Genomic DNA, 57,035 nt, shown 5'->3' with positions numbered 1-57,035 from the left:
CCAACTTGAACCAAAAAAGCTCTGTAAACACTGATATATCAATGTTTCTATTAACGTTTTGAGAACTGAGGTGCACGACGAGCGGCTTTAAGACCGTATTTCTTACGTTCTTTCATACGCGCGTCACGCGTTAAGAAGCCTGCGCTCTTAAGCGATGGACGATATTCAGGGTCCACTTGAAGAAGCGCACGAGCGATTCCGTGACGGATTGCACCCGCTTGACCTGTGAAGCCACCACCATCTACGTTTACACGCACATCGTATTGTCCTTCTGTGCCTGTTTCCACTAGAGGTTGCTTAACGATCAATTTTAATGTTTCAAGTCCGAAATATTCATCTAAAGAACGGCCGTTGATCACAATGTTTCCGTCGCCAGGTACGAGACGAACACGAGCGACTGAATGCTTGCGGCGACCTGTACCGTAGTATTGTACTTGTGCCAAAATAATACCCTCCTATTATCCGCGAAGTTCGTACACTTCTGGTTTTTGTGCTTGGTGCTTATGTTCGCTACCTGCATAAACATGAAGTTTCATGCCTTGCTTACGTCCAAGCGTGTTCTTTGGAAGCATGCCTTTGATGGCAAGCTCAAGCATTTTTTCAGGCTTGTTTGCACGCATATCTGCCGCGCGCGTTTCTTTAAGACCGCCTGGATGACCGCTGTGACGATAGTAGATCTTGTCTTGAAGCTTGTTTCCAGTTAAATGAATTTTCTCCGCATTGATAATGATGACATGGTCACCTGTATCTACATGTGGAGTGTAAGTTGGCTTGTGCTTTCCACGTAAGATGGAAGCCACTTCAGAAGCTAAACGACCAAGCGTTTGACCTTCTGCGTCAACCACGTACCACTTACGCTCAACTTCGTTTGGCTTTGCCATATATGTTGTACGCATGAATGTCCCTCCTAAATTAAAAACAATCACTTTTTTCCTTTGTTCATATGTTCAAATAAACACACGTCCTAGTACCATTCCGACACACCCGGGGCTAGTGGGGTTTCAGAATTACCATCTACCATCATATATGAATGAACACACAAAGTCAATATTTTGTTACACACGGATTCGTTGTTTTATTATTTTCCAGCTTGCCATTCGTCATATTCGACCGACCAGAGGATCAATCCGTGGCCTGGTGCTGTTTTCCCAGCTGCTTCTCGGCTCCGTGCTGCCAATATTTTAGCTACTTCTTCCGCGCTTCGTTTGCCTGCACCGATTTCCAGCAATGTGCCGACAATGATTCGTACCATGTTGTACAAAAAGCCGTTTCCTCTAATTGAAAAAATCAGCTCATCCCCTTCTCGCCAAAGAGCCACATCCTCGATCGTTCGCACCTTGTCCTCCACCTCGGCTTTTGCTGTGCAGAAGGAAGAGAAATCGTGAGTCCCGAGTAGCTGAACGGCTGCCCTTTGCATCGCCTCCACATCGAGTGGATAGCGGACATGATACGTATAGTTTCTGCGGAAAACATCCGCTTGAGCACTCGTCAGGACGCGATAGCGGTACTCTTTCGTTTTCGCCGAATATCGGGCATGAAAGTCAGCAGGCACGTCCGCAGCCTCTAGCACGCGAATATCGGCCGGTAGCTGGCTGTTTAAAGCGATTGGCCACCTATCCACCGGAAAGGAGAGAGAAGTATCAAAATGAACGATTTGACCCCTTGCATGGACGCCTGTATCAGTCCGTCCTGAGGCCGTAACGCGGATGGACATCCCTTTATGAATGTTCTTTAAAACGGACTCCAGTTCCCCTTGTACGGTTCGCTCATTCGGTTGAATTTGATAGCCGGCAAAGTCTGTTCCATCGTAAGCGACCTTGAGACCGATTCGCTTCATGATCCCTTCTCCTTCCTTTAAGCACGCAACAGAAATAGTCCTACACCAAAGGCGCATACGACAATGAGCAGCCACGTATCGCGGCCTTTCCACGTAAGGGCGCGCAATTTGGTCCGCCCTTCTCCCCCGCGATACCCTCTCGCTTCCATCGCAAGAGCAAGATCCTCGGCTCGCTTAAATGCACTCATAAACAATGGAATGAGGAGCGGGAGGAGCGCATTCAATCGTTCCTTGATCGGGCCTGTCGTCAAATCGACTCCCCGGGCCATTTGCGCCTTCATAATCTTTTCCGTTTCTTGCATAAACGTCGGAATGAATCGGAGCGCGATTGAAATCATTAACGCTATTTCATGAGCTGGTACGCCGATCCGCTTAAGAGGGGATAATAGCGTCTCCAGCCCATCCGTTACTTGAATCGGCGTCGTCGTTAAAGTAAGCAGCGACGTTAGAATCACAAGCGTTAGCAAGCGAATGGATAGAAATACGCCGTTTATGATCCCTTGCTCGTGAACCGTAAAACCGCCAATGGTGAAGACGACCGCCCCTTCTTTTGTCATCAAAAGATGGAGAAGCACGGTTAAAAGCACGAGCCATAAAATCGGCCTCAACCCTCGATAAATGAACGAGAGGGGCACACGCGAAAGGAGGATGACGGTGAGTGTGAAGGTGACTAACACACCGTAACTAATCCAATCGTTGGCGAAAAAGACGAACAGGACGAGCAGAAACACCGCCACAAGCTTTGCTCGCGGGTCCAGCCGGTGAAGCACCGAGTTCCCTGGAACGTATTGACCGATAATTATATTTTGGAACATGGCTGTCCCTCTTTCTGCTGGAGCTCTTTGGCGAGAAAATCGGCTAGTTCCTCTAGGGAAAATAACGGCGGTACGTCGTGCAAGCCGAATCGCTCCTTCACCTGTAGTAGCAGTTGCAGCGTCTCTGGAACATCAAGGCCAAGGGCTACCAGCTCGTCCGCCCGTGCAAACACCGTCTGGCGGTCACCTGTCATGGCGACATTCCCTTGACTCATGACGATAATTTGATCGGCAAACTTGGCAGCATCGCTCATATTATGAGTGACGAGCACCGTCGTCAGCTCTTTCTCCTGGTGCAGGCGATAAAACATGTCCATGATGAGCCGCTGACCTTCTGGGTCTAACCCGGCGGTTGGCTCGTCGAGAACGAGGACGTCCGGTTCCATCGCCAGCACTCCAGCAATGGCTACCCGTCGCATTTGCCCCCCGCTTAAGGAGAATGGAGAAGCTTGCAAGTAAGTGTCCGGCAGGCCGACAAGATGGAGCAGTTCCTTGGCTCGCTTTTTCGCCCGCGCTTCACTTACACCGTAATTCATCGGTCCAAAGCAGATGTCCTTCTCCACGGTTTCCTCAAACAATTGATGCTCTGGGTACTGAAAGACGAGGCCGACCTTACGCCGAATCTCTTTAAGCGAGGGCGGCTTCTGATCACCCGTGATTTCCAGTTCCCCGAGGCGGACCGTCCCTTTTGACGGGCGAAGCAATCCATTGAAATGCTGAGCCAATGTGGACTTACCAGAACCTGTATGGCCGATAATCGCAGTAAAGGAGCCTGAAGGAATCGTAAACGATACGTCCGATAAGGCCACCTTCTCAAACGGAGAGCCTTTCATATAGCGATGCTCTAGTTGCTTGACTTGTATTTCCATAGCGCTTCCACCAATTCTTCTTTTTTTAAGAGCGCTCCTTCAAGCTGAATTCCTCGGCTTTGTAGCGCTAGCTGCAATTGATAGGCAAACGGTCGGTCAATTCCTGCGGCCTCTAGCTTATCCTGCTCATGAAACACAACGGCGGGTGATCCGTCTAACATTACTTCTCCCTTTTCTAATAACAAGACGCGACCTGCTTGACTCGCTTCGTTTACGTCATGAGTAATGGAGATGATCGTCATCCCGCTTTCATGAAGCTGTTTCATCGTCTCAAGCACATCTTTCCGTCCTTGTGGATCGAGCATGGACGTCGCCTCATCAAAGACAATTACACTAGGCTCAACTGCTAGAATCCCGGCAATCGCCACCCGCTGCTTCTGGCCCCCCGACAGGCGATGCGGCTCCTCATCTAGTAGGTGATCAATTCCGACTTGGATGGAAACCTCTTCGATGCGCTGAATCATCTTCTCTCGAGGAAATCCGCGATTTTCCATACCGAATGCAAGGTCATCGCGTACCGTTGTCGCCACAAACTGATGCTCGGGATTTTGAAACACAAGTCCAATCTGCTGCCGAATCTCCCAGTGAGTCCCTTCGTCCATTGTGGACATGCCGTTAAAGGTGACACGCCCCGAAGTAGGGAGAAGCAATCCATTTAGCAATTTCGCCAGCGTGGATTTACCGGAACCGTTCGGACCGATCACGGCCACCCATTCCCCTAGAGGAACATGTATATCAATTTCCTTTAGAACAGGAGCTGCGTTCGCGTCATATTGATAGCTAACTGATTCTAGTAAAAGTCCCTTCTCCATCCCGTCACCTTCTTTTTTCCGCCTATAGATGGCAAGTCCTGTCGCTAATAGCTTTCGTTTCTTCTATCTGCTCAAAACGGCATGTTTTCTATCGCTTCGAAAGACGTGGATTGCCGCCAAGTTATAATGGCGGATGCAACCTTTATCGATAGTTAAACTTCCTTAAAGCGAAAAAAGGGCTTCCGAGTCAGAGCTTACGTACCGCTCAGATCAGGATGGCCCTTTACTACCGCTATTCCTTTGGATTACACAAGTTCGATGATCGCCATTGGTGCACCGTCTCCACGACGTGGTCCTACTTTCAACACGCGTGTGTATCCACCTTGACGGTCTTCATAACGAAGTGCAATATCAGAGAAAAGCTTTTGAATCGCATCTTGGCCTGTTTCTTCGTCAGCCACTTCGCGACGAATGAACGCAGCTGCTTGACGACGAGCGTGAAGATCGCCGCGCTTTCCAAGAGTGATCATTTTCTCTACAACGGAACGAAGCTCTTTCGCTTTTGCTTCAGTTGTTTCAATTCTCTCGTTGATGATAAGGTCTGTCGCAAGATCACGCAATAACGCTTTACGCGCTGCACTGTCACGACCTAATTTTGCGTATGCCATGCTGATTTTCCCTCCTTTTTTAACACTCAACATTGAGTGACGTTACATAAAAGACATGAAGTCCATCCACATGAAGCAGAAGGACGTAGACGTAGCAAGAGAGCTTACCCTATTCTTCTTTACGAAGACCTAGTCCAAGCTCACCCAGTTTCTCTTGAACTTCTTCTAATGATTTACGTCCAAGGTTACGCACTTTCATCATGTCTTCTTCTGTTTTTTGCGTCAGCTCTTGTACCGTATTGATACCAGCCCGCTTTAAACAGTTATACGAACGAACGGAAAGATCAAGCTCTTCAATTGTCATCTCAAGAACTTTTTCTTTCTGATCTTCTTCTTTTTCGACCATAATCTCCGCATTTTGCGCCTGATCGGTTAACCCGACAAAAATGTTCAGGTGTTCCGTTAAAATTTTGGCCCCAAGTGAAACTGCTTCTTCCGGGCGAATGCTTCCGTCAGTCCAAACATCAAGGGTTAGTTTATCATAGTTTGTAACTTGGCCGACACGTGTATTCTCCACTTGGTAGTTTACACGCGAGACAGGAGTGTAGATCGAATCAATTGGAATCACACCAATTGCTAGTTCATCCGATTTGTTCCCTTCTGCTGGAACATACCCGCGCCCCCGTTTCGCCGTAATACGCATCCGTAGATGAGCACCTGTTGTTAACGTGGCAATGTGTAGATCTGGATTCAATACATCTACATCACTATCATGGGTTAAGTCACCAGCCGTTACTACACCTTCACCCTGTGTGTCGATTTCAAGTGTTTTATCTTCGTCTGAGTAAATTTTTAACGCGAGTTGCTTTAAGTTTAAGACGATGGTTGTTACGTCTTCCACGACTCCTTCAATGGTTGAGAACTCGTGCAGGACGCCATCGATTTGTACAGACGTAACCGCAGCTCCAGGAAGTGAAGAGAGGAGGATACGACGTAAGGAGTTTCCTAGTGTTGTCCCATACCCACGCTCTAGTGGCTCTACGACAAATTTTCCGTACTTAGCATCTTCGCTAATTTCAATCGTTTCAATCACTGGCTTCTCGATTTCAATCATTCAAACAAACCCTCCTTCAAAACGTCGAACTCCGGCAGACTGCCAGGAAAGGCCTAACCGGAATCCCCATTAGGCAGTTCCTAACCGTTTCACCTTGCCAATCTGAGTAAACTCGTCTTACCCATTATTGACACATCAAGGAAATCTATACCAAGACTTTCACAATTACACACGACGACGTTTTGGCGGACGGCAACCGTTATGTGGAACAGGAGTCACATCTTTGATCATGTTAACTTCTAATCCAACGGCTTGTAATGAACGGATCGCTGCTTCACGACCAGCACCAGGACCTTTAACTGACACTTCAATTGACTTCATGCCATGCTCCATTGCTGCTTTTGCAGCAGTTTCAGCAGCCATCTGTGCTGCGAATGGTGTGGATTTACGAGAACCTTTGAAACCAAGAGCCCCAGCAGACGCCCAAGAAATGGCGTTTCCATGAGGGTCTGTAATCGTCACGATTGTGTTGTTGAACGTAGAACGAATGTGCGCTACGCCAGTCTCCACATTTTTACGTTGGCGACGTTTACGAGTGTTCGTTTTCTTAGCCATTCTATGCTACCTCCCTTTCTACTTTTTCTTATTCGCTACCGTACGACGAGGACCTTTACGCGTACGAGAGTTGTTTTTCGTATTTTGACCACGAACTGGTAAACCACGACGGTGGCGGATGCCACGGTATGCGCCAATTTCAATCAAGCGCTTGATGTTTAATGAGACTTCACGGCGAAGGTCACCTTCTACCTTGAATTCTTCGACTGCACTACGAATGCGACCAAGCTCTTCTTCTGTTAGATCACGAACACGAGTATCCTCAGACACATTCGCTTTCGCTAGAATTTCTTGTGCAGTGGAGCGACCGACTCCATAAATGTACGTTAAAGAAATGACCACTCGTTTGTCACGAGGGATATCGACACCTGCAATACGTGCCATGCAATGAGCACCTCCTTAGTAATTATCCTTGTTTTTGTTTGTGCTTCGGATTTTCACAAATGACCATGACCGTGCCTTTACGGCGGATCACTTTACATTTTTCACAAATCGGCTTGACGGATGGTCTTACCTTCATATCCTTTTACCTCCTTATATCCGGAGTGCCTCGTTATCGTTCTCGATAATCAAACCTCGAGGAATCTTTACTTATATCGATACGTGATACGTCCACGTGTTAAATCATAAGGTGAAAGCTCTACTGTTACTTTATCTCCTGGAAGGATTCGAATGAAGTGCATGCGAATCTTACCAGAAACGTGAGCTAGAATTTTATGACCGTTTTCTAGTTCAACACGGAACATTGCGTTTGGAAGGGGCTCAATTACCGTACCTTCCACTTCAATAACATCTTCCTTGGCCATGAATTTACTCTCCTTCCTTCAGTAAATCAGCATGTTCTTCAAGAAACTTTTTTAAGGCAAAGCGCAATTTTCCATTGGTCACTTTTCCCGTTTCCTCAAAACTATGACGAACCTCTGGTGAAATGTGATCTATCAGCTTAAGGTGATTCATGTTTTTTCGCTTCGCTCGATCGACCTTCCGCTTATCACCGTCAGCGATATAAACAAAGCGATCATCAACACGTTTTATGATAACACTAAACTGGTCTCGATCTCGACCTTTTACAATTTGAACAATTTGACCGATCTCAGGACTCGGACCAGAGTCACTCATTGTTTTCATCACCTACATTTAAGCTTTTGTTAAAATTTCATACCCTGTGTCAGTAATGGCAATTGTATGCTCAAAGTGGGCACATTTTTTCCCATCTACGGTGACAACGGTCCAATTGTCGGACAATGTCCGTACATAGCGTGACCCTGCATTTACCATCGGCTCAATCGCCAGAACCATCCCCGGCTTTAAACGGGGCCCTTTTCCAGGTGGTCCATAGTGTGGAATTTGCGGGTCCTCATGTAAGTTTTGCCCAACACCATGGCCGACATACTCACGGACAATGGCATACCCTCGAGGTTCAGCGTACGATTGAATCGCATGTGAGATGTCAGAGAGACGCGCACCAGCTTTCGCTTGCTCTAGCCCTTTGTAAAGGGAAGTCTCTGTCACATCCAACAAATCTTGATCCTCATCGGATATGTTGCCCACCGCATATGTCCAAGCGGAATCGCCATGATATCCATTGTACTTGGCACCAATATCAACACTGATGATGTCCCCTTCTTTTAGCACCCGATTTCCAGGGATCCCATGAACCAGCTCTTCATTTACTGAAGCACAAATGCTACCTGTAAATCCATTATACCCTTTAAAGGAAGGCGTTGCTCCGTGCGAGCGAATAAATGTTTCTGCAATTTCATCTAACTTCTTCGTAGTGATTCCGGGCTGAATGTGAAGTTTAATCTCTTGATGAGTAAGCGCCACAATTCTCCCAGCTTCCCTCATGATTTCAAGCTCACGCTCAGTCTTACAAATAATCATGAAGAGAGTCCTTTCAGAAGTTCGTTGATATCTTCAAACACTCGGGAGATGTCTTGATCTCCGTTAATGTTTTGAAGATAGCCTTTTTCAGAATAAAAATCAATAAGTGGCTGAGCTTGCTTCTGGTTGACTTCAAGGCGCTTTTTCACCGTTTCCGGCTTATCATCATCACGTTGAATCAACTCGCTGCCGTCCACATCGCAAATGCCTTCAACCTTAGGAGGGTTGAAAATGACATGATACGTTCTTCCTGATGTAGGCGAAACACGACGACCCGTTAGACGGTCCATCAGCAACTGTTCAGGCACATCAATGTTAATGACATAATCAAGCTTTTTATCAAGTGACGCCAAAATATCTTCTAACGCCTCTGCTTGAGCGACAGTTCGTGGAAACCCGTCAAGCAAAAAGCCATTTTGGCAATCGTCTTGACTGAGACGATCCCGAACGATACCAATCGTTACTTCATCAGGAACCAGTTCCCCTGCATCCATGTACGATTTTGCTTTTAATCCAAGCTCGGTCTCGTTCTTCATCGCAGCACGAAACATGTCACCTGTTGAAATGTGTGGGATGCCGTACTTCTCAATGATCTTTTCTGCCTGTGTACCTTTACCAGCACCAGGAAGTCCCATAAGGATCAGATTCAAGTCTATCCCCTCCATCGTTCTAATTTAAGAACAGAAGGCGAACGGGAAGACACCACGCTTCCCTGCTCCCCCTACTTAATAAACCCTTTATAAGAACGTTTGATCAACTGTGCTTCAATTTGCTTCATCGTATCAAGGGCAACCCCGACGACGATGAGCAAGCCCGTACCACCAATTTGAATCGCCTGTGGCAAGTCGGCAAACTTAATAAAGAATACCGGCAAGATCGCCACCACTGCGAGGAAAAGTGATCCGACAAACGTTAAACGATACAAGATACGCGTGATGTACGTCTGCGTTGCTTTCCCTGGACGAATTCCAGGAATATAGCCACCTTGTTTTTTCAAGTTCTCCGCCATTCGCTCTGGGTTGACTTGGATAAACGTATAGAAATACGTAAATCCGATGATAAGCAAGGCATATACGGCCATCCCAATCGGGTGGGTATAGTCAAATGTCTCAATCACCCATGCAGCGACCGGATGATCACTGCCAAACAGCCCAGCAACTGTTGGTGGAAAAATGAATAACGATAACGCGAAAATGACCGGAATAACGCCTGCTGCATTCACTTTTAACGGAAGATGGGTCGACTGACCTCCAACAGGGTTTCTCCCTACTAGACGCTTGGCATACTGAACAGGAATTTTACGCAACGCTTGTTGGACGAAAATAACGCCCACAATGATAGCAAGAATCGCAAGAGCAAGCAGCAAGATCACCACAATGTTCAAGAACAATTGCTCCCCTGCGTCTTGGATCCGTGTTGAGTAAATGAGATTTAACCCATTTGGAATTCCAGCAGCAATCCCTGCAAAGATGATAATGGAGATTCCGTTTCCGACTCCCTTAGCTGTAATCTGCTCCCCGAGCCACATTAAGAAAGCCGTTCCTGCAGTAAGGACAAGTGCGATAAAGAGATACACCGCCACGCTTGGATTAGGAATTAATCCTGGGAAGAAGTTGTTAAAACCAACCGACATCCCGAGTGCCTGAATAAACCCTAAAACAATCGTTCCATAGCGGGTAAATTGAGCTAGCTTACGACGCCCTGCTTCGCCCTCTTTCGCCCACTCAGCAAATTTCGGAACGACATCCATCTGCAATAATTGCATGACAATGGATGCTGTAATGTATGGCATGATCCCCATCGCAAAGATGGAGAAATTCCCAAGTGCTCCTCCGCCAAACGTATTTAAAAAACCGAATGCATTTGCCTGATCGACAAAATCTAGCACTTCTCGGTTTGTACCTGGAACGGGGATAAAACTTCCGATCCGAAAAACGATGAGCATGAGCAGGGTGAAAATGACCTTACGGCGCAAATCACCCACTCGAAAAATGTTGGAGATCGTTCGGAACATTAGATCACCTCAGTTTTCCCGCCGGCAGCTTCAATAGCTTCCACTGCAGAAGCAGAGAATTTGTTGGCTTTCACTGTTAACTTCTTCTCTAGCTTACCATTACCGAGGATCTTAATGCCGTCCTTTGCGTTGCTAACAACACCTGTTTCAAGCAAAAGTTCTGGTGAAACCTCTGTCCCATCTTCAAAACGATTAAGCTTTTCAAGGTTAACAACTGCAAATTCTTTTCTAGTTGGGTTCGTAAATCCGCGTTTAGGCAAACGACGATAGAGTGGATTCTGACCACCTTCGAAACCTGGACGTACGCCACCACCAGAGCGAGCGTTTTGTCCTTTATGACCTTTACCAGCGGTTTTCCCGTTACCGGAGCCGATACCACGTCCTACACGGTTACGGACTTTCCGAGATCCTTCTGCAGGTTTCAACTCATGAAGTTTCATGTTGACACCTCCTCATGTATAAGATGTAGATTTACGCTTCGATTTCTTTCACTGTCACTAAGTGAGATACTTTGTTCACCATGCCGCGAATCGCTGCGTTGTCTTCTTGGACAACTGTTTGGTGCATTTTGCGTAAGCCCAAAGTATTCACAGTCACACGTTGATCTTGCGGACGACCAATGAGACTACGAGTGAGGGTAATTTCTAACTTTTTAGCCACGTAATTTCCCTCCTTATCCTAACAGCTCTTCTACTGTTTTACCGCGAAGTTTCGCTACATCTTCGGCACGCTTAAGTTCCTGTAATCCTTTCACAGTAGCACGTACCATGTTGATCGGATTGTTGGATCCTAAGGACTTAGATAGAATATCGCCGACACCAGCTAAGTCAAGCACCGCACGAACTGGTCCACCAGCGATAACCCCAGTACCCTCAGATGCAGGTTTTAATAGTACACGTCCAGCGCCAAAGCGGCCGACGATTTCATGAGGAATAGTCGTACCAACGATCGGTACTTCGATTAAGTTTTTCTTGGCGTCTTCTACGGCTTTGCGGATCGCTTCAGGAACTTCCTGTGCTTTCCCCATACCGAAGCCGACACGTCCGTTTTTATCGCCAACTACAACCAGGGCAGCAAAGCGGAAACGGCGTCCACCTTTTACAACCTTCGCTACGCGGTTGATCGCAACTACTTTTTCTTCAAGTTCCAACGTATTTGGGTCAATACGACGCATTCTTTTCCCTCCTTTGTAATTAGAATTGCAGGCCAGCTTCACGCGCTGCGTCTGCTAATGATGCTACACGTCCGTGATAAACGTATCCACCACGGTCGAATACGATAGTTTTATACCCTTTTTCTAAGGCACGCTTTGCCACAAGTTCCCCTACTTTTTTCGCCGCTTCGACATTGCCACCGTTCTCGAGCTTAAGCTCTTTATCAAGGCTAGAAGCTGCTGCAACCGTTACGCCGTTCACATCATCGATGAGTTGTGCGTAAATGTGCTTTGAAGAACGGAAAACATTTAGGCGTGGACGTTCAGGAGTACCTGTGATCGTACGACGAACATGAGCGTGTCTTTTCTTACGGGCCACATTTTTAATTGGCTTCGTAATCATTGAACGTCATTCCTTTCCGCTATCTTAATGATTATTTACCAGTCTTACCTTCTTTACGACGTACATATTCACCTTCGTAACGAATCCCTTTGCCTTTGTAAGGCTCAGGAAGACGGACAGAACGGATGTTAGAAGCAACTGCTCCAACGCGCTCTTTGTCAATTCCTTTGACCGTTACTTTTGTGTTTGAAGGAACTTCAATTTCGATTCCTTTCTCAGGAACGATTTCGACTGGGTGTGAGTATCCGACGTTAAGTACGAGCTTCTGACCAGACTTTTGAGCACGGTAACCGACCCCGACAAGCTCAAGAGACTTTTCAAAACCTTTTGATACTCCTTCAACCATGTTGCTAATTAGGCTACGAGTTGTTCCGTGTAAAGCACGGTGCTCCTTCTTATCAGAAGGGCGCTCAACAACGACCGTATTATCCTCAACTTTCACGACAATCTCAGGGTTGAACGTACGTTTTAACTCCCCTTTTGGACCTTTTACTGTTACATCTGCTCCGTTCACAGTAACTGTAACTCCACTTGGGATTTCAACCGGCTTATTACCGATACGAGACATGCTTAGACACCTCCATTCACTTCAAGATCAATTACCAAACGTAAGCTAATACTTCTCCGCCTACTTGTTGTTGACGAGCTTCTTTATCCGTCATTACGCCTTTTGACGTAGAAACGATCGCAATACCGAGACCACCTAAAACGCGTGGTAGTTCGCCAGCTTTTGCATATACGCGAAGTCCTGGCTTACTAATCCGCTTAAGACCAGTAATTACACGCTCGTTAGAGGAACCGTATTTAAGGAAAATACGAATGACCCCTTGCTTGCTATCTTCAATATATTCGTAGTCACGAATGAAACCTTCACGCTTTAAAATTTCAGCGATTTCCTTCTTGATTTTAGAAGCAGGAAGTTCAAGCTTCTCGTGACGAACGGTATTCGCATTACGAATGCGAGTTAGCATATCAGAAATTGGATCTGTCATCACCATGTATATTTACCTCCTTCCCGTTCTTGGGCTTACCAGCTAGCTTTTTTCACGCCCGGAATTTGCCCTTTGTAAGCAAGCTCTCTAAAGCAAATCCGGCAAAGTTTAAACTTGCGCATGACTGAATGAGGACGACCACAACGTTCACAGCGTGTATACTCACGTACTTTATACTTCTGTGTACGCTTTTGCTTCGCAATCATTGATTTCTTTGCCAACGTTTTACCTCCTCTTTAAAAGTCGTACTTATTTTTGAAATGGCATTCCCATTTGTGATAGAAGCTCGCGCGCTTCTTCATCCGTAGACGCCGTTGTGACGATAACAACGTCCATTCCGCGTACTTTATCGACTTTATCGTAATCAATCTCTGGAAAGATTAATTGTTCTTTTACACCAAGAGTGTAGTTACCGCGACCGTCGAACGCCTTTTTCGAAATACCGCGGAAATCACGAACACGTGGAAGGGAAACAGAGATGAGTTTATCTAAGAACTCATACATGCGCTCACCACGAAGTGTTACTTTCGCGCCGATTGGCATACCTTCACGAAGCTTAAAGCCCGCGATTGACTTTTTCGCTTTTGTAATAATCGGTTTTTGACCTGTAATCTCTGTGAGCTCTTCTACAGCTTTATCCAACGCTTTTGCGTTTTGAACAGCATCACCGACACCCATGTTCACAACGATTTTTTCTAGTTTTGGCACAGCCATAACAGAAGAATAGTTAAACTTCTCTGTGAGAGAAGGAACGATCTCTTTTTGATACTTCTCTTTTAAACGATTCATGCGATAAACCTCCTTTCAACCAGTGACTACTTGTCAAGCACTTCGCCAGACTTCTTAGCAATTCGCACCTTTTTTCCGTTCTCTACTTTATAGCCAACACGAGTTGGTTCACCTGTTTTCGGGTCAATTGGTAAAACATTAGAAACATGAATTGGGGCTTCCATATTTAAAATACCGCCCTGTGGATTTTCTTGAGAAGGCTTCGCGTGTTTCTTCACGATGTTGACACCTTCCACAAGTACACGATCCTTTTTCGGATATGCTTCTAAAATCACACCTTGTTTCCCTTTGTCTTTACCAGAGATGACCTTTACCGTATCACCTTTTTTGACATGCATTCTGTCGCACCTCCTTGACAAGGCCTTTCAATTATTCTCACTATGATTAAAGAACTTCCGGAGCTAAAGAAACGATTTTCATGAATTGATTGTCACGAAGTTCACGTGCAACCGGTCCGAAAATACGAGTCCCACGCGGGCTCTTATCGTCACGAACGATCACAGCAGCGTTCTCGTCAAACTTAATGTACGAACCATCGTTACGACGAACACCGCTCTTAGAACGGACGATAACCGCTTTTACAACGTCACCCTTCTTGACAACGCCCCCTGGTGTTGCTTGCTTGACAGAGCAAACGATAACGTCACCAATGTTCGCAGTCTTGCGTCCAGAACCACCTAGCACTTTAATGCAAAGCAATTCACGAGCACCAGAGTTATCAGCTACTTTTAAACGGCTTTCTTGTTGGATCATTCGATCTTACCTCCCTTCGGATCAAGACGATGGCAATTAGATAATAACTGCTTCTTCTACAATTTCAACTAAGCGGAAATGTTTATCTTTTGAAAGCGGGCGAGTTTCTTGGATGCGAACGATATCTCCCATTTTCGCAGAGTTGTTCTCATCATGCGCTTTGAATTTTTTAGAGTACTTTACACGCTTTCCGTATAAACGGTCTTTTTTGTAAGTTTCTACAAGGACGGTAATGGTCTTATCCATTTTGTCGGATACGACACGACCAGTGTAAACCTTACGTTGGTTGCGCTCCATTCAGCAAACCTCCTTTTTATCCGTTATCCGTTATTAATCCCGAGCTCTCTTTCACGTAAAACGGTTTTAGCACGAGCAATGTTTTTACGAACTTCACGAATTCGTGTAGGGTTATCAAGTTGCCCAGTCGCTAATTGGAAGCGAAGGTTGAACAACTCTTCCTTTAACGATTTGGTTTTTTGTTCGATTTCAGCAGTGGTTAAGTTGCGAAGTTCATTAGTTTTCATTTGCGTCACCACCCACTTCTTCGCGTTTTACAAACTTACATTTTACAGGAAGCTTATGGGAAGCAAGACGCAATGCTTCACGAGCTACTTCCTCAGATACACCAGAAATTTCAAACATGACCTTCCCTGGTTTTACAACGGCAACCCAGCCCTCAGGAGCACCTTTACCGGAACCCATACGAACTTCTAAAGGTTTTGCTGTGTATGGCTTAGAAGGGAAAATTTTAATCCAAACTTTACCGCCACGTTTCATGTAACGAGTCATAGCAATACGAGCTGCTTCAATTTGGCGGTTTGTAATCCAAGACGCTTCTAGCGCTTGAAGGCCGTATTCACCGAAATGTACTTCCGTACCGCCTTTCGCGCGCCCACGCATTTTTCCGCGATGTTCACGACGAAACTTCACACGTTTAGGCATCAACATGATTAATTGCCTCCTTCCTTTTTATTCTTACCTTTCGTTGGAAGGACTTCACCACGGTAAATCCAAATCTTCACACCAAGCTTACCGTACGTTGTATCAGCTTCAGCTGTTCCGTAATCGATATCGGCACGCAATGTGTGTAGTGGAACCGTTCCTTCACTGTAATGTTCTGCACGAGCAATATCTGCACCGCCAAGACGACCAGAAACCTGTGTTTTAATTCCTTGAGCGCCAGCACGCATTGTGCGTTGGATCGCTTGCTTCATCGCACGACGGAATGAAATACGGTTTTCTAATTGACGAGCAATATTTTCTGCAACAAGCTTCGCATCAAGATCCGCCTGTTTCACTTCAAAGATGTTGATGTGCACGCGCTTGCCAGTAAGTTCGTTCAATGCTTTACGCAATGCTTCAACTTCTGAACCGCCTTTTCCGATCACCATACCTGGCTTGGCAGTAGAAATAGTAATATTTACGCGGTTAGCCGCACGTTCAATTTCGATTTTAGAGACAGATGCATCTTTTAAACGGTTTTCGATGTACTCACGAATTTTAATGTCTTCGTGTAGTAGATCCGCATAATCTTTTTCTGCATACCATTTTGACTCCCAGTCACGAATGACGCCTACTCGAAGTCCAACTGGATTGACTTTTTGACCCACGCTTTATCCCTCCTTCTTTTCTGTTACAACAATCGTAATATGGCTAGTGCGCTTGTTAATACGGCTTGCACGTCCCATTGCACGTGGACGGAAACGTTTGAGTGTTACACCCTCATCCACAAATGCTTCACTAATTACTAGGTTATTTGGTTCCATTTCATAGTTGTGCTCTGCGTTGGCAATTGCGGAATTTAAAACCTTTTCGATAATTGGTGAAGCTGCTTTAGGCGTATGTTTTAAAATGGCAATCGCTTCTCCTACTTGCTTTCCACGGATAAGATCAATCACAAGGCGAGCCTTACGAGGAGCAATGCGCACTTGTTTCGCTACAGCTTTCGCTTGCATAGTCAGGACCTCCCCTCTTCATCAATTAACAATTAACGTCTTGTTTTCTTATCGTCAGCAGCATGCCCTTTGTACGTACGAGTTGGTGCGAATTCTCCAAGCTTGTGTCCGACCATGTCTTCAGAGATATAAACCGGTACATGCTTGCGACCATCGTATACGGCAATTGTATGTCCGACGAATTCTGGGAAAATCGTTGAACGACGAGACCAAGTCTTCACGACTTTCTTGTCATTGCTTTCATTTAATGTTTCAATCTTTTTCATTAAGTGGTCATCGACAAAAGGTCCCTTTTTTAAACTACGACCCATGTGTGTACCTCCCTTCGTGATTGCCCACGGTTCTTTTCTAAGAACCGCAGCACAACCCCGTTATTTTTTACGACGACGTACAATGTACTTATCAGATGCTTTGTTTTTCTTACGAGTTTTGTAACCAAGTGTCGGCTTGCCCCATGGAGACATTGGTGACTTACGTCCGATTGGTGCACGACCTTCACCACCACCGTGTGGGTGATCGTTAGGGTTCATCGCAGATCCACGAACGGTTGGGCGCTTGCCTAACCAGCGAGAACGTCCAGCTTTACCAATGTTCACAAGCTCATGCTCAAGGTTTCCAACTTGACCAATAGTCGCACGGCAAGTCGCTAGGATGTAACGAGTCTCACCAGAGTTAAGACGTACGAGAACGTAGTCTCCTTCTTTACCAAGAAGTTGAGCTTCTGCACCTGCAGAACGTACGAGCTGTCCACCTTTTCCAGGCTTCAACTCGATGTTGTGGATAACTGTACCAACAGGGATGTTTTTAAGCGGAAGTGCGTTACCTACTTTGATGTCCGCTTCTGGACCAGACTCAATGGTCATGCCAACTTTTAACCCTTTTGGAGCTAAAATGTAACGCTTCTCTCCGTCCACATAGTTGATAAGTGCAATGTTTGCAGAACGGTTTGGATCATATTCGATCGTAGCAACGCGTCCTGGAATTCCATCTTTGTTGCGTTTGAAATCGATGATACGATATTGACGTTTATGACCGCCACCTTGGTGACGAACCGTCATTTTTCCTTGGTTGTTGCGTCCACCTTTTTTATGCAATGGAGCAAGCAACGACTTTTCCGGTTTGTCCGTGGTGATTTCAGCGAAATCTAATGTAGACATGCCACGACGACCGGCACTGGTCGGTTTATACTTCTTAATCGCCATCTTCAGTTCCCTCCTTCTCTTTTAATCTTTACACACCTTCAAAGAAGTCGAGTTCTTTGCTATCAGGTGTAAGTGTCACAATGGCTTTTTTACGACGAGCTGTAAACCCTGTGTAACGTCCGAAACGCTTAGGCTTACCTTTATAGTTCATCGTGTTTACTTTAGCAACTTTTACATCAAAGATTTCTTCAATCGCATCTTTGATTTGCGTCTTGTTCGCACGAACGTCTACTTCAAACGTGTACTTTTTATCTCCCATGACTTCGGTAGAACGTTCCGTAATGACGGGGCGCTTAATGACATCGCGAGCGTTTGACATTATGCGAGCACCTCCTCTACCTTTTCGACCGCATCCTTTGTGATGATGAGCTTATCATGCTTGATCACGTCAAGTACGTTGACACCTTCAGCTGTAACGAAGGTTACGCCAGGGATGTTGCGAGCAGACAAAGCAACGTTATCGTTGTAGTCAGCTGTAACAACAAGGGCTTTTCTGTCAACAGAAAGACCTGAAAGAATGCTAGCCATTTCTTTTGTTTTTGGAGCTTCAAGCGCTAAGCTTTCCAATACTACGATTTCTTCTGCTTTCACTTTGCTAGAAAGCGCAGATTTAATCGCTAAGCGACGTACTTTTTTAGGAAGCTTGTAGCTGTAGCTACGTGGTGTTGGTCCAAATACAGTACCACCACCAACCCATTGTGGTGAACGGATCGAACCTTGGCGCGCACGACCAGTTCCTTTTTGACGCCATGGCTTACGGCCTCCACCACGTACTTCTGAACGAGTTTTGGTTTTGTGAGTACCTTGACGTAAAGAAGCTTGCTGCATCACAACAGCATCATGTAATACATTTTCGTTTGGCTCAATACCAAACACCGCATCAGATAATTCGATGTCTCCAACTTGAGAACCTGCTTGGTTGTATAAAGCAACTTTCGGCATGATGTGCCCTCCTTTCCCTTAATTATTTAGATTTAATCGCACTGCGTACCGTAACGTAACTCTTCTTCGCACCAGGGACGTTCCCTTTGACTAAAAGAAGGTTGCGCTCCGCGTCCACCTTGATAATTTCTAAGTTTTGTACCGTAACTTGTTCTCCACCCATGCGCCCAGGTAATGCTTTACCTTTGAATACGCGGTTCGGATCAACAGGACCCATTGAACCAGGACGACGATGGTAACGAGAACCGTGAGACATAGGACCACGAGCTTGGTTGTGGCGCTTGATCGCACCAGCAAAACCTTTCCCTTTTGACGTGCCTGTCACGTCAACAATGTCTCCTTCTGCAAATGCATCTACTTTGATCTCTTGACCTACTTCAAACTCGTCAAGATTCACTCCACGGATTTCCTTGATGAAGCGCTTAGGTGCCGTTTCAGCCTTTGCTGCATGGCCTTTTTCCGGCTTGTTTGCATTGTTTTGTTTCTGATCATCAAAACCAAGTTGAACTGCTTCATATCCGTCTGAATCAACCGTTTTCTTTTGAAGAACAACGTTTGGCGCAGCTTCAATGACAGTTACAGGAATGACATCACCGTTTTCAGCAAACACTTGAGTCATACCTACTTTTTTTCCTAAGATTCCTTTGGACATCCGTCACACCTCCTAATAAATAAGAAAATTTTTAATGAGTTTTGCCATTATTTATAATTGAGCTTCCATTAAAGTTTGATTTCAATATCGACACCAGACGGTAAATCTAAACGCATAAGCGCATCAACCGTTTGTGGTGTTGGGTTCACAATGTCAATCAGACGCTTGTGTGTGCGCATTTCAAACTGCTCACGAGAATCCTTGTATTTGTGCACCGCACGAAGAATTGTGTAAACCGACTTTTCCGTTGGAAGTGGAATCGGTCCAGAAACATTAGCTCCAGAGCGCTTTGCTGTTTCAACAATCTTCTCTGCAGATTGATCAAGAACTCTGTGGTCATACGCTTTTAAACGAATGCGAATTTTTTGTTTTGCCATTATTGCCCCTCCTTTATCGTCCATTTTGAAAATAGACATACTCCGTGAAAATTTCCCCACACCCTGCCATGGCAAAGGGGCCGGGTGTGTCAGCAACCTTCCACATCATCGCTGTCAATGACCAACATTCAATATTATACACAACGAAAAAAACCAAAGCAAGTGTAAATATGCGTTGGTCACACTTTTTCTATTATAAATGCTGAAACTTAAGAGTGCAAGCCCTTCCAGTTCTATCTTATTATTGATTACCATACGGTTTTTAAGGTTTTCATATTAAATTAAAGAGAAAATAGTGGGTGCTATGTTTATCTTTCCATTTTCTACTCATCGGTCAAATCGGCTATTCCCTTCGTGTGCCATTGCTCGAATCTCTGGTTCATTTAGTTGAATTCCCCATGACGGCAAAAGACTCCTTAACTTCAACGCCTACTACTTCATAATTCTAAATAGATAGTAGTAACGGGTATTTACTATGGGCTCCATTTCGTAATCCGGAAGGCTTAAGATCCTGTTGCCTCTCCCTTCATAAAAACGGAGTAGCACCCCCCTTCAAAGTAAGAGCGATCGACCGGCAACACGTATAAAGCTTCTTTACAGTCTCAAACTCAGTCTCTACAAAAATATGAGTCAGCTTGTCTCCATATTTTCCTGCAGAATCAATTTCTTATTGCATTAGCCTTAGTCCTCTGCGTAATGGTATTCGATAGCGTTTTTAATAGAAATTCCACCTTCGTAAAAGTCGAGTATTCTCCAATACGGAAGATCATTCAGTCGAAAGGTTGTCAACAAAGAAACTAGCCGCTTCAAAACCACACATCCTCACTGGTCCAGATTTAATGTAATTTCACGCACGACCGTTCCAAACGAAGCCAAAAAAGAGGCTGGGACAAATCTAACTAAGAAGTAATTGTAGAAAGGGCCGACCATCAAAATAAGATGTTTGGACCCTTTTTAGTTGTATTTTTGGTCATCTGTTGTCCTATTAACTGCTCATGGCGGTGTACTTTCTCAAGTTCACCGCCATGAATGCAAAACCTAATTCATTTTTTACCTTCTCTTTTCCTCTCACTGACATACGAGTGAAACCCAAATTAGCCTTCAAAAATCCGAAGACTGGTTCCACATCAATCTTACGTTTACCGTAGATTTCGCCCGTTTTCTCTTCTGAAAGCTTTTGTCTGATGGATTCCTTTTGCTGTTCCCATTTTTCATTGTAGTGTATTTTTCGGTTATGGCCTTCTTTAGCCTTGGTGCATTGGGAACGGAATGGGCAACCTGAACAATCCTCACACTCGTAGACTTTAAATGCTCGTGTAAAACCACTTTTATCTTTCCGATTTGATAGGTAACGGAACGTCAACTTTTGCCCGTTTGGACATGTAAAAGAATCTGTTTCCTCGTCATATTCCCAATTGGCAGAGTGAAAGTCGTTATTTTTATATCTTTTTTTCTTCTCCTTACGGTACATATTATACGTGATAAGTGGAGTGCACTCCCGATTCATTACATCTTCATAATTCTGTTCACTACCATACCCTGCATCAGCGACAATGTACTGGGGCAGCTTAAAGAAGTGTTCCTCAATCTTATCCAGAAAAGGAATAAGCGTGCGTGTATCTGTTGGATTTGCGAAGACATCAAATGCAAGCGTATATTGCCCTTCTGTCGCAATTTGCACATTATATCCTGCTTTTAGCTGGCCGTTCTTCATGTAATCATCTTTCATTCGCATAAAAGTGGCATCCGGATCCGTCTTGGAATAACTGTTACGCTCTCCGAATATGGACATGTCGTTTTGGTATTTTTGTTTGCGGGCCAAAAAATCTTTGAACGGTTTGAGGTACTGTTTCGATCTTTTGCGTTCCGAACGTAGTTGTTTACGTTCCTCTACTTCTGCACTTTCTTTAATTTTTTTATCAAATTCCTCCACTTTCTCGTCAAGCTTTTGCACGACCTCGTGGAGTTCTTTAGGAGATAGTTCTTCCTGATCTTCCCGTTCTATTATCGGAATAATTTCCTTTTCCAGCAATTCATCATACATTTGATTGGATTTCTCCACCAAAGCTGCACTGTATTTTTCCGTCGCTTTGCGCCAAACAAACGTAAATTTATTGGCGTTCGCTTCGATCTTCGTCCCGTCAATAAAGATAGCTTCTTCCTCTATCAATTTTTCCTGCACAAGCTGGCAACGAAATTGGACGAAGCACTGACGTAGTAGTTCTTTTACGTCTTCGTGGACACGAAAGCGATTGATGGTACGGTAACTCGGTTCGTATCCTTGAGCCAGCCACATCATACGAATACTATCCTTGAGTAATGCTTCCATTTTTCTTCCGGAGAAAACAGATTGTGTGTAAGCACATAAAATCACTTTCATCATCATTCGTGGATGGTAAGCAGGGCTGCCCGTGTCACGCAAAAAACTGGCGAAGGCTTCATCAGGAATCTGTTCCACGAGGTCATTTACAGTGTAGGCAATATCCTTTTCCTGAAGCTTTACTTCTAAATCTAACGGCAAAATCACTTGATCCATGTTATAATATTTAAACATAAGGACACCCCCGGTAAGTTATTGTGTGGTTACTTTAATTTTACCAGAAGGTGTCCTTTAGGTTTCAACAAATTAGTTGATTGTAGCGAAAGGAGCGAGACGCCTTCGGGAAAAGCATTCGGCGAAGATCCCGCAGGGCGGTTTTCCCGAGGAAGCTGAGGCAATGCCCGAGGCAAGCGAGCATCCTGTAGCGAAAATCAACAACAAAGTTTAGCAGAGCATAAAAAGGAAAGAGAGACACCCACCCAAACTTATTGGGATGAGTGCCTCTCTATTTTTTATTTACCGGGTTTTGTCCCAGCCTCTTATCTATATCGCCATTACTTCTGGATAGAAGCTACAACGCCAGCACCTACAGTACGTCCACCCTCACGGATAGAGAACTTAGTACCTTCTTCGATCGCGATTGGTGCGATTAGTTCTACTGTCATTTCAACGTTGTCTCCAGGCATAACCATTTCAACGCCGTCTGGAAGTTGAATGATACCTGTTACGTCAGTTGTACGGAAGTAGAACTGCGGACGATAGTTAGAGAAGAATGGAGTGTGACGTCCACCTTCTTCTTTAGAAAGAACGTAAACTTCAGCTTTGAAGTTTGTGTGTGGAGTAATTGTACCAGGCTTAGCAAGTACTTGGCCACGTTGTACTTCTTCACGGCTTACACCACGAAGAAGGGCACCAATGTTGTCACCAGCTTCTGCATAATCAAGAAGCTTACGGAACATTTCAACACCAGTAACAGTTGTTTTCTTCGCTTCTTCTTCAAGACCGATGATTTCAACTTCGTCACCAACGTTTAATTGACCACGCTCTACACGACCAGTAGCAACTGTACCACGACCAGTGATAGAGAATACATCCTCAACTGGCATCATGAATGGTTTTTCAGTGTCACGCTCTGGAGTTGGGATGTAATCATCAACAGCAGCCATAAGCTCGATGATTTTTTCTTCCCACTCAGCATCTCCTTCAAGTGCTTTAAGAGCAGATCCACGGATAACTGGTACGTCATCACCAGGGAAGTCATACTCAGAAAGAAGATCGCGCACTTCCATTTCTACAAGCTCAAGTAGTTCTTCATCGTCTACCATGTCACACTTGTTAAGGAATACTACAAGGTATGGTACACCTACTTGGCGAGAAAGAAGAATGTGCTCACGAGTTTGTGGCATTGGACCATCAGCAGCGGATACAACAAGGATCCCGCCGTCCATTTGTGCAGCACCAGTGATCATGTTCTTAACGTAGTCAGCGTGTCCTGGGCAGTCTACGTGCGCGTAGTGACGGTTGTCAGTTTCATACTCAACGTGTGCAGTTGAGATTGTGATACCGCGCTCGCGCTCTTCTGGTGCACCATCGATAGCGTCATATGCCATCGCTACACCTTTTCCGCTACGCTTAGCAAGAACAGTTGTAATTGCAGCAGTTAACGTTGTTTTACCATGGTCAACGTGTCCAATTGTACCAATGTTGGCATGTGTTTTGGAACGGTCGAATTTTTCCTTAGCCATGAATCTTTTCCTCCCTTAGATAAACAAAATAGAAAATTTTATGGGTAAGAAAGGCGGATACCCTCAGAATATCACCTTTCTTAGCTTACAACAAAACCATTGTTGAAACAATCTCTAGCAAAAATTATTCACCAGAGTTTTTCTTAATAATTTCTTCAGAAATGCTCTTAGGTACTTCCTCGTAGTGATCGAAGAACATTGTGTAAGTTCCACGTCCTTGTGTACGAGAACGCAAAGAGGTTGCGTAACCGAACATTTCAGCAAGAGGAACAAATGCTTTAACCACTTGAGCATTACCGCGAGCTTCCATACCTTCTACGCGACCACGGCGTGAAGTGATGTCACCCATAACGTCACCCATGTACTCCTCAGGTACAACGACTTCCACTTTCATCATTGGTTCAAGAAGAACTGGGTTACATTTTGATTTTGCGTTCTTAAGTGCCATAGAAGCAGCAATCTTAAACGCCATCTCACTTGAGTCGACATCATGGTAAGAACCATCAAAAAGCTTCGCCTTAATGTCAATCACTGGGTAACCTGCAAGAAGACCATTTTCAAGTGCTTCTTCAAGACCAGCTTGAACAGATGGGATGTATTCTCTTGGTACTACCCCTCCGACGATACCATTTTCAAATTCGAAACCGGCACCTTCTTCGTTAGGAGAGAATTCAATCCACACGTGACCGTATTGACCACGACCACCAGATTGACGTACGAATTTACCTTCGACTTGAGCTGCTTGACGAATCGTTTCACGGTAAGAAACTTGAGGTGCACCAACATTCGCTTCCACTTTAAACTCACGGCGAAGACGGTCAACGATAATGTCTAGGTGAAGCTCACCCATTCCAGCAATGATCGTTTGCCCAGTTTCTTCATCTGTGTGTGTTTTGAATGTTGGATCCTCTTCAGCAAGCTTCGCAAGCGCTAAGCCCATTTTATCTTGGTCGGCTTTTGACTTAGGCTCAACGGACAAGTGGATAACAGGCTCTGGGAACTCCATAGACTCAAGAATAACAAGATTCTTTTCGTCACAAAGTGTATCGCCTGTAGACGTATCTTTTAAACCTACGGCTGCTGCAATGTCACCAGAGTAAACTGTCGAAATTTCCTCACGGTGGTTCGCGTGCATTTGTAGGATACGACCGACGCGCTCACGCTTATCTTTTGTCGAGTTCTTAACGTATGATCCTGAATCTAGCGTTCCAGAATATACACGGAAGAACGTAAGCTTACCAACATAAGGGTCTGTCATAACCTTAAACGCAAGCGCCGCAAACGGCTGATCGTCACCAGGTTTACGAACAGCTTCTTCTTCTGTATCTGGAACATGGCCTTTAATTGCAGGTACATCAAGTGGAGAAGGGAGGTAATCAAGAACAGCGTCTAGCATAAGCTGAACACCTTTGTTCTTAAATGCCGAACCACAAAGGACTGGGTAGAATTCTACATTACACGTTCCTTTACGGATCGCAGCTTTTAATTCTTCCTTTGTAAGTTCTTCTCCTTCTAAGTATTTCATCATGAGTTCTTCATCTAGTTCAGCAGCAGCTTCCACTAGTTTCTCATGATACTCTTGCGCTTGCTCTTTATACTCGTCAGGAATTTCCTTCGCTTCCGTTCTTGTTCCGAGATCATCTTCATAGAAATAAGCGACCATATCAACTAAGTCGATGATTCCTTCAAAATTGTCTTCCGCACCAATTGGTAGTTGGATCGGATGCGCATTTGCTTGAAGGCGGTCACGAAGAGTGCTTACGGAATATAAGAAGTCTGCTCCTGTTTTGTCCATTTTGTTAACGAACACGACACGAGGAACACCGTAAGTTGTTGCTTGACGCCAAACTGTCTCTGTTTGCGGCTCAACACCTGATTGAGCATCAAGTACCGCAACAGCTCCATCTAATACACGTAAAGAACGTTCAACCTCAACGGTAAAGTCTACGTGTCCAGGAGTATCGATGATGTTGATACGATTGTTCTTCCATTGAGCTGTTGTTGCAGCAGATGTGATCGTGATTCCACGCTCTTGCTCCTGCTCCATCCAGTCCATTTGAGAAGCACCTTCGTGAGTCTCACCAATTTTATGGATACGTCCTGTGTAGAACAAAATCCGCTCTGTTGTTGTTGTCTTACCGGCATCGATGTGAGCCATGATCCCGATATTACGCGTATTTTCTAAGGAGAACTCTCTTGCCATCTGTTATTTCTCCTTCCTGCGTTCATAAGATTAGATTTATTGAAATGTAGAATTGTTCAAAAAGGCCGGCTTGAAGCCGTTCTTTTTGAACAAATATCTTAACTTGATCCTACCAACGATAGTGTGCAAACGCTTTGTTCGCTTCCGCCATTTTGTGAGTATCCTCACGCTTCTTCACAGCGGCACCTGTGTTGTTTGCAGCATCTAGAATTTCGTTAGCTAAACGCTCTTCCATCGTTTTTTCACCACGAAGGCGAGAGTAGTTCACTAACCAACGAAGTCCTAATGTCGTGCGGCGCTCAGGCTTCACTTCCACTGGTACTTGATAGTTGGCACCACCTACACGGCGTGCTTTAACTTCAAGAACAGGCATGATGTTCTTTAACGCTTGATCGAACACTTCCATAGGATCTTTTCCGCTACGTTCTCTAACAAGTTCAAACGCATTGTATAAAATCTTTTGTGCAATCCCGCGCTTTCCATCAACCATGATGCGGTTAATGAGGCGAGTAACAAGCTTAGAATTGTAAATTGGATCTGGTAATACATCGCGACGTGCGACAGGTCCTTTACGAGGCATTGTTTCCCCTCCTTTCAACATTTAAACAAATTGTTTTATCCAACCATTACTTCTTGTCTTTTGGACGTTTCGTACCGTATTTTGAGCGACCTTGCATACGATCTTGAACACCAGCCGTATCAAGAGCTCCACGAACGATATGGTAACGTACCCCTGGTAAGTCTTTTACACGGCCTCCGCGAATAAGCACAACGCTGTGCTCTTGGAGGTTGTGTCCGATTCCTGGGATGTACGCTGTTACCTCGATTTGGTTCGATAGACGCACACGAGCATATTTACGAAGCGCTGAGTTCGGCTTCTTCGGTGTCATCGTACCGACACGCGTACAAACACCGCGTTTTTGCGGAGAAGACAAGTCTGTTTGCACTTTTTTGAAGCTGTTGTAGCCTTTATTAAGCGCAGGTGAGTCGGACTTTTTCACCTTAGCCTTACGTCCTTTACGGATTAGCTGATTAATTGTAGGCATCTATGTTTTCCTCCCTTCCTTAACAGTGTTTTTCAAGACCACTGATCCTGGTGGTTCATTTTTAAGTAAAAGTAAAGTTTTTGCCTAGCGGAGTGCTCCGCAAGGCAAAAACATTATTACTTTTTCAATGCTACAGTGGCTGCACCAACATCGATCCCACAAGCTTTCCCAAGCTTTTTCATCGAATCGACATAGATGATAGGGATCTGCTTAACACTTGCCATTGCTTCTACTTTATTGACAACGCGGGGCTCCGCATCTTTTGCAATGACGACCTCAAGCACCTCTTCTTGCTCAAGCGCTTTAAGAGTTTGCTTCGTACCTATGACTAAGTCCGTAGCCTGCGAAACTTTTTCATAAGACATGGATCGATCCTCCAAAGTTACAGGTATTCTCCTAGGCACACTCAGATATCATATCATCGTGTATTTTACGTGTCAACCACTTCTTTGTAAAGGTTATGAAAAACTTTTATTCTGTCGTTACCGCTTCTTCCATCACTGCTTCTTCGGTACCAACGGCTTGTTGGTCATAATCGGACACAATGTCTAAGTTACGGTAACGGTTCATACCTGTACCTGCTGGCACGAGCTTCCCGATGATGACATTTTCTTTTAGGCCAACAAGCTCATCTCTTTTCCCTTTAATGGCTGCATCGGTAAGAACACGCGTCGTTTCCTGGAACGATGCGGCTGATAGGAACGAGTCTGTTTCAAGGGATGCTTTCGTAATTCCAAGTAAGACTGGGCGACCGGTTGCAGGGCGTTTTCCTGAAAGGAGAACTTTTTTGTTCTCATCATTAAAGTGTTGGATCTCAATTAGAGAGCCTGGCAACACTTCTGTGTCCCCTGCATCAATAACGCGAATCTTACGTAGCATTTGACGAACCATCACTTCTACGTGCTTGTCGCCAATTTCTACCCCTTGCATACGGTATACTTTTTGTACTTCACGAAGCAAGTATTCTTGAACACCTGTCATCCCTTGAACTTTCAGCAACTCTTTCGGATCAATAGACCCTTCAGTTAAGCTCTGTCCCGGAACGACTTGCTCGCCAAGCTCTACTTTAATACGAGCGCCGTAAGGAATGGAGTAAGTTTTCGTCTCCATTTCACCTTTGACCGTAATTTCGCGCTTATCTGCATCATTAATGTTGGTAACTTCCCCTTCAATCTCGGTGATAACCGCTTGCCCTTTTGGATTACGAGCTTCGAATAGCTCCTGAATCCGCGGAAGACCTTGAGTAATATCGTCTCCCGCAACCCCACCGGTGTGGAACGTACGCATCGTTAACTGCGTTCCTGGTTCACCGATCGATTGAGCTGCGATGATACCTACCGCTTCGCCAACTTCTACATCGCTACCTGTTGCAAGGTTGCGGCCGTAGCATTTTTTACATACACCGTGACGTGTATCGCATGTGAAGACAGAGCGAATCGTTACTTGTTCAACTCCAGCTTCAACAATTTCCTTTGCGAGATCTTCGTGAATTAGCTCGTTTTTCTTTACAATCGGCTCACCGGTTTCAGGGTGACGAACCGTCTTAAAGGCTACGCGGCCAACAAGTCGGTCGTAAAGACCTTCAATGATTTCGTTCCCTTCCTTAATGGCTTCCACTTCTAAGCCACGATCCGTACCACAATCATCCTCGCGAACGATGACATCCTGGGCAACGTCAACAAGACGTCGTGTTAAGTAACCAGAGTCAGCTGTCTTAAGGGCTGTATCGGCAAGACCTTTACGGGCACCGTGAGTCGAAATAAAGTACTCGAGGACGGTTAACCCTTCACGGAAGCTTGATTTAATTGGAAGTTCGATAATTCGACCGGACGGGTTCGCCATTAACCCACGCATACCTGCTAACTGTGTAAAGTTAGAGGCGTTACCACGGGCACCAGAGTCACTCATCATAAAGATCGGGTTGCGTTTATCTAAGGAGCCCATCAACTTATCTTGAATGACATCCTTCGCTTCACTCCAGATGGAGATGACACGGTCATAACGCTCTTCTTCCGTAATTAAACCACGGCGGAATTGCTTAAGCACACGATCAACCTTTTTCTCAGCTTCAGCAAGAATTTCCTTCTTCTCTGGCAGGACTACGATATCGGCAACACCGACCGTAATACCAGCTTTCGTTGAGTATTTAAACCCGAGGTCTTTCATACGGTCAAGCATTTTAGACGTTTCGGTAATCTTAAACTTCTTAAACACTTCAGCAATGATGTTTCCAAGGAATCCTTTCTTAAATGGAGCGACTACATCACGCTCTTGGAAAAGTTCCTTCACATTGGTTGAAGTCGGAACCATATACTTGCTCGGTGTTTCCACCTCTAAGTTATGAGCAGTTGGCTCATTCACATAAGGGAACGATTCAGGTAAAATCTCATTAAAAATAAGCTTTCCAACCGTTGTTAACAACAACTGAGAGTTTTGCTCTTCTTTAAATGTCGTTTTCCCTAAAGAAGCAACAGGAATCGCAATCCGCGTATGCAAATGAACATAGCCGTTTTGGTACGCGATTAAAGCTTCGTTCGTATCTTTAAATACAGAACCTTCGCCTTTTGCACCTTCACGCTCCATCGTCAAATAGTAGTTCCCAAGAACCATATCTTGTGACGGCGTAACAACCGGCTTTCCATCTTTCGGGTTTAAGATGTTTTGCGCAGCCAACATTAAAATCCGCGCCTCAGCTTGAGCTTCTGCTGATAGCGGGACGTGAACCGCCATTTGGTCCCCGTCAAAGTCGGCATTATACGCTGTACATACAAGCGGATGCAGCTTGATCGCACGACCTTCCACGAGTGTCGGCTCAAACGCTTGGATTCCTAAACGGTGAAGGGTCGGTGCACGGTTAAGAAGAACCGGATGCTCTTTGATAACTTCTTCAAGAACGTCCCATACCTCTGGTTGTACCCGTTCCACTTTTCGTTTCGCGCTTTTAATGTTATGTGCTAACCCTTTGCTAACAAGCTCTTTCATGACAAATGGCTTGAACAGCTCAAGCGCCATTTCCTTTGGCAGGCCGCACTGATACATTTTTAAGTTCGGACCTACGACGATAACGGAACGACCCGAGTAGTCTACACGCTTCCCGAGAAGGTTTTGACGGAAGCGCCCTTGCTTCCCTTTCAACATATGAGAAAGAGATTTAAGTGGGCGGTTACCAGGACCTGTCACAGGGCGACCACGGCGACCGTTATCGATGAGAGCGTCAACCGCTTCTTGCAGCATACGCTTCTCGTTTTGCACAATAATGCTTGGTGCGCCTAGATCTAAGAGACGCTTTAACCGGTTGTTCCGGTTAATCACGCGACGATATAAGTCGTTGAGGTCAGAGGTTGCAAAGCGCCCCCCATCAAGCTGAACCATTGGACGTAATTCTGGTGGAATGACCGGAAGAACATCAAGGATCATCCAAGAAGGTTCATTTCCAGAGTTACGAAATGCTTCAAGCACCTCCAGTCGTTTAATTGCACGTGTCCGGCGTTGGCCTTGCGCTGTTTGAAGCTCTTCTTTTAGCCCATCGACTTCTTTATCGAGGTCGATATCCATAAGCAGCTTACGAATCGCTTCCGCCCCCATTTGCGCTGTAAATGAGCGGCCATATTTATCTAAGTACGCGCGAAATTCTTTTTCAGAAAGTAATTGTTTCTTTTCAAGTGGTGTATCCCCTGGATCTGTCACTACATAAGAAGCAAAGTAGATGACTTCTTCAAGTGATCGTGGAGACATATCCAAAACAAGCCCCATTCGGCTTGGGATTCCTTTAAAGTACCAAATATGAGAGACAGGTGCTGCTAGCTCAATATGACCCATCCGCTCACGGCGAACCTTCGCCCGCGTGACTTCAACACCACAACGGTCACAAACGACCCCTTTGTAGCGAACGCGCTTATATTTTCCACAGTGACACTCCCAGTCCTTTTGCGGACCGAAAATACGCTCGCAGAAAAGCCCGTCTTTTTCTGGTTTGAGGGTACGGTAGTTAATGGTTTCCGGCTTTTTCACTTCGCCGCGAGACCAAGAACGAATTTTATTTGGTGAAGCAAGACCAATTTTCATGTACTCAAAATTGTTTACGTCTATCAAGGGGCCAACCTCCCTTATGATTTCCATGTCCAAAAGCAGGTAACGAATTTAAAGAGCAAGTGAAAGGGGACTGCTCCCCTTTCAGCTGATTAAACATTTGATTCTGTTGAATCAATATTCAAGTTCAATTTGTCGCTTGCTTGTTCATCCTCATCATCAAGCTCTTTCATTTCAATCTCTTCCTCAGTACTTGATAGCATCTTGACGTCCATACCGAGAGACTGTAGCTCTTTTATAAGAACTTTAAATGATTCTGGAACACCAGGCTCAGGGACGTTTTCTCCCTTTACGATGGCTTCGTACGTTTTCACACGACCTACGACGTCATCCGATTTGACGGTAAGGATTTCTTGAAGGGTGTAGGCAGCACCATAAGCTTCTAATGCCCATACCTCCATCTCACCAAAACGCTGACCACCGAACTGCGCTTTACCTCCCAATGGCTGTTGCGTTACAAGGGAGTAAGGACCTGTCGAACGTGCGTGCAACTTATCGTCAACCATGTGAGCAAGCTTGATCATGTACATAATGCCGACGGAGACACGATTATCAAACGGTTCACCTGTACGTCCATCATACAAGATCGTTTTTCCGTCTCGCGCCATTCCTGCTTCTTCAAGCGTCGCCCAGACGTCCTCTTCACTAGCACCGTCAAATACTGGTGATGCCACATGAAGGCCAAGACGTCTAGCCGCCATTCCTAAATGAAGTTCAAGCACTTGTCCGATATTCATTCGTGAAGGTACCCCTAGTGGGTTTAACATAATGTCAATCGGCGTGCCATCAGGTAAATACGGCATATCCTCTTCTGGAAGAATCCGAGAGATAACCCCTTTGTTACCGTGACGACCGGCCATTTTATCCCCTTCATGAATTTTACGCTTCTGAACAATGTACACACGGACGAGCTGGTTTACACCAGGAGGCAGTTCATCACCGTCTTCACGGTTGAAGATTTTCACGTCAAGGACGATTCCGTCTCCGCCATGCGGCGCACGTAAGGACGTATCACGTACTTCACGAGCTTTCTCACCGAAGATGGCATGAAGTAAACGCTCTTCCGCTGTCAGCTCCGTCACACCTTTAGGCGTTACTTTACCGACGAGAATATCGCCATCTTTTACTTCTGCCCCAACGCGAATGATTCCTCGCTCATCCAAGTTGCGCAATGCATCTTCCCCGACGTTTGGAATATCCCGCGTAATTTCTTCTGGCCCAAGCTTCGTGTCACGAGCTTCTGACTCGTACTCCTCAATGTGAATCGATGTGTACACATCGTCTTTTACGAGACGCTCACTTAAAATAATCGCATCCTCATAGTTGTACCCTTCCCAAGTCATGAAGCCGACGAGAACGTTGCGTCCGAGCGCCATCTCACCTTTTTCCATCGAAGGTCCATCAGCAAGGATTTCACGCTTCTCCACCACGTCTCCTTCTTTTACGATTGGACGTTGGTTGTAGCTCGTTCCTTGGTTCGAGCGAATAAACTTCTGTAGGCGATATTTATCAAGATCCCCTTTGATCTCTTTTCCGTCCACTTCTTCTAGACGACGAACCCAAATTTCTTTCGCCGTTACTCGCTCGACAATTCCGCGGTGTTTAGAGACGATCGCAGCACCCGAATCTTTCGCCGATATGTGCTCCATCCCTGTTCCGACAATTGGAGCTTCCGGTACAAGAAGCGGTACCGCCTGACGTTGCATGTTCGCACCCATAAGCGCCCGGTTAGAGTCATCGTTTTCTAAGAACGGGATACATGATGTCGCAGCTGAAACGACTTGCTTCGGCGATACGTCCATGTAGTCCACACGATCTCTAGATACAACGATATTCTCACCACGGAAGCGGGCGATAATGTTTTCATCGATAAACGATCCGTCCTCGGCAAGCTTCATGTTCGCCTGGGCCACAACGTAGTTATCTTCTTCATCTGCCGTTAAGTAATCAATTTGCGCCGTAACCTTCCCAGTTTCAGGGTCTACGCGGCGATAAGGTGTCTCCATAAAGCCGAACTCGTTGACTTTAGCATAAGTGGATAACGAGTTGATCAAACCGATGTTTGGACCCTCCGGTGTCTCAATCGGACACATCCGTCCATAGTGGGAGTAGTGGACGTCACGAACCTCAAACCCTGCGCGCTCACGTGTTAATCCTCCAGGCCCTAACGCAGAAAGACGACGCTTATGCGTTAACTCCGCTAACGGGTTCGTCTGATCCATGAATTGAGATAGCTGTGAGCTACCAAAGAACTCTTTAATCGATGCAATCACTGGGCGAATGTTAATAAGTGCTTGCGGCGTAATGCTGTTCGGGTCTTGAATAGACATACGCTCACGAACAACCCGCTCCATACGCGATAATCCGATACGGAATTGGTTTTGCAACAACTCACCGACAGAACGGAGGCGACGGTTTCCTAAATGATCAATGTCATCGGTTCCACCGACACCATGCAACAAGTTAAAGAAGTAGTTAATCGAAGCGATGATGTCCGCCGGTGTAATATGCTTAATTTCCTTTTCAACAAGTCCGTTGCCGATGACACGAATGACATGTTCTCCATCTTGATCATCTGGTGCATAGATTTTCACCGATTGAAGACGAACTTCATCTTCTTCCACAACACCACCAGACATGCGAACAGTCCGGAAACCAACATTGTTTTCTAAATATGGGAGAATGCGATCCAACGTACGACGATCAATAATGGACCCTTCTTCCGCAATCACTTCTCCGGTTTCTGGATCAATAAGCGTTTCTGCTAAGCGCTGATTGAATAGGCGGTTTTTTATGTGTAATTTTTTATTGACTTTATAGCGACCTACATTCGCTAAGTCATAGCGTTTTGGGTCAAAGAAACGAGAGTCGAGTAAGCTTTTCGCATTTTCGACAGTAGGTGGTTCACCTGGGCGAAGACGCTCGTAGATTTCCAGCAATGCTTTTTCGGCACTGTCTGTGTTATCTTTTTCTAGCGTGTTGCGTAGATACTCGTCTTCTCCTAGTAAATCAATGATTTCTTGATCAGAACCAAACCCAAGGGCACGCAAAAGAACCGTTACAGGAATCTTCCGTGTACGATCGATTCTCACATAGACAATATCCTTTGCATCGGTCTCTAACTCTAACCATGCACCACGATTTGGAATCACCGTTGCGGTGTAACCTTTTTTTCCGTTTTTATCAATCTTCTCGCTATAGTAAACACTAGGTGAACGAACAAGCTGAGAAACGATCACTCGCTCCGCTCCGTTAATGATGAACGTTCCCGTGTCTGTCATGAGCGGGAAGTCCCCCATAAACACTTCTTGCTCTTTTACTTCACCAGTTTCTTTGTTAATTAAGCGAACTTTCACACGTAAAGGCGCCGCATAGGTCACATCACGTTCTTTTGACTCATCCACCGGATATTTTGGTTCTCCGAGACTATAATCAATAAACTCTAAAACTAAATTTCCGGTGAAGTCTTGAATGGGTGAAATGTCCTGAAACATTTCACGTAACCCCTCATCAAGAAACCATTGATAAGAAGCTGTTTGAATCTCGATTAAGTTTGGTAGCTCCAAAACTTCATTGATTCGTGCATAGCTTCTACGTTGGCGGTGGCGTCCATACTGAATGAGTTGACCTGTCAACTGATTCACCCCTCAAATCTCGCGTTATAGTAATAGAGGATGTTCAAAAGAAACAACCCGAAAACGGTTAAAACTTTACCGCCTCGCGTTACGTTTTTTTGAACAAATACTAAGAAAAGCGCAGGTACTTTCCTCCTAAAAATCAGACTCACTGAATCAGTAGTCTTCTTTTTAAAAAAGTACAGGAGCTATAAAAACATGCTTTTGCCATTTGTCAGATCACTGGCTTCCCTTGAACCTATGAAAGAGGAACAAAAAGAAAAAATGGTTTTATCCACAAACCATAATCCTCTACACCATTCGATTATATAAGGATAGCCAAATCCTTCCTTAAATATACTCGTTGATCCACTTGACAAACGACTCCTTTTTTGATTTATAAAAAGGCATTCATACGCATTAAATAACAATAACACAAAAGCAATCGTCAGTCAATTCTTTTTGCACGAATAATAAAATACCCTTTTTTCTTCGTGACGACCTCTACTTCTTCGTACAAGTTATGCAGCTTATCAAGCGTCGATGGAGCACCTTGCTTCTTTTGAATGACGATCCATAACTCACCGTTTGATAAAAGGTAATCGCGCGCATCCTCAAAAAGTTGATGAACGACTCTTTTGCCAGCACGTATCGGTGGGTTTGTAACGATGGCCGCAAATTGTCGATCTTGCACTTGTTGGAACAAGTCACTTCGATAAACGACAACATTTTTTACGTGATTCGCCGTTGCATTTCGTTTCGCAAGGTCGATGGCTCGTTCATTTACATCCACCATATGAACCGAGCGCTCTCCTCCATCCCTTGCAAGGGAAATCCCGATTGGCCCGTAGCCGCAACCGACATCTAGCACATCTCCTTCAATTTCAGGGAATTGAAATGTCTCAATTAATAAACGACTACCAAAGTCCACCTCTTGTTTCGAAAAAACACCACGGTCTGTCGTAAATTGAAAAGAATGACCTCGAAGGGTATAGGACCAGCTTCGCTCATCACTTCCAACGATCGGATTTGCACTATAATAATGGTCTGTCATTACGCCACCCCCTCCTATTCCTATTCCCACCTATAAGTCAATCCATGCACCGAAGCCTATCAGGTCCGTTCATCAGATTAAGTTTCATGATAGTCTTAAAAAAACTCGACTTGCCGCCACTATTTACTAGCGGAAGCGATCATTTATACTTATCAAGCAAAGACGTAACGTTTTTAAAAGAAGTGGAAAAAAAGACCCGCGATATCGCGAGCCTCTTTTTGCTAATTATGACTACTTAAGCTCTACAGAAGCACCTGCTTCTTCAAGCTTCGCTTTCATTTCTTCAGCTTCTTCTTTCGCTACGCCTTCTTTAATTGGAGCTGGAGCACCGTCAACAAGTGCTTTTGCTTCTTTAAGGCCAAGACCAGTGATTTCACGAACAACTTTGATAACGTTGATCTTAGAACCACCAGCTGATTCAAGGACAACATCAAATTCTGTTTTTTCTGCCGCGCCACCTTCTGCAGCTGCGCCACCAGCTACTGCTACAGGAGCTGCTGCTGTTACACCAAACTCTTCTTCAATTGCTTTTACAAGGTCGTTAAGTTCTAAAACTGTCATTTCTTTAATCGCTTCAATGATTTGATCTTTGCTCATTGATAAATCCTCCCTATTTTCATATTAATCATCCGATCAATGGATAAAACACACGTCATTAGGCGCCTTGCTCTTCTTTTTGGTCAGCCACAGCTTTTGTCGCCAACGCAAAGTTGCGCACAGGTGCTTGAAGCACGCTAAGCAACATAGAAAGAAGACCTTCGCGTGATGGAAGTTCCGCAAGTGCTTTCACTTCTTCAACAGACGCTACGTTTCCTTCAATGACACCCGCTTTGATTTCAAGCGCTTCATGTTCCTTTGCGAAGCTGTTAATGATCTTCGCTGGTGCAATCGCATCTTCATTGTGGAATGCAATCGCAGTTGGGCCTACAAGCACGTCATTAAGTTCGGTTAACTCCGCTACTTCCGCTGCACGGCGAGTCATCGTATTTTTATATACTTTGAACTCACAGCCCGCTTCGCGAAGTTGCTTACGAAGCTCAGTTACTTCAGCTACGTTTAATCCACGATAGTCAACCACAACTGTCGATTGGCTTTCCTTTAACTTCGTTGCGATTTCAGTAACGATTTGCTTTTTTTGTTCTAGGACACTCATCTTTCACACCTCCTGTAGGATCGTTCCATACCGTTTCAGTCAAGAGGCCAACGAAAATGCCCCCATGCAGACATGAGGGCATACGAGTCCAGTCAAAAGACTTTCATCTATTTGCTTACCTCGGTAGGAAATTAAGCGAATCACGCACCTACTGTCTACGGTATGTTTCAACGCCTGTTCAAAAAGTTCTTTCTGAACAAGCTCTATTGATTTTTAACAGAACACTCCGTTAGTATACGCAAGAGTGATCGCATTGTCAACTTTTAATTTATTTCCCAAAGCTAGCTGTGCTAACTTTCACACCAGGACCCATTGTTGAAGAAACAGCGATGTTCTTCAAGTAAGTTCCTTTCGCCGCAGCTGGCTTTGCTTTCACAAGCGTATCGATGATTGTTTCGAAGTTCTCAGCAAGTTTCGCTGTGTCAAACGATACTTTACCAATCGGAACGTGGATGTTACCAGCTTTGTCTACACGGTATTCCACTTTACCTGCTTTGATATCATTTACCGCTTTTTCAACTTCGAATGTAACTGTACCTGTTTTCGGGTTTGGCATTAAGCCTTTTGGTCCAAGAACACGACCAAGCTTACCAACTTGAGCCATCATGTCAGGTGTCGCAACGATCACATCAAAATCGAACCAACCTTGGCTGATTTTGTTAATGTAATCTTCATCACCAACATAGTCTGCTCCAGCCGCTTCTGCTTCCTTTGCTTTTTCTCCCTTTGCGAATACGAGCACGCGTTGTGTTTTACCCGTACCGTTTGGAAGAACAACAGCACCGCGAATTTGTTGATCCGCTTTCTTAGGATCTACTCCTAAACGTACAGCAACTTCCACCGTTTCATCAAATTTTGCAACAGAAGCCTTTTTCACTAACTCTAATGCTTCTTCTACTTGATACGCTTGATCACGGTCGATTAACTTGACCGCTTCTAAATATTTTTTTCCACGTTTAGCCATTGCTATTTTTCCTCCTCGTATGTGGTTTTAGCGGTTATACCTCCCACTATGAAAGGTTGCGAGCCCCAACAGGCAAAAGGAGTTTCTCCTCGATCGCAACCTTCACTCAAACCTTAGCCATTAGTCCTCAATCACAATACCCATGCTTCGAGCCGTACCTTCAACCATACGCATAGCTGCTTCAACATCGGCAGCGTTCAAATCAGGCATTTTCGTCTCAGCAATTTCGCGCACCTTGTCTCGTTTAACCGTTGCAACTTTGTTACGGTTTGGCTCACCAGAGCCTGACTCGATTCCAGCTGCTTTTTTCAAAAGAACAGCAGCAGGCGGAGTTTTTGTGACAAATGTAAACGAACGGTCTTCAAACACCGTGATTTCAACCGGAATGATAAGACCTGCTTGGTCTGAAGTACGAGCGTTAAATTCCTTACAAAAACCCATAATGTTCACACCTGCTTGACCTAGTGCAGGACCAACCGGTGGAGCTGGGTTCGCTTTACCTGCTGGAATTTGTAGCTTTACCATTTTAATAACCTTTTTAGCCACGTGACACACCTCCTTAGTCCGTGATGTGGTTAACCGGGCATTTTGCCCTCCCACTCAAAAAACGGATGCTTGTACGCACCCGATGGTTCATGAAAACAAACCAGGATCAAACACAAAAATTTTATCACTTCCAGATCAAGATATCAAGACTTTCTTAAATCTTTTCAATCTGGGTGAATTCAAGCTCAACTGGGGTTTCTCTTCCAAACATGTTCACATGCACTTTTAGCTTACGCTTGTCCAGTTGAATTTCTTCAATCGTTCCAATGAAGTTGGCAAAAGGACCTTCTTTCACTTTTACAGATTCCTTTAATTGGAAATCAATCTCTACTTGTCGCTCCTCTTGCATGCCCATCTGGCGCAAAATCGCGTCTACTTCTTCTGGAAGAAGCGGGGTTGGCTTTGATCCCGCACCTGCGGAACCGACAAAACCAGTCACCCCAGGTGTATTTCGGACCACGTACCAAGAATCATCGGTCATGACCATTTCTACAAGCACATATCCCGGAAAGACTTTACGGGAAACTTGTTTACTCTTTCCGTTCTTCACTTCCGTTTCCTCTTCAACCGGAACCATCACGCGAAAGATTTTGTCGGTCATGTCCATTGACTCTACACGCTTTTCCAAATTCGTCTTCACTTTGTTTTCATAGCCCGAATACGTGTGGACCACATACCAATTTTTCTCCATAAACAGTAGGACGGTTTATGTCCTTCCCTCCTCTTCGGTTCATTCACAACCAACTAGGTGTGAATGGGCAAAAGTTCAGGAACCTCGCACTTACGAACTTACGCAGTTCCGCTAGTCATCGGCCATTATTCAATCAATCCACGTACGAGGGCGGAAATTCCATAATCAACAACGGCAAAGAATACCGTAATGAACGCTACAGTCCCTAATACAACAAGTGTATAGCGAGTAAGCTCCTTACGAGTCGGCCAAGAGACTCGCTTCATCTCCGCTACTACATCACCAAAAAACTTACCAATACCTTTTACGCCGCCAGCCACGACAGACACCTCCAGCACCAATCAATATAGACAAAGGGCACCTCTTCTATTCAAAAACTCGCTTAAAGCAACCGAGAATTGCATAAGCCAAAAATGCAGGGGTACACTTTATATACACAGCAACCCCGAAAACCATTTTGGACTTGGTTCGTCACCAAGTCTAAAATAGTTAAAGCTTCTTTTCTTGCAGTTTCATCGATTCATAAATAAAGCAATCGAAAATTAATAACGGTAAAACATTATTTCGTTTCTCGGTGAAGCGTGTGTCGGTTACACGTCCTACAAAACTTTTTCATTTCCAAGCGGTCGGTATGAGACTGCTGATTGGTTTTCGTTGAGTAGTTGCGTGACCTACATTCGACGCACGCAAGAATTCGCTTCACTCCCAATGAAAACCCTCCCACTTGGTTCAGTGTACAGACTACCTCAATGTAGCATACAAGCGTTTGAGTGTCAATCGGTTCTCTTATTGGTTTGAAAAGGCGGGACTCTATGTGCTCAGCCATTAGGCAGTTCGACTTGACGAACTGTATTTACTAGATTACAAGCTAACACCCTTCAATTCCATATACCGCTCTAACTTGCGCTTCACACGTTGGAGCGCATTATCAATCGACTTTACATGACGATTCAGTTCCGCAGAGATTTCTTGATACGACCTACCATCAAGATAAAGCATTAGCACCTTACGCTCTAAATCACTCAATAACTCGCCCATTTTCACTTCTATGTCATCAAACTCTTCCTGATTGATTAGAAGCTCTTCTGGGTCCGTTACGCGCGAGCCACAAACGACATCAAGCAACGTACGATCAGATTCTTCATCGTAGAGAGGCTTATCGAGAGAAACATAGGAGTTAAGAGGTATGTGCTTTTGACGAGTTGCCGTTTTGATAGCCGTGATAATCTGGCGGGTAATGCACAGCTCAGCAAATGCCTTAAACGAAGATAGCTTGTCCCCTTTAAAGTCACGAATTGCTTTGTATAAGCCAATCATGCCTTCCTGAACAATATCTTCATGATCAGCACCAATCAAAAAGTAAGAGCGAGCTTTTGCACGGACAAAGTTCTTATACTTATGAATCAAATACTCCAGTGCAGCACCATCTCCATTACGAACTCGGTTTACTAAGCCTTCATCTTCAATCTGATTAAAATCAAGGTTGGAAGCAGTTGCATTTAGGTCCACGCTCATGGAAATCCCTCCGGACAAGCTGTTGTCTAAATTATACGAACATTATATAGCACGATTTTCCAGTCCGTCAACCGCTCATCTGTCGCCTCGACGCCATTTTTCAAAAATTTCGGCCAATTCTTCGGTAAGGGCAATTTTTGTCGAATTATGTTCTTTATTGCTTTTTTCGACAGTTTTCTCAATCCCCTTTCCTGTTACTTCCATTTCATTATGAAGCTCTCTTGCTGACTTTCGCAGGGCTCCACTCCCAAAAATATGGGATTGTTCTGCGAGGTCAGAAGTGGCTACATAGATTTGGGTATCAATCCGTTTCAATTCCCGAACGAGCCTTTCAATTCGCTCATCTGCCGTCTCGTTTTTTCTCGTATAAATTACTTCGATACGGTGATTGTTATACGTTCGCCCAACGCCAGGAACCATATGGGCATCAAAAACAAGGATAACCTTACAACCTGTATAAGCTTGATACTCGGCTAACCGATCGATGAGCTTGTCCCGTGCGAGAGCCAAATCGCGATCCTTTAATTCCTTTAATTCAGGCCATGCACCAATCATGTTGTAGCCGTCAACGATTAAAATCTCCCTCATGCTACTCCCTACCTAACGGATGTCGCTTACGATAAGCCTCATACATAAGAAGGCTAGTAGCAACAGACGCATTCAGCGACGTTACCTGACCAACCATCGGAATTCGCACAAGAAAATCACACTTTTCGCGAACGAGACGACTTAACCCTTTACCTTCACTGCCAATGACAAGTGCGATTGGCATGTCATAGGCTGCGCCTCTATAATCTTCACTTCCTTTTGCATCGGTTCCGATAAACCAAAGGCCGCGCTTTTTTAAATCTTCCATCGTCCGTGCCAAGTTCGTCACCCGCACAACAGGCACATACTCAATAGCTCCCGTAGACGCTTTCGCAACCGTCTGTGTTAAGCCAACGGCTCGTCTTTTCGGAATGATGACACCATGGACACCTGCAGCATCGGCTGTTCGAAGGATCGACCCAAGGTTATGAGGGTCCTCCACTTCATCCAGGACAATAAAAAATGGCTCTTCTCCTTTTTCTGCTGCTCGTTGAAATAGGTCATCCATTTCTGCATATTCATACGCAGCGACAGAAGCGACGACTCCTTGATGGTTTTCATGCCCGATTAACTGGTCGAGCTTACGCTTTGGAACATGCTGGACAAGCACACCCTGTTCTTTGGCCAGCTCAAGAACCTTTTGCATTTGTCCTTTTTGTGATCCTTCACCAATCCAAATTTTATTCATCGGCCGGCCTGAACGAAGCGCTTCAATGATCGGGTTTTTCCCGGTAATGAATTCACGATCCACGATTATTCTCCCTCCTTTCGCATATCTATTTTCGTTAAATAGTCACTCATTAATTCATCTAATCGATCAGGTTGGTTCGTTAAATATAGATAGCCGAGCAACGCCTCTAAGCCCGTAGCATAGCGGTACGTATTCACATCGGTATTTTTAGGGATCGTTCCTGACTTCGCATTGCGCCCTCGTTTGGCAATGCTTTCTTCTTGCTCTGTTAACTTGTTCGTCTCCAGCCATTCGTGCATGATCGCCGCTTGTGCTTTAGCCGAGACATAACGGGTTGCCTCACCGTGCAGTCGGTGAGGCCGAACCGTCCCTTTTGCTAACAAATGAAAACGTACATACATGTCAAGAACAGAATCACCCATATAGGCGAGGGCGAGGGCATTAAGCTGACTAAAATCAATGCTTGCTTCGGTTACTTTCATTAAGACCCTCTTTTCCAGCGGACGCCTTGAGGAGTGTCCTCAAGAATAATGCCTTCTGCCTTTAGCTGGTCACGAATGTCATCAGCACGCTGGAAGTTTTTCGCCTTACGCGCCTCGTTTCGTTCCTCAATTAACCGCTCAATCTCTTCGTCCAATAGTTCCTCTTGCCTATTAAGGGTTACCCCTAACACGCCCCCTAATTCATTAAACAAGTCAATGAACGACTGCAAAACTGCCTTGGAGGTTTGCTCTTCTCGCAAATAACGATTCGCTTCCTTCGCTAAATCAAAAAGAACGGCTATCCCATTTGCACTATTGAAGTCATCATCCATCTCTTCTATAAATCGACCACGAAACTCATCAATCCGCTCTAACCATGGCTCTGTCCCACCAAAGTCGGCAGATTCTTGAAGGCGATGCACCAGGCTACTAACTGCTGTTTGCAACCGTTCCAACCCTCTTTTAGCCCCTTCAAGCAATTCATCGCTAAAATTAATTGGGCTTCGGTAATGGGCTGACAACATGAAAAATCGCAAGACTTCTGCCGAATGTTGTCGAATCATTTCGTTGGCCAATACGACATTTCCGAGCGATTTCGACATTTTTTCGTTATCAAGGTTAATAAATCCATTATGGAGCCAATAGTTTGCCATTGGTTTTCCTGTCATGCATTCTGATTGAGCAATTTCATTTTCATGGTGAGGAAATTTTAAATCCTGACCACCTGCATGAATGTCGATCGTATCCCCTAAATATTTTTTCACCATCGCTGAGCATTCTATATGCCATCCTGGTCGCCCCTTCCCCCACGGACTGTCCCAGGAAACCTCCCCTTCTTTTGCTGCTTTCCATAAAACAAAATCCAAAGGGTCTTCTTTTCGCTCATCGACTTCGATTCGAGCACCTGAAAGCAGATCATCAATCGATTGTGCCGATAACTTCCCGTATTCCTTAAATTTCCGTGTGCGAAAATAGACATCCCCACCCTGTTCGTAGGCGTAGCCTTTCTCTTCTAACACTCGAATAAACGAAATAATTTCCGACATCGTTTCCGTCACGCGAGGATGGTGATCAGCCTCAAGAACTCCCAAAGCTGAAGTGTCTTGTTTGTACGCCTCAATAAAGCGATTAGCCACAGCAAAAACATCTTCCCCTAGCTCATTGGCAACGCGAATAATTTTATCGTCTACATCTGTAAAGTTAGAGACGAAAAGTACTTCATACCCGCGATACTTTAAGTATCGGCGTATCATATCATACACGATCGGCGGGCGGGCGTTCCCAATATGAATGTAATTGTAAACCGTCGGCCCACAGACATACATCTTCACTTTTCCCTCTTCTAGAGGAACGAACGGTTCCTTTTTTCTCGTTAAACTATTGAACACTTGAATCGCCATCGTCCCATCTCCTTTTTGATTACAGCTGTTCAAAGGGTTATCCTTCTTTCACGCTATGATTACTTGCGCTTTTCGGCAAGTTGTTTTTTCGCAACTCCTCAATTTCCTTTTGTAATGCTTCCAATTGCTTCTCTAGCTCACGAAATTTATCGGACACAGGGTCGGGAAGGAGGTGATGGTCCAAATCTCGATTGACCTTGATGCCGTCTCGAATAACTACCTTGCCTGGTATTCCGACGACGGTAGAGTTAGGCGGAACTTCATTGAGAACGACAGAGCCAGCCCCAATTCGTGAATTTTTCCCGATCGTAAAGGAACCGAGAACCTTTGCACCTGAAGCAATTAATACATGATCCTCTACCGTTGGATGACGCTTTCCTTTCTCTTTTCCCGTCCCTCCTAAGGTGACCCCTTGATAGATCGTCACATTGTCGCCAATCTCACAGGTTTCACCAATAACAACACCCATTCCGTGGTCAATGAATAACCGTTGACCAATCTTTGCCCCCGGATGAATTTCAATTCCTGTTATGAGGCGACTCACCTGTGAGAGAAAGCGGGCCACAAAGTATAGCTTTTTCCTCCAAAGCCAATGGGCCAACCGATGAGCCCAAATGGCATGAACTCCAGAATACGTGAAGATCACCTCAAGCCGGCTCCGGGCCGCAGGGTCTTGCTCAAACACGACATCAATATCATTTAAAAGCGTTTTGAAGATTCTTTTCATAACTCTCTCCTCCCCTCAGACTCATCCATCTATCTGCAACGAACGACATGAAAAAGAGCGTCCCTGTGCTGCTTGCACAGAGACGCTCTTCACGTGGTCCCACTCTGCTTGAGAAATGGTCGATTTGCCATTTCCCCTCTCAATTCTGCAATAACGGTGCAAGCCGCCTTGACCTACTAATGAAGTATACCTTCCGTTCAATCAAGGGCTCAGAGGTGCATGTTCAGATGGGGTGAACGTAAGCTGCTTTCAGCCGAGACAGCTCTCTCTGTCCGTTACCGTTCATCCTACTTTTCCTCTTCAACGCGCTTTTATTTAGTTTAGTAACGATCGAAGTCTATGTGTGACAATTTCTTTTCCGATTAGTTCAATGGCACTCGGAAGTTCCGGTCCGTGTGTTTGCCCTGTCGTTGCCACGCGAATCGGCATAAATAGTTTTTTCCCTTTTTGACCTGTTGCTTTCTGTGTCGCTTTGATCGCACCTTTAATGCTAACAGCATCCCATGTGTCTAAACCTTCCAACTCTTGAAGGAATCCGCTTAGGACACCTGGCACTTGCTCTTCATTTAAAACTTCCTGTGCTTCATCATTATACTGAATTTCAGTCTTGAAAAACAACTCTGTAAGCTCAACGATTTCTGCTCCGTAATGAAGCTGCTCTTGATAAAGAGAAATAACCGCTTTTGCCCATTCAGCCTGTTCTTCAGAAAGGCTCTCTGGAAGCTTACCTGCTTTCTGTAAATGAGGTAAGGCGAGCGCCACTACATCGTCAAGATCAGCATTTTTAATGTACTGATTGTTCATCCATGCGAGCTTATCTGTGTCAAAGACGGCTGGAGCCTTCGATACTCGCTCTAACGAAAATTGAGCTGCTAGCTCTTCAAGGGAGAAAATCTCTTCCTCACCGACCGGAGACCAACCGAGCAATGCGAGAAAGTTCACAATCGCTTCCGGCATATAACCTAACTCTTTATATTGTTCAACAAACTGAATGATGGATTCATCCCGCTTACTCATTTTTTGCCGGTTCGGATTTAATATGAGAGAAGCATGTGCGAAGGTTGGCACATCCCAACCGAATGCTTCATAAAGCATAACCTGTCTAGGCGTATTGGAAAGGTGCTCCTCCCCGCGAATCACATGGGAAATTTTCATTAGATGGTCATCGACCACAACCGCGAAGTTATACATCGGTACGCCATCTTTACGTGCGATGACAAAGTCGCCAATTCCGTCAGATTCGAAGGAAACCTCTCCGCGAACCGCATCTTGGATTTTAATCACTTGACCTTCTGGTACTCGGAAACGAACAACCGGCTTGATCCCTTTCGCTTCATAGGCGCGGCGCTGCTCCTCCGTTAAATCACGATCCCGACCGCTGTACTTCGGCATCTCGCCTCTTGCAATTTGCGCTTCACGCTCAGCCTCTAGCTCTTCTTCGGTCATGTAACAATAATACGCTTTTCCTTCATTTAACAATTGCTCAATATGTTTCTTATAAATATCCAAACGTTCCATGCTGCTATATGGGCCGTACTCACCGCCAACGTCGATGCTTTCATCCCACTCGACACCAAGCCATTTTAAACTATCAAGTAGCTTTTCCTTCGCTTGCCCAACGTTTCTTGCTTGATCGGTATCTTCAATGCGCAGGACAAACTTGCCCCCTTGATTTTTTGCAAATAAATAATTAAATAAAGCCGAGCGAGCACCACCTATATGTAAATGACCCGTCGGACTTGGGGCAAAACGAACTCTCACTTCACTTGCCATCATTATACACGCTCCGTTTCTCTTTCGTTACAAGGTCTTTATTCTACGACTATTGTACCTAACCCACCACAACGGTCAAGTCTCACTTAACTAACAGGATCACAGCCTGTGAGGCAATCCCTTCCCCACGCCCAGTAAACCCTAACGTTTCCGTCGTGGTCGCTTTCACATTAACCTGAGCTTCCTCTGCCTCTAAAAGCTCGGCAATTCGCGCCCGCATTGCTGGAATGTGAGGAGCCATTTTTGGCTTTTGCGCAATAATCGTACAGTCCACATTCCCTAGTGTATAGCCTTTCTCTTTTACAAGCTCCCATACAGCAGATAAGAGTTTGGCTGAATCTGCATCCTTAAAATGTGGGTCCGTGTCAGGAAAATGCTTACCAATATCTCCCTCACCAATTGCACCTAATGCTGCGTCAGCAATCGTATGAAGCAATACATCAGCATCTGAGTGGCCGAGCAGTCCTTTTTCATATGGAATCTCCACCCCCCCAATAATAAGAGGGCGTCCCTCTGCAAACTGATGTACGTCGAATCCTTGTCCTACTCGTATCATCTATCGTCTCTCCTTTTCCGCTAAAATGGCTTCAGCAAACAATAAATCTTCCGGTGTCGTTAGCTTAAAATTAAAGTAGCTTCCTTGAACGACAGCGACCGAATACCCGAGCCATTCCATCAAGCTAGCATCATCTGTCCCAAGCATTTGTTCGTTTTCCGCCTTTTGATGTGCTTGTTTAATCAATGCTAAGTCAAACGCCTGAGGGGTTTGCACAGCCCATAGCTCTTCCCGCGGCATCGTTTCTAAAACGGCTTCCCCTTCCACACGCTTGATCGTGTCTTTTACCGGAACAGCTAAAACCGCTGCATGGGTCTTAGCTGCTGTCTCCACTAGCGAATGGATTTCTTTTTCTGTAACAAATGGTCGCGCTCCGTCATGTATTAAGACGAGCCCATCCTGTGACAGTGCTTTTAAACCAGCAAAGACGCTCTCTTGTCGCTCTCGCCCTCCAGCCACAATTTTTTTTGCCTTCGAGATCTGGTAACGATTTGCTAGCTCCCCCATCTCCTCGATCTCTTGTTCATTGGCAACAATAACTACATTTGTACACCAATCATCTTGCTCGAAAACAGCCAATGTATGAGCGAGAATCGGCTTGCCGCCTAACTCGATAAATTGTTTATTATGTCCTGCCCTCATCCGCTTTCCTTGACCAGCAGCGGGGATTACAACGGAATACTCCATACGTTCTCCTCCATCACACACACTCTTGCAACGCGCACAAAATCATCCGCTCTATTGTATCATGAACCGATCTGTTTCTGCATAAAATGTTCTATAGAGCGAGCTGCATGGAACGGGAAAATGTCCGAGCTTCCTTCATGACGGAGTCACCAGCTGAGGCTGAAATGGATAAGGGCAAGGGATAAAGAGGAAAACGAAAGAAACGCCTCTCCTTTCATTTAAGGAGAAGCGCCATCTTACTATAAAGCCTTTTCTAACAGCTTGGGTTTGGCAAAAATCATCCGTCCCGCACTCGTTTGCAGCACGCTCGTCACGACGACTTCTACGTGCTTCCCGATATAATCACGGCCACCTTCTACCACGATCATTGTGCCGTCATCTAAGTAGGCAACACCTTGATTCTGCTCTTTCCCATCTTTAATCACTTGGACATTGAGCTCTTCTCCAGGGAGGACGACTGGTTTAACGGCATTCGCTAAATCATTAATGTTTAACACTTGCACTCCCTGCAACTCACAGACTTTGTTTAGGTTAAAGTCATTTGTGACGACCATACCTTCTGTCACTTTCGCTAGCTTCACGAGCTTGCTGTCTACTTCTTGAATATCCTCAAAGTCACCTTCATATATTTCAACATTTATCGGAAGTTCTTTCTGAATCTTATTTAAAATATCGAGTCCTCGTCTGCCACGGTTTCTTTTAAGGACATCAGACGAGTCGGCAATATGCTGTAACTCTTCTAGGACAAAACCAGGGATGACCAAAGTTCCTTCGAGAAAGCCGGTCTTGCATATATCTGCAATACGTCCATCAATAATAACGCTCGTATCAAGAATTTTTAACTTGCTACCTCTGGCTTCGCTCTCTTCCTCATCCTTCTTTTTGCCAAATCCCCGTGTAATCGACATTAAGTGGATTAGCTCATCCCGCTTTTTAAATCCGATCTGAAAGCCAAAATACCCGAGAAAGAAGGTAATAAATATAGGTAAAACCGTGCTCACGACAGGAATGGAGAAATTACCTAAAGGAATCCCTACTAAGAAGGCAACAATAAGGCCAATAATCAATCCCATCGTTCCAAAAAGCACATCGGTGACAGGCGCTTTCACAATCATTTCTTCCGTAACTCGCATTAAATGAACAATATAATCACATAGCCAAAAGGTTAGCAAAAATAAAATGATTGCACCCATGACCGTCCCTACATACGGATTGGTAAGCCATGTGGGATCTTGAATGCTCATCCATGCCATAAGGTCAGGAATAAAAATAAAACCGAGTGTACCACCAACTAAAATAAAAAACAATTGGACTATCCATCTTAACATCCACATCACCTCCTTCTATTATTATAGACAAAAGTTCAGAATTAAAACCTAGCAAACTGTATTTCACATAAAATCCCAAAATTATATAATATTCTTTTATAGAAAGCAATGGAAATTTTCAAATTAAACAACAGGAAATGACAGAATTCTACCGCGAATTAAATATTCCGATCCATAAAAAGCTGTTCTTGAATCCGGCTAAGTCCATCCTTTATTAATTTCGCCCTAGCTTCTCCAATTCCTTCCACTTCATCAAGTTCTTTCAGATCTGCTCGTAGCATATCGTTAATGTTTTCGAACGAGTGGACGAGGTTTCGGACGATCGTAGCTGGAAGGCGCGGAATTTTGTGAAGAATCCGATAGCCCCGAGGCGTTGCTTGTTGCTCCTGTACATTAAACGCTTTATGATAACCGAGAAGTTTCAGAATGTTTGAATCATCAAGTAACTCTTCATTGGAGCATTTCATCATCTGCTCTAGCACGTCTTCAGGATCCACGTCATCCTCTTTTGCGTAATCTTGAATCAAGAGCAGCACTTCTTTTTCTAAATTAGACACAAGTTCATTTAACTGCATCGTGATAAGCCGCCCTTCGCTCCCTAGCTCATTGACGTAATTCAAAATTTCCCCTTTAATGTTTAATACCATATGGATACGCTGCATCACTTGGCTTACTTCGTGGAACGTGACGAGCTCCTCAAACTCAAGCGCCCCTAAATCGGTAATATCTTGATCAAGAACTGATTTATATTTATCTAATGTTTGAATCGCTTGGTTCGCTTTTGTCAATATGACTCCAATATCTCGGAGAGCATAACGAAGATGTCCGTGATACAACGTGATGACGTTTCTTCGTTGTGAAATTGAAATGACTAGATTTCCTGTTTGTTTGGCCACTCGTTCTGCGGTGCGGTGACGAATCCCTGTCTCATTTGAAGAGATAGCATTATCAGGGTTCAACTGTGTATTGGCGTACAAAATTTTCGTTCCATCTTCGTTTAAAATGATCGCTCCATCCATTTTCGCAAGCTCATAGAGGGAAGCAGGGGAGAAGGGACAGTCGAGATAAAAGCCGCCATCGACGATCCCTTTCATGTTTTCGTTATACCCAAGAACGATCAATCCACCAGTTTTTGCCCGCAATACGTTATCGATTCCTGTACGAAGAGCAGTCCCTGGCGCCACCATTTTTAAAATGTTCCTCGCAAACCTTTCCTTCACTTCACTATCCATCCTGCGACTTACCTCCCTAACGTAACCTCTAACGCATCTTGAACAGTCGATACACCTATTACTTCAATCGTAGAAGGAATGGTCCACCCTCCAAGATTCTTATCTGGAATGATGACCCGCTTAAACCCCAGCTTCGCGGCCTCATTCACTCGTTGATCGATTCGCGATACCCTACGAACCTCCCCCGTTAACCCGATTTCACCGATAACAACTTCGTGGGGATTTGTATGTTGATTTCGAAAACTGGACGCAATGCTCACAGCAATTCCCAGATCAATCGCTGGCTCATCCAATCGCACTCCACCAGCCACGTTCACGTAGGCATCTTGATTTTGTAATAGCATGCCGACCCGCTTTTCAAGCACTGCCATTAACAACGAAATTCGATTGTGATCCACCCCTGTCGCCATGCGCCTTGGATTTCCGAAGCTCGTCGGTGAAATGAGCGCTTGCAGCTCTACTAAAACGGGCCTCGTGCCTTCCATCGAGGCAACGACCGTTGAACCTGCCACACCACTGGAGCGATCTTCTAAAAAGATTTCCGAAGGGTTGGCCACTTCCTCTAGCCCTGACTCTTTCATTTCAAAAATCCCCATCTCATTAGTAGAGCCAAATCGATTCTTGACCGCTCGTAAAATTCGATACGTATGGTGCCGCTCCCCTTCAAAGTAAAGAACAGAGTCTACCATGTGCTCAAGTAATTTCGGCCCAGCAATCGCCCCTTGCTTTGTCACGTGACCGACGATAAAAATCGCGATCCCCGTTGTTTTCGCCATTCTCATAAAGGAAGCGGTACACTCTCGTACTTGGGCGACACTTCCTGGAGCAGATGTAATCTCGTCTTGGTAGACCGTCTGAATGGAATCAATGATAACAAGAGTGGGATTAACCTCTCCAATCGCTTGTTCAATCTTTTCCATATCTGTTTCTGCTAATACATACAAGTGGTCAGACAAGACTCCTAGTCGGTCGGAACGGATTTTTGTTTGCTTGACCGATTCCTCTCCTGAAATATAGAGCACTCGTTGCTTCAAATCAGCAAGACGGGCGGATAGTTGTAACAATAACGTTGACTTACCGATCCCAGGATCCCCTCCGACAAGAACGAGTGAGCCTGGAACGATCCCTCCACCAAGTACTCGGTTAAGCTCCTTCATCGATGTATCGATTCGCGGCTCCTGCTCCCGTTCAACTTTCGTAATCGGCTGTGGCTTAGCAATACCCGCTCCAGATGTCACATAACTCCGAGAGGATTTTGCCTTAACTTCTGTAAATTCCTCGACCATGGAGTTCCAGCTTTGACAGCCAGGACATTTCCCCATCCATTTGGCTGACTCATACCCACACTCTTGACACATAAACTTTGTTTTCTTTTTCGCCACTTTCAACCCACCTTCAAACCTGTTACCTTTATTGTACCACTGTCATGCTTTTAGTGGGTTGGCCGATGCTTTCGCTACACTTTACATCCTATTTAAGCCGATTCTAAAATATGATCCCTGCCATTTGGCAAAAAACCATGGGGATATGCTATCCCCATGGTTCATCCTTACAGTGTGGCCCCTTCTTTCGAATGTACGACCAATTCGCCGTTTTCTACATCGATAATGGCCCGCTGTCCTTTTTGAATTGTTCCTTTGAGAAGTTCCTCGGACAAGCGATCTTCCACTTCCCGCTGCAATGCCCGACGTAAAGGACGAGCCCCATACTCAGGATCGTAGCCGAGGTCTGTAATTTTATCTTTAGCAGCCTCTGTTAGTTCGAAGGAAACCCCTTGTTCCTCTAATCGTTTCTTCAACTGGTCAGCCATGAGCGTGATGATTTCACGCACATGTTTTTTCTCCAAAGAATGGAAGACAATAATTTCGTCAATCCGGTTTAAAAACTCTGGACGGAAGCTGTTTTTTAATTCGGTCATGACTTTGTCTTTCATATCCTTGTATTCTGATCCTTCTGAATCCGTCGTAAACCCTAAGAATTTATTTTTGCGGAGGGTGCTTGCACCAACATTGGACGTCATAATCACAGCCGTATTGCGGAAATCTACTGTCCGTCCCTTAGAGTCTGTCAAACGCCCGTCTTCAAGCACTTGTAGCAGAATGTTAAAGACTTCCGGATGTGCTTTTTCAATCTCATCAAGAAGGATGACAGAGTAAGGCTTACGACGGACCTTTTCTGTCAGTTGCCCCCCTTCATCGTGGCCCACATATCCTGGAGGTGACCCAACGAGTCGGCTAGTCGCATGCTTTTCCATGTATTCTGACATGTCGATCCGGATAAAGGCATCCTCATCGCCAAACAATGTTTCAGCGACGGCACGAGCAAGCTCCGTTTTCCCGACCCCTGTTGGTCCGAGGAAAATAAACGATCCAATTGGTCGTTTCGGATCTTTTAACCCTGCGCGGGCGCGACGTACAGCTTTAGAAATGGCTTTAACCGCCTCTTCTTGCCCAATTACACGCTTATGCAAAATCTCCTCCATTTTTAACAGACGTTCCGTTTCCTCTTCTGCCAATTTAGATACTGGAATTCCTGTCCAGCTCGCCACGACTTGGGCAATGTCATCAACAGCCACTTGTGTGTTCTCTTGTCCTTGCTTTTGCTTCCAGTCGTTTTTCATTTGGTCGAGTTCTTCGCGAATTCGCTGCTCAGAATCACGTAAAGAAGCAGCCTTCTCGAATTCTTGACTTTGAACAGCAGCGTCTTTTTCTTTTCGTGTTTCCTCTAGTTTCTGTTCCAATTCCTTTAAGTTAGGAGGGGCTGTATAAGAGCGAAGTCTCACTTTTGATGCTGCCTCGTCTATCAAATCAATCGCCTTATCTGGCAAGAAACGGTCTTGAATGTAACGATCTGATAACTTGACAGCTTCCTCAATCGCCTCATCGGTAATCGTTACACGATGGTGCGCTTCATAACGATCCCGCAAGCCTTTTAAAATTTGAATTGACTCATCGAGAGACGGCTCATTTACTTGAATCGGCTGAAAGCGCCGCTCAAGCGCTGCGTCTTTTTCAATGTATTTTCGGTACTCATCTAGTGTAGTGGCGCCGATGCACTGTAGCTCACCGCGGGCTAATGAAGGCTTTAAAATGTTGGAAGCATCAATGGCACCTTCCGCTCCACCTGCACCGATTAATGTATGCAGCTCATCAATAAACAGAATCACATTCCCCGCTTGGCGAATTTCATCCATTACCTTTTTTAAACGATCTTCAAATTCTCCGCGGTATTTCGTTCCTGCGACAACCGTCCCCATATCGAGCGTCATCACCCGTTTATTTCGGAGTGTTTCCGGTACTTCATTATGAATGATCGCTTGAGCTAATCCTTCGGCAATAGCGGTCTTCCCGACGCCAGGCTCCCCAATGAGAACTGGATTATTTTTTGTTCGGCGACTCAACACTTGGATTACGCGCTCGATTTCTTTCGAGCGGCCGATGACTGGATCAAGCCCTTCCTCGCGAGCAATGGCCGTTAAGTCTCTTGCTAAACTATCAAGTGTTGGCGTATTGGCGTTCGCTGCTCCGCCTCCTTGCTGAGAAGAGCTACTTGTTTCGTTGCTTCCGAGCAACTGTAATACTTGTTGACGCGCTTTGTTCAAGCTCACCCCTAAGTTGTTTAATACCCGGGCAGCAACACCTTCGCCTTCACGAATTAAACCAAGTAAAATATGTTCAGTTCCAACATAGGAATGACCGAGCTTTCTCGCTTCATCCATAGATAGTTCAATGACTTTCTTGGCACGTGGCGTATAATGAATGGTTTTCGCACCATCCTGGCCTTTCCCAATGAGCGTCTCTACTTCTTTTTGTATTTTTTCCGGCCCAAGCCCTAACGCTTGTAGAGCTTTGGCGGCAATTCCTTCGCCTTCACGAATTAATCCAAGCAAAATATGTTCTGTGCCAATGTTGTTATGGCCTAGCCGAATGGCTTCTTCTTGCGCGAGTGCTAACACCTTTTGCGCACGTTCTGTAAAACGACCAAACATCATATCTATCCACCTCCGAAGTTAATTGGATTCGTCTTCTAGTTTGAGTCTTGCCCGAATCAATGCGGCCCGCCTTTCATCACGTTGATCTGCCGTAAGCACAGTGCCCGCATATTGCTGCAAAAACCCTGGTTGAGTTAAAATCATAAGTTCATTCAGGATGTTGCCGGAAACCCCTTTAAGTAAACCTAAATCAATTCCTAACCGAACATCGGAAAGCTTTTGCGTAGCTTCCTTTGATTCAATGATCCGGCTATGAGCCAAGATCCCATAGGAACGGTAGACTCGGTCTTCAAGCTGCAGTCTTGAGCTTTCAAGTAGCCGCTTCCGTGCCGCCCGCTCTTGTTGGATCAGCTGCATAACGACCCCTCGTAAATCCTCAACGATGTCTTCTTCTGATTTTCCTAACGTCATTTGGTTTGAAATTTGAAATAGGTTACCTAATGCTTCGCTACCTTCCCCGTAAATTCCTCTAACAACCAATCCCAGTTGATTAATTGCAGGTAAAATCCGATTAATTTGCTGGGTCATGACAAGGGCCGGTAAGTGCATCATGACGGAAGCCCGAAGCCCAGTTCCAACATTTGTTGGGCAGCTTGTAAGATAACCACGTTTTTCATCAAAGGCATAATCCACTTTCCCTTCGATCCAATCATCAATACCGCTTGCCAACACGAGAGCTTCGCTTAATTGAAATCCGGGAAATAGACATTGGATGCGTAAATGATCCTCTTCATTTATCATAATGCTGATGGACTCGTCTTCACTTAGCATCACCGCACCGTGCTTTGACTCTTCTGCTAGGTGAGGGCTAATTAAATGTTTTTCAACGAGCACCCTTTTTACATTGGGCTTCATATCATCCATGCATAAAAGCTCAAATCGGTTCGTATGATAAGAGCTTTCAGCTAAATGGTGTTTAACATGCTCTACAAGCTGCTTGGACTCTTCGATTGTGGCTAAGAGCGGAAAGCGGAATGACTGGAGATTCCGAGCTAAACGAATTCGACTGCTTAACACAATATCGGAATCGGGGCCATCTTTTTTCATCCACGGGCTAATGGCCTCACTTATAAAACGCTGTAAAGACATAACTACCCTTCCCCCCCACTGACTTTTCGTTCAAGTGAACGGATTTGATCGCGCACAAGGGCAGCTTCTTCAAACTCTTCTCGTTCAATGTGCTGTTTCAATGTTTCTTTTAGTGCACGAATTTGCCGTCTAATCTCTATTCCTCCACCGATTCGCTTCGGTACTTTTCCTCTATGAGCTACATTCCCGCTATGCACCCGCTTAAACACAGGGTCAAGCTTAGGGCTAAAGGTTTGATAGCAGGAAGCACAACCAAAGCGTCCTACTCTTGCAAATTGCTCGTACGTCATCCCACACTTTTCGCATGTAAGAGAACGTTTAATTGTTTGTTGTGCTTGTGGATCTTGCGGTTTAGGTTGTTCAAAGTCGAGTAGTCCAGATAGAAGCTGATGAATGGAAAAGCTATTGGAGCCCGGGAAATGCTCGCCTTTTTCCTTAGCGCATTGCTCACAAATGTGAAACTCTGTCTTTTCACCATTAATGATTTTAGTAAAATGAAGTGTGGCCGGGCGCTGTTGACATTCTTGACATTTCAATCAAACCACCCCTCTCATGTTGGTTTTATCGCTCATCTTTATATTTCAATGTTTCGATCATCGCTTTCAACAGATTGGCCCGTATTTCATCACGATGATTCACCGTCGTATGATAATGAGCCCGATCCATGACACTTAGCATCAGCCGTGTCTCTCGTTTGGAGATTACCCCTTCTTCAAACAGTCGGGAGATGATACCTTCTGCCCCTTGTTGACTAATACCCTTCCCTATTAACTGGGCTAATTGATCAAAGAGCGACAAGTTTTCATGGGGTTTTACTTTCATGATTCGGATGTATCCCCCTCCACCTCTTTTGCTCTCAACAAGATATCCTTTTTCAATGGTAAATCGGGTGCTGATTACATAATTTATTTGTGAAGGGACACATTGAAACTGTTCAGCTAGTTCACTTCGCTTAATTTCGATTAGCTCTTTTTCACTTTGCAATATAATGTTTTTTAAGTACTGCTCAATGATATCTGAGATATTCCTCATCCATAAAAGCCCCCCCTTCTCCCCTTTCTTATGTTACGTTTTTCCAAATAATTTGTTCAATTGGATTGACTTTGACTATCTTTGACCTAATTTTATTATAATCCATATTGTCTCAGTGTCAATGAATTCACATCAGCTAGTATTGCCTTTTTTTCACCGCTTCATTCTCCTAATGCAGAACAATCGTCATCTATGATTCGACTCCATTCGCTTATATTACAAGATTCCCTGAGTTTGTAGCTTCCTTTCTATCTAATGTATTGTTAACACTTCATTTCATCCATTTAGCGTAGCATTAAAAGGTCCCCTGTTGACGTTTGGGGGACTTTGCTTCCATTGGAGTTCTTAGTTTTAGTATGGTTGTTCACATACTAAAAAAGCATAACCCGACTGGATTGTGCTTTCTGCTTGGCAGCGTCCTTGGGCTCCCCCTTTCTCTCCTACGGGGGTCTTCTACCACACCGTTTCGCTCTGTCGTTTCTCACGATGTTTACGAAGAGAATGGGGTCGTCTCGCAGGGGGGACATGACGCTTTTCTTTGTCGCCTTTTTCATGGTGTGACCATCGGCTTTCCTTCGATGACTCTGCTCCTTCGGACCAACGCTCTTCAGCGCCTTTTCTACTTCAGATGACCGGCGAGCTTTTTTGTCAGCTACGCTCGTTCCCTCCTGTCACGTATGTTGGTATACGCTCAGTCCGTCTCTCCCTTGCTTCCGCAAATCTCTTGGTCCTCCTTGTAGAAACAATTTTACTTTTTGGGTTCTTAGTCAAATGTTGGGGTGGCATAGGAGGGCGAGCCCCTCTTATCCTACCCCGAATGTTTGATGTTTGAATTGATGATGCAAGAGAATAC

At 44.9% G+C, this 57,035-nt stretch carries 69 protein-coding genes and 2 other annotated features; all 69 genes read right to left on the bottom strand.

Annotated features, from left to right (window positions below; all coding sequences use genetic code 11):
* Nucleotides 1–50: 50 nt before the first annotated feature.
* A complete protein-coding gene (gene rpsI / locus E2L07_RS08975; RefSeq protein ID WP_010896351.1) occupies nt 51–443 on the bottom strand; it encodes a 30S ribosomal protein S9 in 393 nt (130 codons plus the stop codon).
* A gap of 15 nt (nt 444–458) precedes the next feature.
* Complete coding sequence (gene rplM / locus E2L07_RS08970) at nt 459–896, bottom strand: 50S ribosomal protein L13 (protein ID WP_010896350.1); 438 nt, start codon at nt 894–896, stop codon at nt 459–461.
* A gap of 182 nt (nt 897–1,078) precedes the next feature.
* A complete protein-coding gene (gene truA, locus E2L07_RS08965) occupies nt 1,079–1,837 on the bottom strand; it encodes a tRNA pseudouridine(38-40) synthase TruA (RefSeq protein WP_134229386.1) in 759 nt (252 codons plus the stop codon).
* 17 nt (nt 1,838–1,854) lie between these two features.
* Nucleotides 1,855–2,652 carry an energy-coupling factor transporter transmembrane component T family protein gene (locus E2L07_RS08960; protein WP_134229385.1) on the bottom strand — a complete coding sequence of 266 codons (798 nt, stop codon included), beginning with the start codon at nt 2,650–2,652 and terminating at the stop codon, nt 1,855–1,857.
* Nucleotides 2,637–3,521 carry an energy-coupling factor ABC transporter ATP-binding protein gene (locus tag E2L07_RS08955; RefSeq protein ID WP_134229384.1) on the bottom strand — a complete coding sequence of 295 codons (885 nt, stop codon included), beginning with the start codon at nt 3,519–3,521 and terminating at the stop codon, nt 2,637–2,639. The genes E2L07_RS08960 and E2L07_RS08955 overlap by 16 nt, the downstream gene beginning before the upstream one ends.
* Complete coding sequence (locus tag E2L07_RS08950) at nt 3,497–4,333, bottom strand: energy-coupling factor transporter ATPase (protein WP_134229383.1); 837 nt, start codon at nt 4,331–4,333, stop codon at nt 3,497–3,499. The genes E2L07_RS08955 and E2L07_RS08950 overlap by 25 nt, the downstream gene beginning before the upstream one ends.
* A 245-nt stretch (nt 4,334–4,578) precedes the next feature.
* Complete coding sequence (gene rplQ / locus E2L07_RS08945; protein ID WP_134229382.1) at nt 4,579–4,941, bottom strand: 50S ribosomal protein L17; 363 nt, start codon at nt 4,939–4,941, stop codon at nt 4,579–4,581.
* A 109-nt stretch (nt 4,942–5,050) separates the two neighbouring features.
* Complete coding sequence (locus E2L07_RS08940) at nt 5,051–5,995, bottom strand: DNA-directed RNA polymerase subunit alpha (protein WP_010896344.1); 945 nt, start codon at nt 5,993–5,995, stop codon at nt 5,051–5,053.
* 165 nt (nt 5,996–6,160) lie between these two features.
* A complete protein-coding gene (gene rpsK / locus E2L07_RS08935; protein ID WP_010896343.1) occupies nt 6,161–6,550 on the bottom strand; it encodes a 30S ribosomal protein S11 in 390 nt (129 codons plus the stop codon).
* Between the two features lie 18 nt (nt 6,551–6,568).
* On the bottom strand, nt 6,569–6,934 hold the full coding sequence (rpsM, locus tag E2L07_RS08930) for a 30S ribosomal protein S13 (RefSeq protein WP_134229381.1): 366 nt from the start codon (nt 6,932–6,934) through the stop codon (nt 6,569–6,571).
* Between the two features lie 22 nt (nt 6,935–6,956).
* The gene (rpmJ, locus tag E2L07_RS08925) at nt 6,957–7,070 is read right to left on the bottom strand and encodes a 50S ribosomal protein L36 (protein WP_003322638.1); all 114 of its coding nucleotides are present in this window, start codon (nt 7,068–7,070) and stop codon (nt 6,957–6,959) included.
* Between the two features lie 67 nt (nt 7,071–7,137).
* Nucleotides 7,138–7,356, bottom strand: a complete 219-nt coding sequence (gene infA, locus E2L07_RS08920) for a translation initiation factor IF-1 (protein ID WP_010896341.1) — start codon at nt 7,354–7,356, stop codon at nt 7,138–7,140.
* 4 nt (nt 7,357–7,360) lie between these two features.
* Entirely contained in the window at nt 7,361–7,669 is a 309-nt protein-coding gene (locus E2L07_RS08915; protein ID WP_053432310.1) for a hypothetical protein, read from the bottom strand.
* An 18-nt stretch (nt 7,670–7,687) separates the two neighbouring features.
* Complete coding sequence (gene map / locus E2L07_RS08910; RefSeq protein ID WP_134229380.1) at nt 7,688–8,434, bottom strand: type I methionyl aminopeptidase; 747 nt, start codon at nt 8,432–8,434, stop codon at nt 7,688–7,690.
* The gene (locus E2L07_RS08905; RefSeq protein WP_010896338.1) at nt 8,431–9,084 is read right to left on the bottom strand and encodes an adenylate kinase; all 654 of its coding nucleotides are present in this window, start codon (nt 9,082–9,084) and stop codon (nt 8,431–8,433) included. Before E2L07_RS08905 ends, map begins: the two co-directional genes overlap by 4 nt.
* Before the next feature lie 71 nt (nt 9,085–9,155).
* Nucleotides 9,156–10,448, bottom strand: a complete 1,293-nt coding sequence (secY, locus tag E2L07_RS08900; RefSeq protein WP_053432309.1) for a preprotein translocase subunit SecY — start codon at nt 10,446–10,448, stop codon at nt 9,156–9,158.
* On the bottom strand, nt 10,448–10,888 hold the full coding sequence (gene rplO, locus E2L07_RS08895; protein WP_010896336.1) for a 50S ribosomal protein L15: 441 nt from the start codon (nt 10,886–10,888) through the stop codon (nt 10,448–10,450). The genes secY and rplO overlap by 1 nt, the downstream gene beginning before the upstream one ends.
* A 31-nt stretch (nt 10,889–10,919) precedes the next feature.
* A complete protein-coding gene (gene rpmD, locus E2L07_RS08890; RefSeq protein WP_010896335.1) occupies nt 10,920–11,108 on the bottom strand; it encodes a 50S ribosomal protein L30 in 189 nt (62 codons plus the stop codon).
* Between the two features lie 13 nt (nt 11,109–11,121).
* Nucleotides 11,122–11,622 carry a 30S ribosomal protein S5 gene (gene rpsE, locus E2L07_RS08885; RefSeq protein ID WP_010896334.1) on the bottom strand — a complete coding sequence of 167 codons (501 nt, stop codon included), beginning with the start codon at nt 11,620–11,622 and terminating at the stop codon, nt 11,122–11,124.
* Between the two features lie 19 nt (nt 11,623–11,641).
* Nucleotides 11,642–12,004 carry a 50S ribosomal protein L18 gene (rplR, locus tag E2L07_RS08880; protein ID WP_010896333.1) on the bottom strand — a complete coding sequence of 121 codons (363 nt, stop codon included), beginning with the start codon at nt 12,002–12,004 and terminating at the stop codon, nt 11,642–11,644.
* 31 nt (nt 12,005–12,035) lie between these two features.
* Entirely contained in the window at nt 12,036–12,572 is a 537-nt protein-coding gene (rplF, locus tag E2L07_RS08875) for a 50S ribosomal protein L6 (RefSeq protein WP_010896332.1), read from the bottom strand.
* 31 nt (nt 12,573–12,603) lie between these two features.
* A complete protein-coding gene (rpsH, locus tag E2L07_RS08870; protein WP_010896331.1) occupies nt 12,604–13,002 on the bottom strand; it encodes a 30S ribosomal protein S8 in 399 nt (132 codons plus the stop codon).
* Nucleotides 13,003–13,031: 29 nt separating this feature from the next.
* Complete coding sequence (locus tag E2L07_RS08865) at nt 13,032–13,217, bottom strand: type Z 30S ribosomal protein S14 (protein WP_010896330.1); 186 nt, start codon at nt 13,215–13,217, stop codon at nt 13,032–13,034.
* A 28-nt stretch (nt 13,218–13,245) separates the two neighbouring features.
* The gene (gene rplE / locus E2L07_RS08860; protein ID WP_010896329.1) at nt 13,246–13,785 is read right to left on the bottom strand and encodes a 50S ribosomal protein L5; all 540 of its coding nucleotides are present in this window, start codon (nt 13,783–13,785) and stop codon (nt 13,246–13,248) included.
* Nucleotides 13,786–13,811: 26 nt separating this feature from the next.
* Entirely contained in the window at nt 13,812–14,123 is a 312-nt protein-coding gene (rplX, locus tag E2L07_RS08855; protein ID WP_010896328.1) for a 50S ribosomal protein L24, read from the bottom strand.
* A 46-nt stretch (nt 14,124–14,169) separates the two neighbouring features.
* The gene (gene rplN, locus E2L07_RS08850; RefSeq protein WP_010896327.1) at nt 14,170–14,538 is read right to left on the bottom strand and encodes a 50S ribosomal protein L14; all 369 of its coding nucleotides are present in this window, start codon (nt 14,536–14,538) and stop codon (nt 14,170–14,172) included.
* A gap of 36 nt (nt 14,539–14,574) precedes the next feature.
* Complete coding sequence (gene rpsQ / locus E2L07_RS08845; protein WP_053432308.1) at nt 14,575–14,835, bottom strand: 30S ribosomal protein S17; 261 nt, start codon at nt 14,833–14,835, stop codon at nt 14,575–14,577.
* Nucleotides 14,836–14,858: 23 nt separating this feature from the next.
* On the bottom strand, nt 14,859–15,062 hold the full coding sequence (gene rpmC / locus E2L07_RS08840; RefSeq protein ID WP_010896325.1) for a 50S ribosomal protein L29: 204 nt from the start codon (nt 15,060–15,062) through the stop codon (nt 14,859–14,861).
* Nucleotides 15,052–15,486 carry a 50S ribosomal protein L16 gene (rplP, locus tag E2L07_RS08835; RefSeq protein WP_010896324.1) on the bottom strand — a complete coding sequence of 145 codons (435 nt, stop codon included), beginning with the start codon at nt 15,484–15,486 and terminating at the stop codon, nt 15,052–15,054. Before rplP ends, rpmC begins: the two co-directional genes overlap by 11 nt.
* A gap of 2 nt (nt 15,487–15,488) precedes the next feature.
* Entirely contained in the window at nt 15,489–16,148 is a 660-nt protein-coding gene (rpsC, locus tag E2L07_RS08830) for a 30S ribosomal protein S3 (protein ID WP_010896323.1), read from the bottom strand.
* A gap of 3 nt (nt 16,149–16,151) precedes the next feature.
* Nucleotides 16,152–16,493 carry a 50S ribosomal protein L22 gene (rplV, locus tag E2L07_RS08825; RefSeq protein ID WP_010896322.1) on the bottom strand — a complete coding sequence of 114 codons (342 nt, stop codon included), beginning with the start codon at nt 16,491–16,493 and terminating at the stop codon, nt 16,152–16,154.
* 32 nt (nt 16,494–16,525) lie between these two features.
* Nucleotides 16,526–16,804 (bottom strand): 30S ribosomal protein S19, encoded by a 279-nt coding sequence (gene rpsS / locus E2L07_RS08820; RefSeq protein WP_010896321.1) that lies wholly within the window; start codon nt 16,802–16,804, stop codon nt 16,526–16,528.
* Between the two features lie 60 nt (nt 16,805–16,864).
* The gene (gene rplB / locus E2L07_RS08815) at nt 16,865–17,695 is read right to left on the bottom strand and encodes a 50S ribosomal protein L2 (protein ID WP_010896320.1); all 831 of its coding nucleotides are present in this window, start codon (nt 17,693–17,695) and stop codon (nt 16,865–16,867) included.
* 28 nt (nt 17,696–17,723) lie between these two features.
* On the bottom strand, nt 17,724–18,014 hold the full coding sequence (gene rplW / locus E2L07_RS08810; protein ID WP_010896319.1) for a 50S ribosomal protein L23: 291 nt from the start codon (nt 18,012–18,014) through the stop codon (nt 17,724–17,726).
* Nucleotides 18,014–18,637, bottom strand: a complete 624-nt coding sequence (rplD, locus tag E2L07_RS08805) for a 50S ribosomal protein L4 (protein ID WP_010896318.1) — start codon at nt 18,635–18,637, stop codon at nt 18,014–18,016. Before rplD ends, rplW begins: the two co-directional genes overlap by 1 nt.
* Before the next feature lie 22 nt (nt 18,638–18,659).
* Entirely contained in the window at nt 18,660–19,289 is a 630-nt protein-coding gene (gene rplC, locus E2L07_RS08800; protein ID WP_010896317.1) for a 50S ribosomal protein L3, read from the bottom strand.
* 68 nt (nt 19,290–19,357) lie between these two features.
* Nucleotides 19,358–19,666: a 30S ribosomal protein S10 gene (gene rpsJ / locus E2L07_RS08795; protein WP_010896316.1), complete on the bottom strand. Its 309-nt coding sequence runs from the start codon at nt 19,664–19,666 to the stop codon at nt 19,358–19,360.
* 985 nt (nt 19,667–20,651) lie between these two features.
* The gene (locus E2L07_RS08790; protein WP_134229379.1) at nt 20,652–22,220 is read right to left on the bottom strand and encodes an IS1182 family transposase; all 1,569 of its coding nucleotides are present in this window, start codon (nt 22,218–22,220) and stop codon (nt 20,652–20,654) included.
* Nucleotides 22,221–22,540: 320 nt separating this feature from the next.
* Nucleotides 22,541–23,731, bottom strand: coding sequence for an elongation factor Tu (tuf, locus tag E2L07_RS08785; RefSeq protein ID WP_010896315.1), 1,191 nt, complete (start codon nt 23,729–23,731; stop codon nt 22,541–22,543).
* Nucleotides 23,732–23,855: 124 nt separating this feature from the next.
* Complete coding sequence (gene fusA / locus E2L07_RS08780; RefSeq protein WP_053432307.1) at nt 23,856–25,934, bottom strand: elongation factor G; 2,079 nt, start codon at nt 25,932–25,934, stop codon at nt 23,856–23,858.
* A 109-nt stretch (nt 25,935–26,043) separates the two neighbouring features.
* On the bottom strand, nt 26,044–26,514 hold the full coding sequence (gene rpsG / locus E2L07_RS08775) for a 30S ribosomal protein S7 (protein WP_010896313.1): 471 nt from the start codon (nt 26,512–26,514) through the stop codon (nt 26,044–26,046).
* Nucleotides 26,515–26,560: 46 nt separating this feature from the next.
* Nucleotides 26,561–26,980 carry a 30S ribosomal protein S12 gene (gene rpsL / locus E2L07_RS08770; protein WP_010896312.1) on the bottom strand — a complete coding sequence of 140 codons (420 nt, stop codon included), beginning with the start codon at nt 26,978–26,980 and terminating at the stop codon, nt 26,561–26,563.
* 116 nt (nt 26,981–27,096) lie between these two features.
* Nucleotides 27,097–27,345, bottom strand: a complete 249-nt coding sequence (locus E2L07_RS08765) for a 50S ribosomal protein L7ae-like protein (RefSeq protein WP_010896311.1) — start codon at nt 27,343–27,345, stop codon at nt 27,097–27,099.
* Nucleotides 27,346–27,451: 106 nt separating this feature from the next.
* On the bottom strand, nt 27,452–31,072 hold the full coding sequence (rpoC, locus tag E2L07_RS08760; RefSeq protein WP_053432306.1) for a DNA-directed RNA polymerase subunit beta': 3,621 nt from the start codon (nt 31,070–31,072) through the stop codon (nt 27,452–27,454).
* Nucleotides 31,073–31,161: 89 nt separating this feature from the next.
* The gene (rpoB, locus tag E2L07_RS08755; RefSeq protein WP_134229378.1) at nt 31,162–34,704 is read right to left on the bottom strand and encodes a DNA-directed RNA polymerase subunit beta; all 3,543 of its coding nucleotides are present in this window, start codon (nt 34,702–34,704) and stop codon (nt 31,162–31,164) included.
* A 427-nt stretch (nt 34,705–35,131) separates the two neighbouring features.
* Nucleotides 35,132–35,737 (bottom strand): class I SAM-dependent methyltransferase, encoded by a 606-nt coding sequence (locus E2L07_RS08750; RefSeq protein WP_010896307.1) that lies wholly within the window; start codon nt 35,735–35,737, stop codon nt 35,132–35,134.
* A gap of 231 nt (nt 35,738–35,968) precedes the next feature.
* Nucleotides 35,969–36,334 (bottom strand): 50S ribosomal protein L7/L12, encoded by a 366-nt coding sequence (gene rplL, locus E2L07_RS08745; protein ID WP_010896305.1) that lies wholly within the window; start codon nt 36,332–36,334, stop codon nt 35,969–35,971.
* 58 nt (nt 36,335–36,392) lie between these two features.
* Nucleotides 36,393–36,890 (bottom strand): 50S ribosomal protein L10, encoded by a 498-nt coding sequence (gene rplJ / locus E2L07_RS08740; RefSeq protein WP_010896304.1) that lies wholly within the window; start codon nt 36,888–36,890, stop codon nt 36,393–36,395.
* 43 nt (nt 36,891–36,933) lie between these two features.
* Nucleotides 36,934–37,069, bottom strand: a sequence feature (ribosomal protein L10 leader region).
* 89 nt (nt 37,070–37,158) lie between these two features.
* Entirely contained in the window at nt 37,159–37,854 is a 696-nt protein-coding gene (gene rplA / locus E2L07_RS08735; protein WP_134229377.1) for a 50S ribosomal protein L1, read from the bottom strand.
* A gap of 120 nt (nt 37,855–37,974) precedes the next feature.
* Nucleotides 37,975–38,400 (bottom strand): 50S ribosomal protein L11, encoded by a 426-nt coding sequence (rplK, locus tag E2L07_RS08730; protein ID WP_010896302.1) that lies wholly within the window; start codon nt 38,398–38,400, stop codon nt 37,975–37,977.
* Between the two features lie 154 nt (nt 38,401–38,554).
* The gene (gene nusG / locus E2L07_RS08725; protein WP_010896301.1) at nt 38,555–39,091 is read right to left on the bottom strand and encodes a transcription termination/antitermination protein NusG; all 537 of its coding nucleotides are present in this window, start codon (nt 39,089–39,091) and stop codon (nt 38,555–38,557) included.
* Between the two features lie 125 nt (nt 39,092–39,216).
* Nucleotides 39,217–39,411 carry a preprotein translocase subunit SecE gene (gene secE, locus E2L07_RS08720; protein WP_010896300.1) on the bottom strand — a complete coding sequence of 65 codons (195 nt, stop codon included), beginning with the start codon at nt 39,409–39,411 and terminating at the stop codon, nt 39,217–39,219.
* A 239-nt stretch (nt 39,412–39,650) separates the two neighbouring features.
* Nucleotides 39,651–39,800, bottom strand: coding sequence for a 50S ribosomal protein L33 (gene rpmG, locus E2L07_RS08715; RefSeq protein ID WP_010896299.1), 150 nt, complete (start codon nt 39,798–39,800; stop codon nt 39,651–39,653).
* 152 nt (nt 39,801–39,952) lie between these two features.
* Nucleotides 39,953–40,606 carry an RNA polymerase sporulation sigma factor SigH gene (gene sigH, locus E2L07_RS08710; protein WP_134229376.1) on the bottom strand — a complete coding sequence of 218 codons (654 nt, stop codon included), beginning with the start codon at nt 40,604–40,606 and terminating at the stop codon, nt 39,953–39,955.
* Nucleotides 40,607–40,681: 75 nt separating this feature from the next.
* Nucleotides 40,682–41,194 carry an NYN domain-containing protein gene (locus E2L07_RS08705; RefSeq protein WP_134229375.1) on the bottom strand — a complete coding sequence of 171 codons (513 nt, stop codon included), beginning with the start codon at nt 41,192–41,194 and terminating at the stop codon, nt 40,682–40,684.
* Between the two features lies 1 nt (nt 41,195).
* Nucleotides 41,196–41,945: a 23S rRNA (guanosine(2251)-2'-O)-methyltransferase RlmB gene (rlmB, locus tag E2L07_RS08700; protein ID WP_010896296.1), complete on the bottom strand. Its 750-nt coding sequence runs from the start codon at nt 41,943–41,945 to the stop codon at nt 41,196–41,198.
* A gap of 2 nt (nt 41,946–41,947) precedes the next feature.
* Nucleotides 41,948–42,367 carry a Mini-ribonuclease 3 gene (locus E2L07_RS08695; RefSeq protein WP_134229374.1) on the bottom strand — a complete coding sequence of 140 codons (420 nt, stop codon included), beginning with the start codon at nt 42,365–42,367 and terminating at the stop codon, nt 41,948–41,950.
* Nucleotides 42,367–43,767 carry a cysteine--tRNA ligase gene (cysS, locus tag E2L07_RS08690; protein ID WP_010896294.1) on the bottom strand — a complete coding sequence of 467 codons (1,401 nt, stop codon included), beginning with the start codon at nt 43,765–43,767 and terminating at the stop codon, nt 42,367–42,369. The genes E2L07_RS08695 and cysS overlap by 1 nt, the downstream gene beginning before the upstream one ends.
* Before the next feature lie 37 nt (nt 43,768–43,804).
* A complete protein-coding gene (cysE, locus tag E2L07_RS08685; RefSeq protein WP_050769003.1) occupies nt 43,805–44,485 on the bottom strand; it encodes a serine O-acetyltransferase in 681 nt (226 codons plus the stop codon).
* An 84-nt stretch (nt 44,486–44,569) separates the two neighbouring features.
* Nucleotides 44,570–44,807: a binding site (T-box leader), on the bottom strand.
* A gap of 2 nt (nt 44,808–44,809) precedes the next feature.
* Complete coding sequence (gene gltX, locus E2L07_RS08680) at nt 44,810–46,267, bottom strand: glutamate--tRNA ligase (protein WP_053432313.1); 1,458 nt, start codon at nt 46,265–46,267, stop codon at nt 44,810–44,812.
* Nucleotides 46,268–46,349: 82 nt separating this feature from the next.
* Complete coding sequence (ispF, locus tag E2L07_RS08675; protein WP_053432302.1) at nt 46,350–46,823, bottom strand: 2-C-methyl-D-erythritol 2,4-cyclodiphosphate synthase; 474 nt, start codon at nt 46,821–46,823, stop codon at nt 46,350–46,352.
* Nucleotides 46,824–47,510 (bottom strand): 2-C-methyl-D-erythritol 4-phosphate cytidylyltransferase, encoded by a 687-nt coding sequence (gene ispD, locus E2L07_RS08670; RefSeq protein WP_010896290.1) that lies wholly within the window; start codon nt 47,508–47,510, stop codon nt 46,824–46,826.
* 239 nt (nt 47,511–47,749) lie between these two features.
* Nucleotides 47,750–48,838: a PIN/TRAM domain-containing protein gene (locus E2L07_RS08665; protein ID WP_010896289.1), complete on the bottom strand. Its 1,089-nt coding sequence runs from the start codon at nt 48,836–48,838 to the stop codon at nt 47,750–47,752.
* Nucleotides 48,839–48,996: 158 nt separating this feature from the next.
* Nucleotides 48,997–50,070 carry a DNA integrity scanning diadenylate cyclase DisA gene (gene disA, locus E2L07_RS08660; RefSeq protein WP_010896288.1) on the bottom strand — a complete coding sequence of 358 codons (1,074 nt, stop codon included), beginning with the start codon at nt 50,068–50,070 and terminating at the stop codon, nt 48,997–48,999.
* A gap of 8 nt (nt 50,071–50,078) precedes the next feature.
* Entirely contained in the window at nt 50,079–51,452 is a 1,374-nt protein-coding gene (gene radA / locus E2L07_RS08655; RefSeq protein ID WP_134229373.1) for a DNA repair protein RadA, read from the bottom strand.
* 167 nt (nt 51,453–51,619) lie between these two features.
* Nucleotides 51,620–54,061, bottom strand: coding sequence for an ATP-dependent protease ATP-binding subunit ClpC (gene clpC / locus E2L07_RS08650; protein ID WP_134229372.1), 2,442 nt, complete (start codon nt 54,059–54,061; stop codon nt 51,620–51,622).
* Nucleotides 54,062–54,079: 18 nt separating this feature from the next.
* The gene (locus tag E2L07_RS08645) at nt 54,080–55,150 is read right to left on the bottom strand and encodes a protein-arginine kinase McsB (protein WP_010896285.1); all 1,071 of its coding nucleotides are present in this window, start codon (nt 55,148–55,150) and stop codon (nt 54,080–54,082) included.
* 2 nt (nt 55,151–55,152) lie between these two features.
* Complete coding sequence (locus E2L07_RS08640) at nt 55,153–55,686, bottom strand: protein-arginine kinase activator protein McsA (RefSeq protein WP_053432298.1); 534 nt, start codon at nt 55,684–55,686, stop codon at nt 55,153–55,155.
* Between the two features lie 25 nt (nt 55,687–55,711).
* Complete coding sequence (locus tag E2L07_RS08635) at nt 55,712–56,182, bottom strand: CtsR family transcriptional regulator (RefSeq protein ID WP_053432297.1); 471 nt, start codon at nt 56,180–56,182, stop codon at nt 55,712–55,714.
* Nucleotides 56,183–57,035 lie beyond the last annotated feature (853 nt).

Origin of the sequence: Halalkalibacterium halodurans (assembly GCF_004376175.1) — a bacterium.
GTDB lineage: Bacteria > Bacillota > Bacilli > Bacillales > Bacillaceae_D > Halalkalibacterium > Halalkalibacterium halodurans.
Note: the sequence above shows the minus strand (reverse complement) of the source record. Positions and strands in the feature narration are given on the sequence as shown.

Coding starts and splice junctions, on each gene's coding strand:
- E2L07_RS08665 (WP_010896289.1), bottom strand. CDS start 48,838: ATGTTAAGATGGATAGTCCAATTGTTTTTTATTTTAGTTGGTGGTACA.
- rplJ (WP_010896304.1), bottom strand. CDS start 36,890: ATGAGTGTCCTAGAACAAAAAAAGCAAATCGTTACTGAAATCGCAACG.
- gltX (WP_053432313.1), bottom strand. CDS start 46,267: ATGGCAAGTGAAGTGAGAGTTCGTTTTGCCCCAAGTCCGACGGGTCAT.
- clpC (WP_134229372.1), bottom strand. CDS start 54,061: ATGATGTTTGGTCGTTTTACAGAACGTGCGCAAAAGGTGTTAGCACTC.
- nusG (WP_010896301.1), bottom strand. CDS start 39,091: ATGGAGAAAAATTGGTATGTGGTCCACACGTATTCGGGCTATGAAAAC.
- rplB (WP_010896320.1), bottom strand. CDS start 17,695: ATGGCGATTAAGAAGTATAAACCGACCAGTGCCGGTCGTCGTGGCATG.
- rpmJ (WP_003322638.1), bottom strand. CDS start 7,070: ATGAAGGTAAGACCATCCGTCAAGCCGATTTGTGAAAAATGTAAAGTG.
- E2L07_RS08765 (WP_010896311.1), bottom strand. CDS start 27,345: ATGTCTTATGAAAAAGTTTCGCAGGCTACGGACTTAGTCATAGGTACG.
- E2L07_RS08705 (WP_134229375.1), bottom strand. CDS start 41,194: ATGAGGGAGATTTTAATCGTTGACGGCTACAACATGATTGGTGCATGG.
- rplC (WP_010896317.1), bottom strand. CDS start 19,289: ATGTCCAAAGGAATCTTAGGAAAAAAAGTAGGTATGACTCAAGTGTTT.
- sigH (WP_134229376.1), bottom strand. CDS start 40,606: ATGAGCGTGGACCTAAATGCAACTGCTTCCAACCTTGATTTTAATCAG.
- rpsM (WP_134229381.1), bottom strand. CDS start 6,934: ATGGCACGTATTGCAGGTGTCGATATCCCTCGTGACAAACGAGTGGTC.
- infA (WP_010896341.1), bottom strand. CDS start 7,356: ATGGCCAAGGAAGATGTTATTGAAGTGGAAGGTACGGTAATTGAGCCC.
- rpsE (WP_010896334.1), bottom strand. CDS start 11,622: ATGCGTCGTATTGACCCAAATACGTTGGAACTTGAAGAAAAAGTAGTT.
- disA (WP_010896288.1), bottom strand. CDS start 50,070: ATGGATAGTGAAGTGAAGGAAAGGTTTGCGAGGAACATTTTAAAAATG.
- fusA (WP_053432307.1), bottom strand. CDS start 25,934: ATGGCAAGAGAGTTCTCCTTAGAAAATACGCGTAATATCGGGATCATG.
- rpsJ (WP_010896316.1), bottom strand. CDS start 19,666: ATGGCAAAACAAAAAATTCGCATTCGTTTAAAAGCGTATGACCACAGA.
- E2L07_RS08955 (WP_134229384.1), bottom strand. CDS start 3,521: ATGGAAATACAAGTCAAGCAACTAGAGCATCGCTATATGAAAGGCTCT.
- rpsG (WP_010896313.1), bottom strand. CDS start 26,514: ATGCCTCGTAAAGGACCTGTCGCACGTCGCGATGTATTACCAGATCCA.
- E2L07_RS08645 (WP_010896285.1), bottom strand. CDS start 55,150: ATGTCTTTACAGCGTTTTATAAGTGAGGCCATTAGCCCGTGGATGAAA.
- E2L07_RS08750 (WP_010896307.1), bottom strand. CDS start 35,737: ATGACAGACCATTATTATAGTGCAAATCCGATCGTTGGAAGTGATGAG.
- rplE (WP_010896329.1), bottom strand. CDS start 13,785: ATGAATCGTTTAAAAGAGAAGTATCAAAAAGAGATCGTTCCTTCTCTC.
- E2L07_RS08960 (WP_134229385.1), bottom strand. CDS start 2,652: ATGTTCCAAAATATAATTATCGGTCAATACGTTCCAGGGAACTCGGTG.
- rplW (WP_010896319.1), bottom strand. CDS start 18,014: ATGTCAAACGCTCGCGATGTCATTAAGCGCCCCGTCATTACGGAACGT.
- rplN (WP_010896327.1), bottom strand. CDS start 14,538: ATGATCCAACAAGAAAGCCGTTTAAAAGTAGCTGATAACTCTGGTGCT.
- secY (WP_053432309.1), bottom strand. CDS start 10,448: ATGTTCCGAACGATCTCCAACATTTTTCGAGTGGGTGATTTGCGCCGT.
- rpsS (WP_010896321.1), bottom strand. CDS start 16,804: ATGGGTCGTAGTTTAAAAAAGGGACCTTTTGTCGATGACCACTTAATG.
- rplM (WP_010896350.1), bottom strand. CDS start 896: ATGCGTACAACATATATGGCAAAGCCAAACGAAGTTGAGCGTAAGTGG.
- ispF (WP_053432302.1), bottom strand. CDS start 46,823: ATGATACGAGTAGGACAAGGATTCGACGTACATCAGTTTGCAGAGGGA.
- E2L07_RS08950 (WP_134229383.1), bottom strand. CDS start 4,333: ATGGAGAAGGGACTTTTACTAGAATCAGTTAGCTATCAATATGACGCG.
- rplX (WP_010896328.1), bottom strand. CDS start 14,123: ATGCATGTCAAAAAAGGTGATACGGTAAAGGTCATCTCTGGTAAAGAC.
- truA (WP_134229386.1), bottom strand. CDS start 1,837: ATGAAGCGAATCGGTCTCAAGGTCGCTTACGATGGAACAGACTTTGCC.
- ispD (WP_010896290.1), bottom strand. CDS start 47,510: ATGGAGTATTCCGTTGTAATCCCCGCTGCTGGTCAAGGAAAGCGGATG.
- rpmC (WP_010896325.1), bottom strand. CDS start 15,062: ATGAAAACTAATGAACTTCGCAACTTAACCACTGCTGAAATCGAACAA.
- E2L07_RS08940 (WP_010896344.1), bottom strand. CDS start 5,995: ATGATTGAAATCGAGAAGCCAGTGATTGAAACGATTGAAATTAGCGAA.
- rplL (WP_010896305.1), bottom strand. CDS start 36,334: ATGAGCAAAGATCAAATCATTGAAGCGATTAAAGAAATGACAGTTTTA.
- rplO (WP_010896336.1), bottom strand. CDS start 10,888: ATGAAACTTCATGAGTTGAAACCTGCAGAAGGATCTCGGAAAGTCCGT.
- E2L07_RS08790 (WP_134229379.1), bottom strand. CDS start 22,220: ATGTTTAAATATTATAACATGGATCAAGTGATTTTGCCGTTAGATTTA.
- rplQ (WP_134229382.1), bottom strand. CDS start 4,941: ATGGCATACGCAAAATTAGGTCGTGACAGTGCAGCGCGTAAAGCGTTA.
- map (WP_134229380.1), bottom strand. CDS start 8,434: ATGATTATTTGTAAGACTGAGCGTGAGCTTGAAATCATGAGGGAAGCT.
- rplA (WP_134229377.1), bottom strand. CDS start 37,854: ATGGCTAAACGTGGAAAAAAATATTTAGAAGCGGTCAAGTTAATCGAC.
- rpsK (WP_010896343.1), bottom strand. CDS start 6,550: ATGGCTAAGAAAACGAACACTCGTAAACGTCGCCAACGTAAAAATGTG.
- rplP (WP_010896324.1), bottom strand. CDS start 15,486: ATGTTGATGCCTAAACGTGTGAAGTTTCGTCGTGAACATCGCGGAAAA.
- E2L07_RS08695 (WP_134229374.1), bottom strand. CDS start 42,367: ATGAAAGTAACCGAAGCAAGCATTGATTTTAGTCAGCTTAATGCCCTC.
- tuf (WP_010896315.1), bottom strand. CDS start 23,731: ATGGCTAAGGAAAAATTCGACCGTTCCAAAACACATGCCAACATTGGT.
- rplF (WP_010896332.1), bottom strand. CDS start 12,572: ATGTCTCGTATCGGTAATAAGCCGGTTGAAATCCCAAGTGGAGTTACA.
- E2L07_RS08915 (WP_053432310.1), bottom strand. CDS start 7,669: ATGAGTGACTCTGGTCCGAGTCCTGAGATCGGTCAAATTGTTCAAATT.
- rplV (WP_010896322.1), bottom strand. CDS start 16,493: ATGCAAGCGAAAGCTGTAGCGAAACAAGTGCGCATTGCTCCTCGTAAG.
- rpsL (WP_010896312.1), bottom strand. CDS start 26,980: ATGCCTACAATTAATCAGCTAATCCGTAAAGGACGTAAGGCTAAGGTG.
- rpsH (WP_010896331.1), bottom strand. CDS start 13,002: ATGGTGATGACAGATCCAATTTCTGATATGCTAACTCGCATTCGTAAT.
- rplD (WP_010896318.1), bottom strand. CDS start 18,637: ATGCCGAAAGTTGCTTTATACAACCAAGCAGGTTCTCAAGTTGGAGAC.
- E2L07_RS08635 (WP_053432297.1), bottom strand. CDS start 56,182: ATGAGGAATATCTCAGATATCATTGAGCAGTACTTAAAAAACATTATA.
- rplR (WP_010896333.1), bottom strand. CDS start 12,004: ATGATTACGAAGCCAATTAAAAATGTGGCCCGTAAGAAAAGACACGCT.
- cysS (WP_010896294.1), bottom strand. CDS start 43,767: ATGGCGATTCAAGTGTTCAATAGTTTAACGAGAAAAAAGGAACCGTTC.
- rpsQ (WP_053432308.1), bottom strand. CDS start 14,835: ATGGAGCGCAACCAACGTAAGGTTTACACTGGTCGTGTCGTATCCGAC.